Here is a 56,686-nt window from a genome sequence, read left to right as displayed (position 1 = left end):
GTGTGGACACCGGCCGCCGCCAAGGGGCTTGCCCTGTCGATCGACCTGTTTGAAATCAGGCAACAGAATGTGGTGTCCTCCAGCGCCCAGTTCATCGTTTCCCAGAATGCCCGTGCCGGCGCCTTTGCCGACCGGGTCGAACGGGACGCCATGGGCAACCTGACCCTGGTATCGGCGAGTAATATCAACATCGGCGAACGGGAGGTCAGCGGTGCCGATTTCGGCCTGACCTGGCACCTGCCGCGGCTGCGCTGGGGACAGTTCAGCGTGGTCAGCAATGCCAGCTGGATCAATGAGTACCTGGCCCGACTGGACCTGAACGCTCCCAGCCTAGACCTGGCGGGCACCTTCCGCGACCAGGCCTCCGAGGGGCTGGGCGGGATCCCCGAATGGAAGGCCCAGCTCGGCCTGCGCTGGAGCCGGGAGCGCTGGAAGGCCAGCTACCAGCTGCATTACATCGGGGAAATGACCGAACTGATCCCGGAATCCAGTCGCACGCGCGCCATTGATGACTGGCTGGTCCACGACATCCAGCTCAACTACACCTTTCCGGTACAGGACGGGCTGCGCCTGACCCTGGGCATCGACAACCTCTGGGACGAGGAAGCTCCCCTGGCCACCTCGGCCTTCAACGACAACATCGACGGCCGCTCACACGAACTCAAGGGGCGGTTCTGGTACACCAAACTGAGCCTCCGGCTCTAGGCAAACAGAGAGACACCATGCGCTACTTATTGATTATCCTGCTCCTGGCATTCCCGGCAGTGGCCGACGACTTCCCCGGCATCGAAAAGCTGATGACTCCCGAGGAGTTCAAGGCCGCGGGCCTGGACAAGCTCAGCCCCGGGGAACGCCAGGCCCTGGATACCTGGCTGGTGAAATTCACCGCCACCGAGGCGCCCGGCTTGCTGCAGACCAACGAAAACGTCCAGCAGGTGCAGGACGCCCACGTGATTACAGCCAACGTGAAACAACCCTTCGATGGCTGGGACGGCAGCACTCTGTTCTACCTGGACAATGGCCAGGTCTGGCGCCAGCGACTGGCGGGCCGGGTGGTCTACAACGGCGAGGACACCGCGGTGGAAATAAAGAAGAACTTTCTCGGCTTCTACAAGCTGCACCACCTGGCCAGCGGCCGCAGTGTGGGAGTCACCCGGGTCAAGTAGTCGCCGCCAGTACAACGGCAAGGACGCCGGGGCCGAAAATTTTCGGCAAAATTACAAGTTCCCCGTATTTTTTGTGTAATTTTCACATTTTCGCGCCCCGCATTGAGGGCCATTTCTCATTATTCGTTTAAAGTCTGAGTTATGCGGTTTCCGTCCGCGTGAAAATAACCAAACATGCTTAACAACAATACAGGGGTATTAATATGTTAAGGAAAAATCGTCTTGCCGTTGCGGTTTCCGCGGCCGCAGGTATCAGCGCCTTTGCAGCACTGCCACAGGTAGTAAACGCACAGGAAGAAATGCTCGAAGAGGTCGTGGTTACCGGTTCGCGCATCCAGCGCGCCAACCTCGTCAGCGCCAGCCCGGTAACCCAGATTGACGCCGAAGAGTTCAAGTTCCAGGGCGTTACCCGGGTGGAAGACCTGATGGCGAAAATGCCCCAGGTTTACTCCAACCAGAACACCGGCCAGTCCAACGGCGCCACCGGTACCGCGACCCTGAACCTGCGTAACCTCGGCGCCGAGCGCACCCTGGTGCTGGTTAACGGTCGTCGTCTGCCCGCGGGCTCCCCGCTGCAGGGCGGTATCGGCGCGGACATCAACCAGATTCCCGGCAGCCTGATCCAGCGCGTTGAAGTACTGACTGGCGGCTCCTCTGCTACCTACGGTTCTGACGCGGTAGCGGGTGTGGTCAACTTCATCATGCAGGACGACTTCGAAGGCGTTCAGCTGGACTACCAGTTCAGCCAGTACAACCACGGCAACGACGACAGCAGCCTGCAGCGCATCGTTCGTGACGCCGGCTACCCGGTTGCTGACGGCAGCGAAACTGGCGGTGACATCCAGGATATGTCCCTGATCCTGGGTGGCAACTTCGACAACGGTCGCGGTAACGTCACCATGTACGCCACCTACCGTGACGTGGAAGCGATCAGCCAGGCGGAGCGCGACTACTCCAGCTGTGCCCACAACGCCGACTCCACCGGCTGTTTCGGTTCCGGCACCATCCCCGATGGCCGGGTAACCGACTTCGGTATTGGCGACGGCTTTGACTTCAAGGTAGCCGGTACCGACTTTGTTCCCCGCGACGGCACTACCTACAACTACGGCCCGCTGAACTACTTCCAGCGTCCCGACGAGCGCTACACCGCCGGTGCATTCGGTCGCTACGAGATCAATGAGCACGTTGAGACCTACACCGAACTGATGTTCATGGACGACCGTTCGGTATCGCAGATTGCGCCTTCCGGTGCATTCTTTGTAACCGACACCCTCGCGTGTGGTAACCCGCTGCTGTCTGACCAGCAGTTCGAGCAGCTGTGCGGCCAGTTCGGCCTGACTGAAGACGACATCCAGACCGCCTACCTGGGCCGTCGTAACGTTGAAGGTGGCCCCCGTCAGCAGGACCTGCGCCACACCAGCTTCCGCGGCGTATTCGGCCTGCGCGGCGACATCAACGACACCTGGTCCTATGATGTCTACGGCATGTACTCCGAAGTATCCATGGAGAACACCTACCAGAACGACCTGGGCACCACCAAGATCCGGCGTGCCCTGGACGCGGTTGAAGATGAAGACGGCAACATTGTCTGTCGCTCCGTGGTAGACGGCAGCGACCCCAACTGTGTGCCCTGGAACATCTTTGAAACCGGCGCGGTAACCCAGGACCAGCTGGACTACCTGGTACTGCCCCTGTTCGCTCGCGGTGGCACCGACCAGACCATCTACTCCGGTTATGTCGCTGGTAACCTCGGTGACTACGGTATGACCATCCCCATGGCCGATACCGGCATCCAGGTGGCCTTCGGTGCGGAATACCGCGAAGAGAACCTGGACTTCAGCCCAGACCAGGGCTTCCAGCTCGGTGAAGGTGCTGGCCAGGGCGGCGCCACCGGCCCCGTATCCGGTGGCTACGACGTGACCGAGTTCTTCGCTGAAGTCAGCCTGCCGGTTATCGAAGGCGCCGCTTTCGCCGAGGAACTGATCGTTGATCTGAGCTACCGCTACTCTGATTACTCCACCGACCAGACTACCGACACCTACGGTATCCGCGCCGGTTGGGCCATCACCCAGGGCATCAAGGTCCGTGGTAGCTTCCAGCACGCGGTTCGCGCGGCCAACATCCAGGAACTGTTCCTGCCCCAGGGCTTCAACCTGTTCGACATGACTGTCGACCCCTGTGGCGGCCCCAACCCCCTGCGCAGCGCAGCTGACTGTGCCCGCAGCGGCGTGACCGCCGCCCAGTACGGCAGCGTGCCCAACAACCCCGCTGGCCAGTACAACTTCCTGCAGGGCGGTAACCCCGACCTGGCGCCGGAAGAAGCCGACACCTACACCCTGGGTGTGGTATGGACGCCTGAGTTCATCGACGGCCTGAGCCTGAGTGTCGACTACTACTCCATCGAGATCGAGAAGGGCATCAGCAACCTTGATCCCAGCTTCATTCTCGACGAGTGTCTGGACGGCAACGACTCCCAGTGTGCCAAGGTCAAGCGCGGCCGCGCCGGCGACCTGTGGATCGGTTCCAACGTGGAGACCAGCGGTAACGTTGTCGCCCTGAACGACAACCTTGCAGTCGAGGAGGTCGAGGGTTGGGACGTCATCGCCGACTACTCCCTGGACATCGGCGACATGGGTACCCTGAGCTTCAGCAACACCCTGTCCGTGATCACCAAGTGGGACGAGGCTGAGCTGAAAGGCGCGCCCACCACTGACTGTAAGGGCAACTGGAACTCAAGCTGTGGCTACCCCACACCTGAGACCCGTAACAACCTGCGGGTGACCTGGCTCACTCCCTGGAATGTCACTGGTAGTGCCATGTGGCGTTACATCAGCGAAGTTGAGGACCTCGACGGCAACATCGATCTCGATTCCGTCAACTACTTTGACATCGCCGGTATCTGGGACGTGTTCGACGACACCGCTTCCATCCGCCTGGGCGTGAACAACGTCCTGGACGAAGCGCCCCCCGTCGGCGGCTCCGCAGCTGGCCCCTCTATCCAGGGTAACGGTAACGTGTTCCCGGGTCTGTACGACACCCTGGGCCGCTACTGGTACCTCGGTGTGACCGTGGGCTTCTAAGCTGAAGCGGTGCTCCCCCGCTGTTGCGGGGGACTACCACAGCTCAAGTAGCATGAAAGCCGGCGCAAGCCGGCTTTTTTATGCCCGGATAAAAGCGCCGGCGCGCCCATTCACCGGCCTGATGGCGTAGAATCCAAGCCACCACTCCTTCAGCCCCGGTACTCAGGATGACTCTGGATCTCAGGATCAACAGCGAACACGACCCCAGGCAGTTACAGCGGCAATACGCCGCCGCGGGCAGGCTGCAGGTTCCGGATTTCCTGCCGGCGGATTGCGCGGCGCGGTTACATCGGGAGTTGCTGGCAAACCAGGACTGGTACCTCACCTACAACGAGGGCAGCGAAAATTTCGAGAGCGAGGCCGCCCGTTTCCAGGCCCTGCCACCGGCCCAGCAGCAGCGCTTCATGCACAATCTTTACGGCCGCGCCCGGAACGGGTTCCAGTACCTGTTCAAGCAGTATTACATCAGCGGGGCAATCAAACGCGGCGAACAGCCGGGCCACCCCCTGCATCCGGTGCAGGACTTCGTTAACAGTGAGCCGTTTCTCGGCTGGATGCGGGAGCTGACCGACAGGCCCGATATCGCCTTTTCAGACTGCTATGCCAGCCGCTATGAGGCCGGCCACTTCCTCACCGAGCACAACGACATCCATGGCGACCAGCAGCGAATCGCCGCCTGGGTGATCAGCATGACCCCGGACTGGAACCCGGACTGGGGTGGCTACCTGGCTTTTTACGATGACGCCGGCAACATCGAGGCAGGCTTCAAACCCAGCTTCAACACGCTGAACATTTTCAGCATTCCCCAGAAACACGCGGTACAGATACTGGCGCCCTACGCCGGGCAGCCCCGCACCAGCCTGCTGGGCTGGCTACAGCACTAGTCACCCAACTCGTAGTTACCCGGATTCCCGGCGGCCAGCAGCTGCTCGCGCAGGGGCTGCAACTGTTGCCGGTAATTTTTCCAGCGGCCGACGCTGCCACTGTATAAGGGCTTGCGCACCTGGGCGACACTGGCCGTGCGCACCCGGGACTGCTGGCGATGGAACGCCAGGCACTCGTCACTCCAGTCCAGCCCCAGGCCCTGCAGCACTGGCTCCAGGGTCTCCCCTGGCGAGCGCACGATGTCCTCGTAGGCCACATCGACAACCAGCCCCGGGTAGCGGCGCTGCCAGTAATCCATCAGGCGCTGCTGCTGCAGCCAGTAATGGCCGATGTCCTCCAGCCGGTTGGCGTAGGCAAAACCCGCCGCCAGCTGCTGGAAGTAAATCGACAGGGCGGTATCCAGCGGGTGGCGTGTGCTGCGCAGGAAGACCGCCTGCGGGAACAGCCGCCGCAACAGGCCGATGTAGTAGCCATTGTCCAGCCGCTTGTCGATGACTCGCTGGCCCTCGCCAAAGCGCGCGCTGAGCTGCTGCAGGTAAGCCCGGCCCAGCTCACCGGCCCTGGCCGCCGGCAGGCCCCCGGCGAGTTCACCGGGGGGCAAGTGGCTGGCAAAAAAACTGATCTCGCCGCCGGCGACCAGCGCCGGGTGCGCCGCCAGCATCTGCTCCAGCAGGGTCGAGCCGGAGCGGAACATGCCGCAGAGAAACACCAGCGGCGCTGCGGAGACCGCCTCGATACCGGCCCAGGCGCCGGCGCTGTCCTGTGCCATCAGCTGCCCGACCAGCGCTTCCCTGGCCGCCGGCGCATAGGCCGGAACCCGCCCCAGGGCCAGCGAATTGGCCCGGTCACAGTGCTCGAATGCCTGCTCGTAGCGGCCGCAGTCGTCGCAGGCCTTGGCCAGCGCAAATTCCAGCTCCTCGCGCCGCTCATCGCTACAGCCAGGATCGGCCAGCGCCTGCTCGATACGCGCGATCAGCGGGTGCTGCGAATCGCCGATGGTTTCGCCATGGGCCTGGCGGGCCAGAGCCTGGTGGTATAAGGGGTCGCCGGCGGGGATACGCTGCAGCTGCTGGCGGGCCCCCGGCCAGTCGCCGGACTCCTCCAGCTGCAGGGCAAGGTTATAGCGGGCGGGAAAGTAGTCGCCATTGATGTCTATGGCCCGCCTGAGCGCAGCGGCTGCCTCATCCTGACGGTTCAGGTCGGCCAGGATGACCGCCATATTGGTGAGCGCCTCCTCCGGACGTTCTATGCCCTCTTCGATACAGTGCTCATAGGCGCGTAGCGCCTCTTCCAGGTGGCCGTGCCGACGCAGCAGGCTGGCGTAGTTGAAACGGCTGGCCAACTGCCGGGGATTGGCCTGGAGAAACTGCCGGTAATGCGCCAGCGCCTCGTCCGCCCGGCCCAGCCGGGACAACAGGCCCGCCAGCCGATCACAGTACAGCGGGTTGGCGGGGGCGATGGCGGTAAGCTGGCCGAAGGCCTTTACCGCTGGCTCTGCCTGGCCCGATTGCAGCGCGATCATGGCCAGGAATTCCAGTGGTTCCGGCGCCTGCGGCCAGCGCCGGGAGAGCTCGCTGAAAACTTCGCGGGCCGGCGCCAGCTGGCCGGCGGCATAGTGCTGTTGCGCCCGCTGGAACAGGGCGGCGTCACGTTGGTCGATGGTGTTTACTCCCGGTCGTCAGTACTGGTAGCTGTAGTCCCGGCGCAGCCCGGTCCAGGCGACCGCCTCCCCGTCCCTGATCACCGGCCGGAAGCGGACATCGCGCAACAGGCGGTGCAGCACCACCCGGGCGCCCATGTCTTCCGGGGGTTCCTGCTCGAGAATTTCTATGTCCCGGGCCTCGCCCAGCCTGGACACCGTGAACATGACCCGGGCCTTGGCCTGGGCGTTTTCGGTGGGCACTGAACCGTCGGAGAGAAATACCCGGGTGTCCGGCAGCTCTACCGGTCTGTCGAAAAAGGTATTGCCCTGGGCACCGGAGCCAGCGTTAGCAGCGAGCAGTTCCCAGGCCTTGCGGTAATGCTGCAGGGCGCGGCTCTCCTCCTGCCACCACATATACCAGTCACCGAGGGCCACGTAGGCCTCGGCAACCGACTCCGATTCCGGCCCCTCGCTGCGCTCGGTGGCGGCGATAATCGCTTCCAGTGCCCGGCGGCCGTTGCGGAAATTATTTTTCTGCAACTGCCGGAAGCGCTCGCCCTCCAGCTGGCCGCTCATCAGCGGGTCCGGGTCGCCGGGTCCACTCAGCTGAATGCGCAGCATCGACTGGCGCTCGCCGTCGTAGCGGGAAATCAGGTACTCGACGAGCATGCGGTCGTTGAGCTGCTGGATAAGCTCGGCGTCGTTGCCTCCCTGCTGCTGCAGCCACTCGATATTGTCGCTGTGCAGGTCGTGCATGTTCAGCAGGCGCAGGTAGGATTCACCGCCAACGCCCTGCAGGTAGGCCTGGCGTTGCCAGTCAATGTATTCACGGGTGGCACTGTGCCATTCATCGCTGCCCTGGGCATACACTGCCTGTTGCACACTGAAGCGGCGCTCCACCAGTTCATCGGCCTGGTCAAACTGGCCCAGTAACAGGCGCAGCTGGATCATGTCACCGTAAATGGGTAACTGGGTCGGGGCGTTGAGGCCCTCGTTAATCCTGGATACCTGCATCGCCCGGCGGAAGACCCTCATGGCGGCAAGGGGTTCGCCGCTTTCCATCAGCGCTTTACCCATGCCGTGGAGAGGTTCAGCGAGCCGCAGGTCGTAGGGCCCGCCCTGGCGCTCGAAGGCCTCAACCAGCCCGCCGAAAGAACTGGCCAGGTCCCTTGACTGCCGATCAGGACTTACCTCGACGGGCCTCAATGGGGCCTCTGTCTGCGCCTTTTCGGCGCTGCGGACAATATCCAGCCCGTAGGGCGTGGGCTTGGGTTTTTCGGGATTAATGGAATTATGGGGCGAGACCGCCGCGGCCGGGGCGACGAACCATGCTGCCAATGCAGCAGACACAAGAAAGGAGCGCATTGCAAGAATCTCCATCCCGGTTGTTAGTCCGAAAAGGCTCACATCGGCGTAAAACCGACTGCGGAATCAATACCCGAGCAGGGCATGATATACCTTTTGACCGGGGAAAAGAACGCCACAGAGGTTGACGCTGGCGGTTCAGACGTTGACACTGTCACCTTATAAGCTGAGGAGGCTCCAATGAACAGCCGTTTGAACATCGCTACTGCCGCCATTTTTTGCCTGGTACTGGCCGGTTGCGCCAGCAACCAGGGCAGCAATGAGGTGGCCGCAGACAATGCCGCCGAATCGACCGCCGCGGCAGCGGAACAGGTCGCGGTCAATGACCGGGACGACCCCAACGCCATACGTTGCAAGCGCTACGCGCAGACAGGCAGCCGCCTGGGCAAAAAGGTCTGCAAGACCAACGCACAATGGGATGAGCTGGCCCGTGCCGCCAAGGAAGCCACAGACACCATCCAGCGCGAAGCCCTGCAGGGCCGCGGCGAGGTCGGCGGCAGCTAGGGCCTGTTCACATTACCTGAGTCGGCACTGCCGCTGCAGGACCAGAATCCAGCCGGAGGGACTCGCGGGTGCGCCCAGCAGCAATTGCTCGCGGCGCCGCAGCTGCAGTCCCTTTAATTCGCAGTCAGCGATGAAGTCATTGACCTCGACTTCCCCGAGGGCGCTGGCCAGCATCGACGACAGCCGCCCCTCGTAGGCATCCAGCTCAGCGCCAATGGCGCCCAGCCAGTTGCTGATGTCCTGCCGCTGGTAGGCCCGCAGGCGCGGGTACATATGGGCGATATCCTGGTAAATCTGCCCGGGCAGCCCGTCCGCCACGCTGGTTCCATATTGGCCGAACAGTGACTCGAGCGCGCGTACCGCAGACTTGAAGCGGCCTTCCGCGGCATGGAACTGCGCCTCAGTGCCCCTGCCCTCGACAAGATCAAAACCCGCGGCGAAGGCTTCGCCGGCCCGCCCGGTGATGCCGGTATCCCGCAGCGCCTGTATCACCTCCCGGTTGCGGCTGTAGTCGCGGTAGATGCCCCCCTCGCGCAGGTGCAGGACCACGGCCAGGCACCCCCCGGGAGCCACTGTCCTGGCCGCTTCCGGCAGGGCCTCCAGCCCTGCGTACTCGATACCGAACTGGCTCACAACCAGGTCGAAAGCCTGGTCCGGAAAAGGCAGTTGCCGGCCGTGACTGGCGGCGAAAGTCGCTGCCGGCAGACTAGCGCGGGCCAGGGCCAGGGCGCTGGGGGAAATATCGGAGCAGAACAAGCGGGCGCGGGGCCGGGTTTTCGCCGCAATGGCGGCAACAGCGCCGCTGCCGCAGGCCAGTTCGAGCACCGAACAGCCAGCCGCCGGAATACGCTCTCCGAACAGCCCCTGCCAGAAATCCTCCAGCACCGGTTCCCGGGTGCCGCCGGCAGCATGGGCGGGGTTGCCCTGCATGCCGCGCCAGTAGGTGTCCCAGCCGCTGCTTTGCGGCAGCGACCTGGCCTGTGTGTCAGTCAAAAATACTTCCCTTCAGTGCTGGGCCAGCATCTCGAGCTTCTTCGAGTAGCCGGCTTTCTGCCCGGCATCCTCCGCCCGTGCAGCCGCCGAGCGGAAGGCCTTACTGGCGGCCTCATAATCGCCCAGCTTCACATAGGACATGCCCAGCAGGCTGTGCATCTCGTGCTTGTCGCCATCCCGCCGCAATGCCGACCTGGAGTGACTTACGGCCAGTTCATACTGGCCGGCATCGAAGGCCTCCCTGGCGAGCTGGTGCAGGTAATAGGGATTATTGAGGCGGAATAATTCCACCTTGCCTTCGTACCATGCCGCCAGGTCTGTCCTGCCCCGGGCCTGGTAGAGGCGGGCGAGATTGCTCATGGCGGCGGGGTCACGGGCAACCGCTATCCCCTCGAGGTAGGCACCCTCGGCAGCGGCCTCGTTATCCAGCCGGCGATAGAGGCTGCCGAGGTTGGTCCACACGTACCCGGTGTCGGGGGCCAGCTCGATCGCCTTGCGAAAATGGGGGAAGGCCTGCTGCAGCTCGCCGTCCATCATCAGGTGCACGCCCATATTATTGTGGTAGCGGGCCAGCACTTCCTCGTCGTCGAGCAGGTGCCGGTCGTAGTCGGTATTGAATTCCCCGAGGGCAAAATCCACCATCATGCTGCCCCCCGGCAAGTCCACCACCGCGTTCAGGTGCTTGTTGAACAGCCAGGATTCGTTGCGCGACTCCCAGGTGGGCGGCACCTCGACCTCCTGGAATGTTGCGTTGATGCCAGCCTCCCGCGCCAGTGCAACGAACAGGTTGGTGAACGACATGCAGTTGCCCTCGCGGGTATAGAACGCTTCTTCGGCGGTGAGGGTGTAAAACAGGTTGTAGTCGAGACGCAGGCCGTCATCGAGAATGGCCTCCAGAATTTTTTCGACCTTCTGTTTCTTGTTACCACCGTCGGGCAGATGTTCGGCCAGGAAGGCGCGCATGTCGTCGTTGACGGCGAGCAGTTCAACCTGCGGATCTGCCATCGGTTCGGCCAGCAGGGAGCCGTCGAGCAGTTGGGTTGGGGTGTAGACCTGGGGCGGCTGGTCCGGAGCGATGAAACCCGAGCCGCCACAGGCCGCCAGGGTACAGATGCTGGTAACCGCGGCCAGCCGGGGAATAATTTTTAACATGCGCATTGGGGCGCCTCCCTGGGACTGTTGTTGCCAGGCCCGGCAGATTCCCTGCCACCGCGCTCCACAAGCATAGCCCGTTTTGTGGTCCCTGCAGCATAACACAGCCCCACCCGGCCGGGGCCGGCGGTTGGGACCGCCGCCTATTGCATATATACTCGGCCACTTCCGACTACCGCCGCCTGCGAGATCATCCCTTGGATACCATTTCCGCCTTTATCACCCTGCTCTTCGTCATGGATCCGCTGGGCAATATCCCGGTGTTTCTCGCCATCCTCAAGGATGTGGACGAAAAGCGCCGCCAGTGGATTCTGGCGCGCGAGTTGCTGATCGCACTGGTGGTGTTGCTGATTTTCCTGTGGGGCGGCGAGACCGTGCTGAACCTGCTCGGCCTGCGCCAGGAGTCCATCAGTATTGCCGGCGCGATCATCCTGTTCCTGATTGCGGTGCGGATGATTTTTCCCTCTCCCTACGGGCTGATGGGTGAAACGCCGGAGGGCGAGCCCTTTATCGTACCCCTGGCCATTCCCATGGTAGCCGGCCCCTCGGCGCTGGCCATCTCCATGCTCATGGTGACATCAGACCCCAGCCGCATGTTCGACTGGACCCTGGCACTGATTGGCGCCTGGGCAGCGACGGCGATCATCCTGATGTGCGCGCCCCTGCTGCTGAAGGCGCTGGGCAATCGCGGCCTGATCGCGGTTGAGCGCCTGATGGGGATGATCCTGGTGATCATTTCGGTACAGATGTTCTTTGACGGCGTGGGTACCTTCCTCCACCTGGGCTGATACGGCCCTCAGCCCCTGCGCTGCTCAGGGTGCATGACTGAAATGCAGGTTCAGGGTCACCGGTACCGCGGTGCTGATGCTGTTGAGGCCGGCGACCTTGCGCAGGGCTTCCACCCCCCCGGCCAGGCCGAAGTCGGCGGCGTTGATGATCACCGGCCTGGAGCTCACCACGCTCAGGCTGCCGCCGTCACTGAACACGGTCACCGGCACGGTGAGGTCATCGTCCACCCCGTGCAGGCTTAAACGCACCGGCACCTCGGTGCTCACGGTGCCCCCCTTGTCGACCTCCGCCAGGATTGCCGGGTCTACCTCGGCGGCGATGCTGGCACTGGGGAACTCTACTGTTTTAAACAGCATGTCCCGCATCCGCTCGTTGCGAATCGGGATCAGGGTCTCCACGCTGGCCAGGTCGATGGTGAGCTGCACATTGCCGCTCTTGCCGACATAGCCCACCAGGCTGTCAAAACTGTGGGTTTCGGCGATGGCCGCATTCTTGACGGAAATAAAGTTGATGCTCGAATGCTCGGAATCCAGTTCCCACTGGGCCATGGCCTGGGCGCAGGCCAAATACCCTGCGGCCAGGACACCTGCGATGGCGATTCGTTTGTTCATGGTGGTACTCCTGCTGTCAAAATTGGCCGGGACAATAGGCCATCCTAGCGCCGGGACGCGAGGAGACCAAGCATTAGCCGCCAAAACCACATATTCACAATTGCATATATACGGAAATCCGTATATATTGCCGCGCAACTGACGGAGAATCCATGGACGCATTGAGCCTGTTCAAATGCCTGGCGGATGAGACCCGCCTCAGCGTTGTTTTGCTGATCTGGGAACAGGGCGAGCTGTGCGTCTGTGAACTGACCGCAGCACTGGCCCTCAGCCAGCCCAAGGTCTCGCGCCATCTCGGCCAGCTGCGGGACTGCGGCCTGCTCTCCACCCGTCGGGCCGGGCAATGGGTTTATTACGCCATTAACAGCGAACTGCCCCCCTGGGTGCAGGCGGTGATCGACAGCACCGCCGCCAGCAACCCGCAGCTCACCGCCGGCTGCTGCCAGCGCCTGCTGGCGATGGGCGACCGGCCGCAACGCAACCGCCAACACTGTGGCGAAACCGCATGAAGCTCCTGTTTGTCTGTACCCACAACCGCTGCCGCAGCATTATCGCCGAAGCCGTGTGCAATCACCTGGGAGGTGAGGCCATTGAGGCTCGCTCCGCTGGCAGCCAACCCTCCGGCGAAGTCCACCCCCTGTCCCTGCGCTACCTGCAGGAAGCCGGCATCAATACCGGTGGCCTGCGCAGCCAGTCCTGGGACGAGCACGAGGACTGGCAGCCGGATGTGGTGATAACAGTGTGTGACCAGGCCGCCGGTGAACAGTGTCCGCTGTGGTTTGGCCGCAGCCTCAGGGTGCACTGGGGACTGGAAGACCCCTCTCGACTGGAGGGTAGCGAGGAAGAAGTCGCCACCGCCTTCCGCCACACCATTGACCTGCTACGTCGGCGCTGCGAACAACTGCTGGCCGCTGAACCGACCGCCCTGGACGGGCAACAGCGCCTGGCCCTGTTAAAGCGCCTGGGAGAATACTGATGGGATTGTTTGAACGTTACCTGAGCCTGTGGGTCGGCCTGTGTATTCTCGCCGGGGTCGGCCTGGGGAACCTGTTTCCCGGTGCCTTCGCCACCATCGCCAGCTGGGAATACGCCCAGGTCAACCTGCTGATCGCCGTGCTGATCTGGCTGATGATCTACCCGATGATGATCCAGGTGGATTTCTCGGCGCTAAAGGATGTGGGCCGCAAACCGCGCGGCCTGGCGCTGACCCTGGTGATCAACTGGCTGGTGAAGCCCTTTACCATGGCCGCCATCGGCTGGCTGTTCTTCCGGGTTATTTTCGCCGATCTGGTCGACCCGCAAACCGCCAGCGAATATATCGCCGGCATGGTTCTGCTGGGGGTCGCGCCCTGCACCGCCATGGTGTTCGTGTGGAGCCAGCTGACCAAAGGCGACCCCAACTACACCCTGGTGCAGGTGTCGGTCAACGACATCATCATGATTTTTGCCTTCGCGCCCATCGCCGCCTTCCTGCTGGGCGTCAGCAATATCACCGTACCCTGGGAAACCCTGCTGCTGTCGGTGGTGCTGTACGTGGTATTGCCGCTGGTGGCGGGTTACCTGACCCGGCGCCTCCTGCACAACGAGACTTCACGGTTTGTGCAGCGCCTGAAGCCGCTGTCGATCATCGGTCTGCTGGCTACCGTGGTGCTGTTGTTTGGCTTCCAGGCCCGGACCATTCTGGCCAGGCCAGAGCAGATCCTGCTGATCGCCATTCCGCTGCTGATCCAGACCTACGGCATTTTCTGTATCGCCTACCTCGCCGCGAAACGCCTGCAGTTGCCGCACAACGTGGCCGCCCCCGCTGCCCTGATCGGCACCAGCAACTTCTTCGAACTGGCGGTAGCGGTAGCGATTTCCCTGTTCGGCCTCAACTCGGGCGCGGCCCTGGCGACGGTAGTCGGCGTGCTGGTGGAGGTGCCTGTCATGCTGTCGCTGGTCAAATTTGCCAATAACACCCGGGGATGGTTTCCCCCGCAACCAGAAACAATCGCGGATAAGCCATGACGGACAAGACGATAGATCCCGGCCTGCGCCGGGATGACATTGCGGCAGCAAACAGCCTGCGCCGGGATCACGAAGAGGCAGCAAGTGACCTGCCCAATACAAGCCCCGAGCTTCTGGACAGCCCGGACCTGGAGCGCCTGGTACCCCGGGAACGCTCCAGTCACCCGCCGCGCATCCTGCTGCTCTATGGTTCCCTGCGCCAGCGCTCCTTCAGCCGGCTGGTGGTGGAGGAGAGCGCCCGCCTGCTGCAGCGGATGGGCGCGGAAACGCGGATTTTCAACCCGGCCGGCCTGCCGCTGCCGGACGACGGCGATGACAGCCACCCCAAGGTACAGGAACTGCGCGCGCTGATGGCCTGGTCAGAGGGCCAGGTGTGGTGCTCACCGGAGCGCCACGGGGCAATGACCGCCATCATGAAAGCGCAGATCGACTGGGTGCCGCTGAGCATTGGCGCAGTGCGCCCGACCCAGGGCAAAACCCTGGCGGTGATGCAGGTGGAAGGCGGTTCCCAGTCATTCAACGCGGTGAATCAGCTGCGGGTGCTGGGTCGCTGGATGCGCATGATCACCATTCCCAACCAGTCCTCGGTCGCGAGGGCCTGGGCCGAGTTTGACGACAACGACCGGATGAAACCCTCGGCTTTCTATGACCGCATTGTCGATGTCTGTGAGGAGCTGCTGAAGTTCACCCTGCTGACCCGGGACGTTGCCGGCTACCTGGTGGATCGCTATTCCGAGCGCCGGGAATCGGCGGAGGAGTTGATGGCGCGGGTGAACCAGCGGTCGATCTGATATCCGGGCCTGGCGGCCCGGGGGGGAGTGGGTCTGGGGTCGCTGGATCCCGGCTTTCGCCGGGATGACGGGAAGGTGCCGGGATGACGGGGTGGCTTACACCACTTCCGCCAGGTCGCCTTTTTTCTCCAGCCAGGACTTGCGGTCCGAGGCGCGCTTCTTGGCCAGCAGCATGTCGAGCATGTTGTTGGTGCCGTCGCCGGCGTCCAGCACCAGGCGCACCAGGCGCCGGGTGTCGGGGTCCATGGTGGTCTCGCGCAGCTGCAGGGGGTTCATTTCCCCCAGGCCCTTGAAGCGCTGCACATTGACCTTGCCCCGCTTCTTTTCCGCCTCGATGCGGTCCAGGATGCCCTGCTTCTCGCCCTCGTCCAGGGCGTAAAACACTTCCTTGCCGACATCGATGCGATACAGGGGCGGCATGGCCACGTACACGTGGCCGGCCGCCACCAGGCTGCGGAAGTGGCGCACGAACAGGGCGCAGATCAGGGTGGCGATGTGCAGGCCGTCGGAGTCGGCGTCGGCGAGGATGCAGACCTTGTGGTAGCGCAGCCCGGACAGATCATCGCTGGCCGGGTCTATGCCCAGGGCGACAGAAATATTGTGCACTTCCTGGGAGGCGAGAATTTCCTGCGAGTCGACTTCCCAGGTGTTGAGTATCTTGCCGCGCAGGGGAAGAATGGCCTGGAATTCCCGGTCCCGGGCCTGCTTGGCGCTGCCGCCGGCGGAGTCACCCTCCACCAGGAACAGCTCGCCGCGGGCCGGGTCCTCGCCGGAACAGTCCGCCAGCTTGCCCGGCAGGGCGGGCCCGGCGGAAACCTTCTTGCGCACCACTTTCCTGGCGCTGCGCATGCGGCTCTGGGCGTTGTTGATGCACATCTCCGCCAGCTTTTCCGCCGCTTCCGTGTGCTGGTTCAGCCACAGGCTGAAGGCATCCTTGGCGACCCCGGAGACAAAGGCCGCGGCCTCGCGCGAGGACAGGCGCTCCTTGGTCTGGCCGGAAAACTGCGGGTCCTCCAGCTTGGAAGACAGCACGTAACAGCAGCGGTCCCAGATATCGTCCGGGGTCAGCTTGACCCCCCGGGGCAGCAGGCTGCGCAATTCACAGAACTCGCGCATGGCATCCAGCAGGCCGGTGCGCAGGCCGTTGACGTGGGTGCCGCCCTGGGCGGTGGGAATCAGGTTGACGTAGGACTCGGCGATCACCTCGCCGCCCTCGGGCAACCATTGCACCGCCCAGTCGACCCCCTCGTTGCTGCCGCTGAAGCTGCCGACAAAGGGCTGTTCGGGGATGGCGGGAAAATCGATGGTGGCGTCGGCCAGGTAGTCGGTAAGGCCGTCCTCGTAATACCACTCCTCGGTCTCGCCCTTTTTTTCGTCCGTGAACTTCACCCGCAGGCCAGGACACAACACGGCCTTGGCGCGCAGCACATGGACCAGGCGCGACACGGAAAAATTGACCGAGTCGAAGTAGGTCTCGTCCGGGGTAAATTTTACCGTGGTCCCGGTATTGCGCTTGCCGCAGGTGTCGATGACCTCCAGGTCAGAGGTCTTCTCGCCGCCGGAAAAGCTGATCTGGTGGACCTTGCCGTCACGCCTGATGGTAACCAGCAGTGCTTTCGACAACGCATTGACCACGGACACCCCCACACCGTGCAGGCCGCCGCTGAACTGGTAGTTCTTGCTGGAGAACTTGCCGCCCGCATGCAGGGTAGAGAGGATAACTTCCACTCCGGGCTTGCGCTGTTCGGGATGGATGTCCACCGGCATGCCGCGGCCGTTGTCGGCCACGGTAACGGAGCCGTCCCTGTGCAGGATGACGTCTATCTGGTCGGCATGGCCGGCCAGGGCCTCGTCCACGGAGTTGTCGATAACTTCCTGGGCCAGGTGATTGGGGCGGGTGGTGTCGGTGTACATGCCCGGGCGCTTGCGCACGGGCTCGAGTCCGGTGAGGACTTCGATATCTTCAGCGGTATATTGGCTCATTGGTGCACTGATGTGTGGTTACTGCGGGAGTTCAATTCGGCTCATTGTACATGAGCGGGGCCTGACCACAGCCAGGGAAAACGAATTTTTTGGCCACCGCCTACAGGTAGCCGCCACACTCCAGGTCGACGGTAAACTCGGCATCGGTGACCCGGGAAACCCCGGTTTCTATGCGCCCGTTTGCGTACAACTCCAGCCAGCGGTAGCCCGGGGGCTTGTCGTCCGCCTTGAAATTCGTGCTGCCGGGGGCGAACTGGACGCAGGTAGACGGCGAGGCCATCAGGGCAACAGACCCGCGCTGCCTGTCGATCTGCTGGTGGACATGGCCCCAGAGCACTCCCTTCACGCTGGCGTAACTGTCCAGCAGCTGCCAGAACTGTGCGGCGTCCGCCACCATTTGTTGGTCGATCCAGGCGCTGCCGACGGCCACCGGCTGGTGGTGCAGGCACACCAGCGCATGCAGCCCGTCCTGCCTGCCCGCCTCCAGGGCCGCCGCCAGGCGCTGCAGTTCGGTTTCTCCCAGCCGGCCGCCGACCTCGCCGGGAATCTGCGAGTCGAGCATGATGAGCTGCCATTGCCCAGCGCGGATTTCTCCGGGCAGGCACACTTTGTCGCTGACGGCAGCGAGCATCTCCGCACGGTCATCGTGATTACCCGGCAGCCAGAAGCTGGGCGCGGCAATTTTCTGCAGGTAGCCCTCCAACCGCTGGTAGGCGCTACGAAAACCTCCGTCCGAGAGATCGCCGGTACACAGCAGCACATCGGGGGTGCCCCGCTCGCGCAGCGCCCGATCAATAACCAGCTGCAGGGAGCGATCGGTATCCATGTCCAGCAAGGTGCCGCCGGCCTCGGCGCAGAGGTGGGTATCGGTTAGCTGCAGCAGCCGCAGCGGGTCGCCCGTGTCGACTATCCTGCAGGTCATGTGTCGTGATTCCGGCATGCTGGACAGCGGTCAGTACCGCTCAGGCCCCGACCACGACGGGATGACTGCTGTGACCATTACCCAGACAATGCTCCAGCCAGTCGGCCAGGAAACGGTTCTGCTGGGACTTCTCATCCTGCTGGTGCATTTTTGCGTTGGGGTAGTGGTAACGCGGCTGGATGCTGCGGTGGGACTGGAAGCTGCCCACCTCGAGCATCCCCGCATCGTGGTAGGCGCGGACTTCCACCCGCAGGCTTCCCAGCCAGCGCGCCTCGGCATGCTGCTGCGACAGCCGGAAGATGGTGGTATAGCGACTGCGCTCCAGCACCTCCAGCCGGACGCGGGCCGGGCCCAGGTGAAAGTCCCGGTGGTTGCTGGTCTCGTAATCGGGAAACAGGCGCAACAGGCGCGCGTAATTGGCCTCGCAGACCGCGTGTAGTTCTGCGAGATCAAGTTTGAACGGCCTGTTACCGGCGTGCAGCACCTACAACCTGTCTCCTGTAAAGATGAAATCGACGAAACGTATCAATTCCACGTCCTGTGACGTGGACGAGTTTCGAGTGTAACACTTATGATAGCCAAGACTATGGCCAATTTTGAGCTGCAGTTCACACAATGCAAGACGGGCCGCAGGCTGCTAAAATCGGGCTCCCGAATACCGCGCCCCCAGTAAACGCGCGGACCCATCGTAGAGGAAGACACATGAGAAGGACTGGCGTCACGCTTATCGCGTTGGCACTTTCACTGGCAACGTCGAGCGCAAGCGCTGACTCCCTGCTCGACATTTATGAACTGGCGCTGGAGAACGATGCGCAGCTGAAGGCGGAGGAGGCGACTTACCTGGCCAACCGCGAACAGGAAAACCTGGGGCTGTCGGCACTGCTGCCGCAAATTGGCGCCAACTACTCGCGCTCCGGCTCCGACACTGACACCGACAGTGAGAGCCTGGAACTGGGCGAGGACGGTATCGTCACCGTTGATACCACGACCACCAACGACACTATCAGCGAGGGCTTTACCGTGTCCCTCAACCAGGCCCTGTTCGACCTGCCCGCCTGGTTCAGCTTCAAGTCCGGCAAGGAACTGACCAGGGAAGCCGAGGCGACCTTCGCCGGCAACCAGCAGAACCTGATTGTGCGCGTGGTGGAGGCCTACCTGGCGGTGCTGCGCGCCCAGGACAACCTGGAAGCGTCCAAGGCCCAGGAGCGGGCCTTCGAGCGGCAGCTCGAGCAGACCCAGCAGCGCTTTGAGGTTGGCCTGATTGCCATCACCGACGTCTACGAAGCCCAGGCAGCCTATGACCTGTCCCAGGTCAATCGCATTGTCGACGAGAACAACGTCGCCGTGGCGCTGGAGCAGCTGTCCGTGCTCACCGGCCAGAAGCACGAAAACCTGAACCTGCTCAAGGCAGAGTTTGACCCCCAGGCACCGGAGCCGACTGACCGGGCCTCCTGGGTTGAATTTGCCCTCGACAACAACTTCTCGCTGAAGGCGGCCGAGTACCGTGAAGAGGCGGCCCGCCAGCAGGCCAAGGCCAGCGCCCTGGAGCACGCGTTTACGGTCAGCGGCAACTACCGCTATTCCGACAACGAGACCAACGGCAGCCGGACGATCGAGCCCGAGACCGGATTCAACACCTCGCCCTTCAACAGCACCGATGGCGACTACTGGGAAGTACGGGTGGATGTACCGCTCTACTCCGGCGGCGCAATCAGCGCCAACCGGCGCCGGTCCGCACAGGAGTTCAACGCGGCGCGGGAAAACCGTATCAACCTCAGCCGCAATACCGTGACGGCGACCCGCTCGCTGCACATGACCGTGCTCAGTGATGTCTCCCGGGTGAAAGCGCGCAAGCAGAGTATCGTCTCTTCCAGGAGCGCCCTGGACGCGACCCAGGCCGGTTATGAGGTCGGCACCCGCAACGTGGTTGACGTGCTCAATGCCCAGAACACCCTGTACTCGGCACAACGTGATTATGCCAACAGCCGCTACGACTTCATCGTCAACCTGCTGCGGCTGAAAGAGCAGGCCGGGCTGCTGAGCCCGGAGGATGTCATCAACCTCGACTCCAACATGGTCACGCCTCCGCCACCCGCCGCCACCGGCAGCAAGTAACAGCCCCTCGCCGGCACCGCTCAGGTGCCGGCCAATTGCTCCCGGATCATGGCCAGCAGCCTGCCCCTGGCGCCGCGGTTGGCGGCGACCACGTCGGCGGCCGCACGCCCCATGTCGTGGCGACGGGCCTCATCGGCCAGCAGGGCCAGCAGGGCCGCGGGCAGCTCGGCGGCGCTGACCTGCTGCATCCCCCCCGCCGCAACCAGCAGGCTGGTGATCTCCGCGAAGTTGAACATGTGCGGCCCGCTCACCACCGGTACGCCCCAGGCGGCGGCCTCCAGCACGTTCTGCCCGCCGTGCTCGATAAAGCTGCCGCCGATCACACACACCGAGGCGACTCCCGACAGCAGGCGCAATTCACCCATGGTGTCGCCGAGCAGCACCGGCTGCCGGGGGCCGGGCAGTTCCGCGGCGGAGCGCCGTGCGGTGTCGTAGCCGCGGTCTTTACACAGCTGGAACACCGGGCCGAAGCGTTCCGGGTGACGCGGCACCAGCAGGCACAAGAGATCGGGAATATCCCGGCGCAGGGCCTCAAAGGCATTGAGGATGAGCGCCTCCTCGCTGTCGTGGGTGCTGGAGCCCAGCAGCACGGGCCGGCCGAGGGCGGCTTTCAGTTCTGCCGCCTGCTGCCGCAGTTGCTGGTCCAGGTCGATATCGAACTTGATGCTGCCGGTCACCTGCAGCCGTTGCGGCGGCAGGCCCAGGGCGACCAGGCGCTCGCCGTCAGCCGGTGACTGGCAGGCCACGGCGTCCAGCTGGCCCAGCATCTGCCGGGTCAGGCCCGCGACCCGGCGGTAACCCCGGGCGGAGCGGGCAGACAGGCGCGCATTGGCCAGCAGAATCCGGCAGCCGCTCTGGCGGCTGTAGTGCAGCAGGTTCGGCCACAGCTCGGTCTCCATGATAACCAGCAGTTGCGGGCGAACCCGGGCGAGAAAGCGCTTTACCGGGCCGGGCATGTCCCAGGGCGAGTACACGTGAAAGACCCGGTCGCCAAACAGCGCCCGGACCCGTTCGGAGCCAGTGGGGGTGGTGGTTGTGACCACCAGCCGGTGATCGGGGTACTCGCGCAGCAAATCCTCCACCAGCGGCGCCGCCGCCAGGGTCTCGCCGACGGAGACCGCGTGCACCCAGATCACCGGGCCGTCGCTGACCCTGGCGGGACAGCTGAAAAACCCGAAGCGCTCGGCCAGCCGCTGGCGATAGGCCGGGGCCCGGCGCGAGCGCCACAGCATGCGCAGCACGATAAGCGGCAGCAGCAGGTAAAACAGGGCGCTGTACAGGGCGCGCATTGAACTCTCCGCGATGAAACCTGGACCAAAGCATAACAGCGCCAGCGTCGCCTGTGCCGGAAATAATCCGCCCAAGAAAAGCTGCCCCGATTTCCACAGCAGCTATAATCGGGCTTCCATTTCCAGCTGGAGTGCCTGATGGGCTCCCCCGTAAAGGTAGACATCGCAATCATCGGCGGCGGCATTGCCGGGCTGTGGACCCTGAACCAGCTGCGCAATCGCGGCATCAACGCGGTCCTGTTCGAACAGAACGCCCTCGGCAGCCACCAGACCATGGGTTCCCAGGGCATGATTCACGGCGGCATCAAGTACGCCCTGTCCGGCGCCTGGAGCGGCAGCTCGGAAGCCATTTCAGCGATGCCCGCCATCTGGCGCAGCTGCCTGCAGGGCGAAGGCAAGGTCGACCTGCGCGACTGCAAAGTCCTGAGCGAGGATTTTTATCTGTGGTCACATACCGGTCTTACCTCCCGGGTGAGCTCGTTTTTCGCCAGCAAGATGCTCCGCGGCCGGGTCGAGAAGCTGGCGCGGGCCGACTACCCGGAACCACTCAGGTCACCGCAATTCAAGGGCCAGGCCTACCGCCTGGTCGACCTGGTACTGGACGTGCCGTCACTGGTCGCCACCCTTGCCGGGCAACACGCCGATGCGATTTTCCAGATCGACTGGAGTCGCGCCTCGCTGACTGCCCGCGACCGCCAGGCCGTCATCAGCGGCGACGGCTGGGAGCTGCAGGCGCAGCAGTTCATCCTCACCGCCGGTACCGGCAACGAGGCCCTGGTCGCCGCCCTGGGGGGTAGTGAACCGGCGATGCAGCGGCGCCCCCTGCAGCAGGTGTTCATGAAACACCAGTACCAGGCCCCCTTCTACGCCCACTGCACCGGTGGCAGCGCCTCGCCGCGGCTGACCATTTCCAGCCATCGCACCAGCGCCGGTGAACCGGTCTGGTACCTGGGCGGCGACCTGGCCACCGAAGGCGCCGATATGGAGCCGCAACAGCTGATCGCCCGGGCCCGGGAGGAAATTGCCGAACTGCTGCCATGGATAGACTTTGGCCCCTGCCAGTGGCGCACCCTGCGCCTCGATCGCGGTGAGCCCCGGCAATCGGCCCTGCTGCGGCCGGACAGCGCCTTCGTCGGCGCAGTGGACAGCGTCGACAACGCCCTGGTCGCCTGGCCGACCAAGCTGAGCCTCAGTCCCAACCTGGCCAATGAAATCGACCAGGCCCTGTCCCGCCGCGGCGTCACCCCCGGGCTCGCCGGCGACCTGGGCCCGCTGCAGGACCTGGGCAGGCCGGACATCGCCCCCGCCTACTGGGACACCCTGTTCTCGTGAATTGGCTGCGCCCGCTGGGCAACACCGGCATCACCGTCAGCGCCCTGGGCCTGGGTACGGTAAAGCTGGGCCGGGACGAGGGCGTCAAGTACCCCGAGGGATTCACCATTCCCGATGAGCGCGCCGCCCGCAAGCTGCTGGCCCGGGCCCGGGACCTGGGCATCAACCTGATCGATACCGCGCCGGCCTACGGCAACAGCGAACAGCGGCTGGGCCAGCTGCTGCGGGGCCAGCGTGAACACTGGGTGATCTGCTCCAAGGTGGGGGAAGACTTCGACAAGGGCGTGTCGCAGTTTGATTTCAGCCCCGAACACGCCCGCTTCAGCGTGCAGCGCTCCCTTGAGCGCCTGCAGACGGAGGTGATCGACCTGGTGCTGGTGCACTCGGACGGCAACGACCTGCAGATCATCGAGCAAAAGGGGACCCTGGAGGCACTGGCGGAGATGAAAGCCGCCGGCCTGATTCGCGCCTTCGGCATGTCCACCAAGACGGTGGCGGGCGGCCAGGCGGCAGCGCGGGCCTCGGACGTGGTTATGCTGACCTACAACCTGGCCCAGCGCGAGGAGGCCGCGGTGCTCGACACCTGCCAGCAGCTGGGGGTGGGCGCCGTCATCAAAAAGGCCCTGGCCAGCGGCCACCTGGCGCGCGACTACCCCGACCCGGTGCAGGCCTCCATGGACCTGGTGTTTGCCCATCCCGGGACCAGCGCCGCCATCGTCGGCACCATCAACCCGCAGCACCTGGCCGGCAATGTGGCGGCCGTGCGCCGCACCCTGGCCAAATGATCAGGGCCTGCTCACACTCGCTGAGCAGGCCCTAGCTGTTCTTTTCCTGCTGGATCCGGGTGACGATGGCGGTGGTAGAGAGCTTGTCCACCACGCCGAGCACTTTCACCTCGCCGCCGTAGCCTTCCACGATCTCCCAGCCGACAACGTCTTCCTTGCCGGCGTAGTCGCCGCCCTTGACCAGGATATCCGGTTTCAGGGCCGCTAACAGGGCCCTGGGGGTATCGTCCGCAAAGCTCACCACCCAGTCCACCGCTTCCAGCCCGGCAAGCACCGCCATGCGTCGCTCCTCCGGATTGATCGGCCGCCCCTTGCCCTTGAGCCGACGCACCGAGTCGTCGGAGTTGACGGCGACGATAAGCCGGTCACCCTGGCGGCGTGCCTCCTCCAGGTAGGTCACGTGGCCGGCGTGGATAATGTCGAAGCAGCCGTTGGTGAACACCACTTTCTCGCCCTGGCTACGGGCATCGGCGACGGCAATCTGCAGCTGCTCCAGGGTGAGCATACCGCGCTCGGAGCCGGCGTCCTGCTGCACCGCCCGGCGCAGTTCCGGGCCGCTGACAGTGGCGGTGCCGATTTTGCCCACCACGATGCTGGCGGCGATATTGGCCAGCGCCACTGCCTGGGGCAGGTCCGCACCGGCGGCCACGGCACTGGCCAGCACCGCGATCACCGTGTCACCGGCACCGGTAACGTCGTAGACCTCCCGGGCCCGCGCCGGCAGGTGCAATTCTTCCTCCCCCGGGCGCAACAGGGTCATGCCGTGTTCGCCCCGGGTGACCAGCAAGGCATCCAGCTGCAGCTCGTGCATGAGTTTTTCGCCGCGCTCCACCAGCTCGCTCTCGCTGGCGCAAGGGCCCGCCACCGCCTCGAACTCGTGAAAATTGGGGGTCAGCAGGGTTGCGCCGCGGTAGCGGGCAAAGTCGGTACCCTTGGGATCCACCAGCACCGGCAGGCCGGCCTCACGGGCGGCCGCAATCAACGGCGCCGGGTCGGCCAGTGCGCCCTTGGCGTAGTCGGAGAGCACCAGCGCACCGCAGTGGGGCAGCAGCTCGGGCAGGGAATCTTCCAGCGGCGCCCCCGCGCGGGACAGGGCCGATTCCTCGAAGTCCAGCCGGATCAATTGCTGGTGCCGGCTCAGTACCCGCAACTTGGTAATCGTGGGGTGGCCCGCTACCCGGGTGAAACCACAGTGCACACCCGCGGCCGCCAGCATGTCCTGCAGCGAGTTGGCCATTTCATCGTCGCCCGTGTAACCGCCGAGCTGGGCGCCGGCGCCGAGGGCGGCGATGTTCAGGGCCACGTTGGCGGCACCGCCGGGCCGGTCGCTGATCTGCTCCACCTTGACCACCGGTACCGGGGCCTCCGGCGAGATGCGCGAGGTCGCGCCTTCCCAGTAGCGGTCCAGCATTATGTCCCCCAGCACCAGTACCTGGGCCTGGTCGAATCGGGGCATGTCGAGTTTCATTGCGTCCTGTCCTTTTTGCTTGCGGCGGCGAGCCTCGTTACCCGGCCAACGAGGGCATCATAACACGGGGGCAGCTTGCCTCCGCCGGCCAAAACCGCTACTTTGCCCGGCCACCAGTCATCCCCGTGTAGCCATGATTCCCGACCTGCCGGCCAATATCGACGACCTCAAGGGCTTCCTCGCCGGCGACGAGGCCGAGGCCCTGTACCACTGCGCGCTGGAGGCCAGCGCCCGTGGCCCGGTGCTGGAGATCGGCAGCTACTGCGGCAAGTCCACCATCTACCTGGGCCTGGCCTGCCGCCGGAACGATTCCACGGTGTTCGCCCTGGATCACCACCGCGGTTCCGAGGAGCACCAGCAGGGCGAGTACTTCCACGACCCGGACCTCTACGACGCCAGCGCGGGCCAGGTGGATACTTTCCGGGAGTTCCGCCGCAATATCGCGGGTGCCGGTCTCAATGACACGGTGGTTCCGCTGGTCGCCGGCTCCGAGGCCGCGGCGCGGCACTGGCAGACGCCGCTGGCGATGGTATTCATCGACGGCGGCCACAGCCTGGAAGCCGCGCTGACGGACTATCGCTGCTGGACGGCGCACCTGATGCGCGGTGGCATCCTGGCGATTCACGATCTGTTTGAGGATGCCCACGAGGGGGGGCAGGCGCCGTTTGCAATTTATCGGATGGCAAAGGCATCTGGCCTCTTTGCGGATCTTGGGCGGATTAATTCGCTGGGCTTGTTGCGGCGGCTTTAGGGTGCCTCATTCTGGTTGAACGGATCCCGTGCTATCCGTGGTTTTTCCCGACTGGACGGGCTGCGGAACGGCACTTTCCTTCCCGGGACCGCCAAAAAACGTACCTCCATGTACAGGCTCGGCGGCTGCCGTCCCTGGCAGCCGACGCCCCGGGAAGGAAAGTCCCGCCCCACAGCCCTCGAAGGTCCGCCATCGCAGGATTTATCGGCTGGAGGCAACAGGGCTGTTGACGAAATCGCTGAGCAGATCAACTCAGGGTGCCATCGCCTCAACAAACATGAAGTTCAAATGCCAGATGAGGTAAGAACCAGAAAACCGCAACAAGCCGGGATATTTTGCTGGATAGAGGTGGGGGTGGCAGGTAGTTCCACCACGGGGCGTCTGCGCACACGGACGTGCGCAGCCGAGCCTGTACATGGACGTACGCTTTTTGGCGTACCCGTGGGGGAACAACCTGTCAGCCCCGCCGGGCAGCGCAGCCAGAAACCCGACTAATCCGCCTTGGAAATACGCTCTTCAGAATCAACGCCGAGCAGTTGCACCGAGGAGAACAGCCTCGACGCCGCGGTGTGTTCGGTTAAGGCATCAGCCGCCAGCAGGATCGCGCCCGCCGTCCAGGTGGGCTTTTCGTCCGGCCACAGCAGGTCCTCGACCATCTGGTAGCCCGTCCAGTAGGAACCGTCCTTCAGGCGCCACTGGTGCAGCCAGCTGTAGACCTCCACCGCGCGGGCGTGGTCGCCGGCGGCCAGCAGGGCCATAACCAGTTCACAAGACTCGGCGACGGTTACCCAGGGCTCATCGGAAACGCAGCGGCAGCCGAGCCCGGCCTCGACGAATTCGTTCCAGCGGGCAGCGATGCGGGCGCGGGCTTCTTTCTGCGGCAGGACACCGGTCAGCACCGGGTAGAACCAGTCCATGGAATAGCGGGCCTTGCTTTCCCAGGTGCGGTCGAAGCGCTCGGGCCTGTGGCGCAGGGCATGGCCCAGGCGGTCGCGGGCCGCCAGCCAGCGGGGGCGGTCTTCGCCCAGGGTGAAGGCGATGTTGTGGGCGCACTCCAGGCTTTTGTAAATGGAGCTGCAGCCGGTCACCAGCGCATCCTGCTTGGGCTTGCCCTCGCCATCCACCGCCCAGTGGATATCGCCGTGCCCGGTTTGCAGGGCGAGGACAAAGCCGATGGCCTTGTCGACCATGGGCCACATGGCCCGCAGGAAGTCCCGGTCGCCGCTGATCAGGTAATGGTGCCACACCCCGGCGGCGATGTAGGCGACAAAATTGGTTTCCCGGCGCTCGCTGTTGTCCACTGCCTCGCCGCGGTAGGAGGCCCACCAGCTGCCATCGACCAGCTGCATGCCGTAAAGCCATTCGTAGGCCCGGCGGGCGGCGTCGTGCTCGCCGCCGATGGACAGGCCCATGGCCGCTTCCACATGGTCCCAGGGGTCGGCATAGCCGCCGTCGAACCACGGTATTTCACCGCTGGGTCGCTGGGTATCGACAATGAACTGCACCGTGGGGCGCAGGAAGTCGCTGGGGAACAGGCCCCGGCTGAGGTACAGGCCACTCATGCCGCGGCCTCCTTGCGAAAGTACATGACCACACTCTTGCCCATCAAGGGGTTCATCAGTTTTTCGCCTACCCGGGTCAGCGCCGGTTGCTCCATCAGGTCCCAGACCAGCAGGCGGTGGTATTGCCGCAGCAGCCAGTTTTCATCCTGCCGGTCCCAGAACAGGCACTTGAGCCACCAGAAGGGGGCGTGCAGGGCGTGCGCCCAGTGCCGGTGATAGCGCTGGAAGCCCAGCTGCTCTATATCCCGGCGCAGTTCGCTGGCGCGGAAAATACGGATATGGCCACCGGGGGTGTTGTAGTAGCCCTCGCTCAGGGCCCAGCAGATTTTTTCCGGCCAGCGCCGGGGCACACTGGCGCAAAACAGGCCGCCCGGCTTGAGCACCCGCTCCACTTCCCGCAGCGCGCCCTGGTAGTCGGGAATGTGCTCCAGGACCTCGCTGCAGATAACCTTGTCGAAGGTGTTGTCGGCAAAGGGCAGTTCCAGGGCATTGGCGGAGGACAGCCCGAAGGACTTGCTGTCATTGGCCGGTTCGGCGAAGTCCTGGAATTTTTCCCGGGTGGTCCTGAGGTCATCCAGGGACAGGTCGACGCCGATGGAATGGACCTGGGCTTCCACGTAAGCGGAGATTACGTGACGGCCCTCGCCGCAACCGAGGTCCAGCACCACATCGCCGGCCGTCAGGGGAAAGTGCTTGAAATCAACGGTTTGCATGTTCGAGCCCCAATACCTCGCGGTAATACTCGCCCATCTCCCGGGCGCATACCTGCCAGCAGAATTTTTCCAGGATGCGCGCGCGACCGGCTGCAGCCAGTGTGTTCCGGCGCGCGGGGTCGCGCAGCAGTGCATCGATGGCCCCGGCCAGGGCATCTACATTTTTCGCCGGCACAATGACCCCGGCATCGCCGACCACTTCCGGCAGGGCGCCACCGTCGCTGGATACCACCGGCACCCCGCAGGCCATGGCTTCACCGGCGGGCAGGCCGAAGCCCTCGTAGACCGAGGGCACCACCGCAATACTGGCCTCGGCGTAGTAGCGCACCATCTGTTCGGTGCTGATGCCGCTGACAAACTGGATCCTGTCCGCCAGCCCCAGCTTCTTCACCAGTTTTTCGGTCTTGCCGCCGGGCAGCGGTTTGCTCACCAGCAGCAGCTCCAGTTCCGGGTAGCGCTGCAGCAGTTTGGCGTAGGCCCGCAGCAGGTAGCGGGTGCCCTTGAGCGGCGCATCCGCCGAGCAGGTCGCCATCAGCCGCAGGGGGCGGCGCTCGATCCCGGCCAGCGGCCGGAACACCTCGGTGTCGATGCCGTTGTAGACCAGGCTGATCCCGGCGGGCTGGAGGCCGAAATCCCGGGCGATATCCTGGCGCGAGCAGTCTGACACGGTGACCACGTTGTGCAGCTGCTTTACCACCTGCTTCTGCATATTGAGGAATGAGTGCCAGCGCCGGATCAGCAGGCGCTCCCAGGGATTGCGGGCCGCGTTCAGGGCGATGCGCAGGTCTGAGGTAATCGGGTGGTGCACGGTGGTCACCAGCGGCAGGCCCATGCGCTGCAGTTCCAGCATGCCCCAGCTGAGACTCTGGTTGTCGTGAACCAGGTCGTACTCGCCGCCGTGCTGCCGCAGGTATTTCACCGCGCGGCGGCCAAAGGTGTAGGGCTCGGCAAAGCCGCCGGTGAGCTTGCTGGTCCACTCGATAATATTGGTCATGGAGCGGAGATGGCGCGGGCGCAGGGAGGCCAGGCCGTTTGCAAACAGGTCCAGGCTGGGTAGCTTGATCAGCCGCACCCGCGGGTCCAGGTGCGGGTAGGGCGGACCGGAAATCACATCCACCTTGTGCCCCGCGTCCACCAGGCCCTTGCTGAGATAACGCAGGTACACCCCCTGGCCGCCACCATAGGGCTGGCTGCGGTAACCGAGCAGGGCAATACGCAGGGGTTTGACCGGAACGGCCTGGGGCGGAGGGTTGGCCCCCGCATGAGGCCCGGTGTCGGCCTGGACTGTGTCTAGCTGCCTGATATCAGCTTCCTCTTTGCGTCGTTTCGAGTGGGATTCGGGCTACCTGAGGGCACGTCGACTCCATCGCGCGCGGATCGCGCGACAAAGGGGCTAGATTCTAAGCAGCGGTTGGTCAAAAATCCACCCCTAGCCGATCGTACAGCGAAAACAGTGATGCGGCAGAGCAGCGCCGATCCCGCTATACTTCGCCATTTTTCACCAGGACCATTACCGCATGAGCGAAGCAACCGCCACCAGCGCTTACAAAGGCATTATCCTCGCCGGAGGCTCGGGCACCCGCCTGCATCCGCTGACCAGCACGGTTTCCAAGCAATTGATGCCGGTTTATGACAAGCCGATGATTTATTATCCGCTGGCGACCCTGATGCTGGCCGGTATCCGCGACATCCTGGTTATCACCACGCCCCGTGACCAGGCGGCGTTCGCCGACCTCCTGGGGGACGGCTCCCACTGGGGCATCAATATCAGCTATACCGTGCAGCCCAGTCCGGACGGCCTGGCCCAGGCATTCCTGCTGGGGCAGGAATTCATCGCCCGGGACAAGGTCGCGCTGGTGCTGGGTGACAACATTTTCTACGGCGGCGGTTTCACCCTGCGCCTGAAAAATGCCGCCAGGCGCGACTCGGGGGCCTCGGTTTTCGCCTATTACGTGCAGGACCCGGAGCGCTACGGCGTGGTGTCCTTCGATGCCGACGGGGTGGCCCGGGACATCGAGGAGAAACCGGCGCGGCCGAAGTCCCACTACGCGGTTACCGGTCTCTATTTCTACGACAACGACGTGGTGGACATTGCCCGCACTATCAAGCCCTCGCCCCGCGGCGAACTGGAAATTACCGACGTCAACAAGGCCTACCTGCAGCGCGGCGACCTCAATGTGGAGGTGATGAGTCGCGGCAGCGCCTGGCTGGATACCGGCACCCACAACTCCCTGCTGGACGCGGCAAACTTCGTGCGCGTGGTAGAGGAGCGCCAGGGCCTGAAAATCGCCTGCCCCGAGGAGGTCGCTTTCCGCATGGGCTACATCAGCGCCGAACAGCTGCTGGCCCTGGCGGCGCCGCTGGAAAAAAGCGGCTACGGTCTGTACCTGAACAGCCTGCTGGACGAGGACGGGATGGTGTTCCATGAAGTTTGAAACCACGCCACTGCAGGGCGTGTACCTGCTGAGCCCGCGGGTATTTGGCGACGAGCGGGGCTTTTTCCTGGAGAGCTGGAATGCCCGCACCTTCGCCAACGAGGGCTTTGACCTGGATTTCGTCCAGGACAACCACAGCCGCTCCGCCCGCGGCATCCTGCGGGGGCTGCACTACCAGACCGAGCACACCCAGGGCAAACTGGTGCGCGTTACCCAGGGCGCCGTGTTTGATGTGGTGGTCGACATGCGCCGCGACTCGCCCACCCTGGGCCAGTGGTACGGCGTTACCCTGAGCGCCGAAAACCACCAGATGCTGTGGGTACCTGCGGGCTTTGCCCACGGTTTCTATGTGCTGACCGATAGTGCGGATTTCCAGTACAAGTGCACCGATATCTACCACCCGGAGAGCGAGGTATCGCTGGCCTGGGATGATCCCCAGCTGGGGATCGAGTGGCCGCTGCCGGCGGGAGAGGCGCCGCAACTGTCCGGCAAGGATGCCCATGGACTGGCCTTTTCAGAGGCCCCCCTGCTGGACTAGCGACTACAACAGCGGTCGCCACCAGTCCTCGTTCGCCAGGTACCAGTCCAGGGTCTTGCCGAGGCCGGTCTCGAAAGTTTCCGCCGGCCGGTAGCCCAGGGCATCGCTGATCTTGCTGGCGTCAATGGCGTAGCGCCAGTCGTGGCCGGCGCGGTCCTCGACAAAGGTAATCAGGTCGCTGGCGCTGCCGCCGGTGGCGCAGGGTGAATCGGGGAAGCGCCCGGCCAGCGCCGGGTCGGCGCGGAAGCGCGCATCCATCTGCTGACACAGCAGGTTGACGATATCGAGGTTGTTCCACTCGTTGTTGCCGCCGATGTTGTAGGTCTCTCCCACCTCGCCATTGAGCAATACCTTCTCGATGCCCCGGCAGTGGTCTTCAACGTACAGCCAGTCGCGGATGTTGCTGCCGTCGCCATACACCGGCAGCGGCAGGCCGCGGAGAATATTGGTCAGGCACAGCGGAATCAGCTTCTCGGGGAAATGGTAGGGGCCGTAGTTGTTGGAGCAGTTGCTGGTGGTCACCTGCAGGCCATAGGTGTGCAGGTAGGCACGCACCAGGTGGTCCGAGGCGGCCTTGCTCGCCGAGTAGGGGGAATTGGGCTCGTACTTCTGCTCCTCGTGGAAACCGGGGGCATCGGGCTGCAGCGACCCGTATACCTCGTCGGTGGAGACGTGGTGGAAACGGTGGGGCATCACCTCGTCGCCGGACATCCAGTAGTTGCGGGCGGCCTTGAGCAGGCTGTGGGTGCCCACCACATTGGTTTCGATAAACGCGTCGGGCCCGGTAATCGAGCGGTCCACGTGGCTCTCGGCGGCGAAATGCACCAGGGTGTCGACCTGGTGCTCACCCAGGGTAGCCAGCACCCGATCGTAATCGCAGATGTCGGCGTGCACGAAGTGAAAGCCCTCGCTGCCCTCGAGGCCTGCCAGGTTGGCGCGGTTGCCGGCGTAGGTCAGGGCATCGTAGGCGACGATGCGGTCGGCGGGATGCTGGCGGCGCCAGTAATGGACGAAGTTGGCGCCGATAAAACCGGCGGCACCGGTTACCAGTAATGACCTGCTCATTTATAACTCCTTCAGTTCCTGCAGCATGGCGCGCAGCTGGACCCGCCAGTGCAGGCCCTCGGTATCCAGGGCCTGCCAGGTGCTGTCCTTGTCCAGCACGCTGTAGGCCGGGCGCCGCGCCGGGGTCGGGTAGGCGCTGCCGGGTATCGGGTGAATCACCGGCATCGCTTCTAGCAGGCCCAGCTCGACGCTCTCCTCGGCAATGGCGACCGCGAAGTCGTACCAGCTGCACACGCCGGCGTCGGTCCAGTGGTGAATGCCGGCGAGACCGGGGATCTCCACCGCCTGCCACAGGGCGCTCGCCAGCCCCTTTGCCCAGGTTGGCGTGCCCACCTGGTCGGCCACCACCGAGAGTTCCGGCCGCTCCGCCATCAGTCGCAGCATGGTTTTGACAAAATTGCCGCCAAAGGCGGAATACACCCAGGCCGTGCGCATCACCAGCGCCGCCGGCAGGGTAGCGATCACCGCCTGTTCGCCGGCGAGCTTGCTGCGGCCGTAGGCACCGAGGGGCGCGGTTGCCGCATCCGTGGGGTAGGGACTGGATGCGGTGCCGTCGAATACAAAATCGGTGGACACATGAACCAGGCGGGCACCACGTTCGGCACAGGCGGCGGCCAGGTTGGCGGCGGCATCGCCATTGACCGCCATTGCCTGCGCCGGCTCCGATTCGGCTTTATCCACCGCAGTGTAAGCGGCGGCGTTGATCACCAGGTCGGGGAAGGTCGTGGCAAAGAGGGCCCGCACCTGGCCGGCGTCGCTGATATCGAGGCTGTCACGGGCCACCGGCATGACTTCCAGGCCGGCGGGCGCGGTGCGCTGCAACTCCCGACCCAACTGGCCGGCAGCGCCCGTTATCAAAACTCTCTGGGGCAATGGCTTGTCCTCTCACCGATGTTTACTGGCCTGACCGCAGAGGTAACGCTAGACTAGGGCCTGCCAACAGAGTTCTATACGTGCAAGCAAACCCCGCCGCCAACGCCCTGCCCCAACTCCATTACCTGTGGGTTTTCGCCGCCAGCCTGTTGCTGTCGGGCTGGCTGATCTGGCTGGATCCGCTGATCAACCGGGACGCTATCATATACCTGCGCTCAGCCGATGCCTACCTGGCGGATGGCCTTCGCGCCGCGCAACAGCTTCATGGCCGGCCGGTGCTGGCGCTGTTGATGGCCTGGCTGCACCAGCTCAGTGGCCTGTCCGTACTGCACTCGGGGTTGCTCATCACCACCGTCGCCTACGCCTTCCTGTGCACCGGCTTTGTCGCCTGTGTTCGCATTCTCGGCGGTAACCGCACAGTACAGATCATCGCCGCGGTGGTGGTGCTGTCGCACCCCATGTTGAATCACCTGCGCAGCTCGATCATGCGCGACCCGGCCTACTGGGCGCTGGTCATACTGGCCTTCCGCGAGCTGCTGCTGTACTCGCGACAACCGGGCCTGGCCGCCGGCCTGCGCTGGTTTCTGTATATCCTGCTGGCCTCGCTGTTCCGCTTCGAGGGGGTATTTTTCGCCCTGTTCGCCCCCCTCTGTTTGCTGTTTTGCCGCAATCTCGAACAGCGCCTGAAGCACTGCCTGCTATTGCTGGCGCCATCGCTGCTCACCCTGGGCCTGGCGCTTGCCGCGCTGCTGGCCTACCACGGCCAGCAACCCGCATCAGAGCCCCTGTTCCCCGCGCTGCATTACTACCTGCAGGGTATGCTGGGCTTCCCCGCGGCGTTCGGCGCCCTGGCCGCAGAAGTAGCCGATCCGCTGCTGCGTTTCACGTCCCGCGATGACGCCGCCTGGGCGGTGGTGGCGAGCCTGGCCATCGTGCTCTTGCTGAACCTGTGCCGGGCCGTGACCTGGCCCTGGCTGCTTACCCTGCTGGCGGGCGCCCGGGCGGGACTGCTGCGCCACTTGCGGCGGGACGACATCACCCTGTTACACGGCCACCTGTTGATTGCCTGCGCCTACCTGGCGGCCTTCATGCTGATCAACCGCTTCATGCTGGAGCGTTACAGCATGCAGGTGGTGATATTCCTGCTGCTGTACCTGCCCTTCATCCTCGGCGCGTTGTGGCACGGCGGCGGCTGGAAAAAGCTGCTGGCGGTCCTGCTGCTGGCCGGCATGACCGCCGATACCCTGCACAATGGCGATTATGAAAAGGCCTTTATCGCCGACGCCACCCGCTGGGTGACAGAGAATACCGACCGCGATGCCTCGGTGGTCAGTAACGAAAAGTACATCGCCTACTTCAGCGAGCGGGAGTTCGACTGGGCGGCCATCCAGGGCCGGCGCTTCGCCCTCGGCCAGATACTCGAGACCCCGCGCCTGTGGCGAGACCGCGACTACCTGGTGATCTACCTGAAACCAAGGCAGGAACAGCGCTGGGCGCTGTTCCTGGCGGAACACAGCCTGCAGGAAATGGAAAGTTTCGGCGGCGGTCGCAAGGGCCGGGTAGCGGTGGTTGCGATCCCGCCGGCTTCCGGCAACACATCCGGCTTTGAGGGACCCTGGCAGCCATGAGCGAGACACTTGTCAGTGAGCAGGACTATGCGGCCCTCGCCGGGATCCTGGGCCGCCATGAACTGCCCCAGGGCTGGCGGCTGGTTGGCAGTTCCGCCTACGCCCGGGTGGCGGTTGATGAGGCCGCCGGCGTTTACTACAAGGAGTTCCTGCCCCGCAGCCCACTGGAGCGGCTAAAGGCGCTGTTCAAGGGCAGCCGCGCAACCCGCGCCCGGGTCCAGAACGAGGCGCTCCGGGAGGCGGGCTTTGCCGCCCCGGTCAACCTGGCCTGGGGTAGCCTGCCCGGAGGCCGGGAATATCTGTTCAGCAGCGCCGTGCCCGGCAAGGGCGTGACCCACTGGCTGCGCGAGGAACTGGTCAGCCGCGAGGGTGACAGCCTGTCGCGCCGGCGCCAGCTGCTGCGCCAGCTGGGCGACTTCATCGGCCGCCTGCACGCCGCCGGCTTTACCCATGGCGACCTGCGCACCAGCAATGTACTGGCGGAGCGTGAGGGTGAGGTGTTCCATTTCTACCTGATCGACAACGAGCGCAACCGGCGCAGCACACCCGCGGCGGGCAAGGAAGTGCTGCGCAACCTCATGCAGCTCAACATGTTGCGACCCGGCGACCTCAGTCACCGCGATCGCATGCGCTTCTTCCAGTGCTGGCGGCGGCAGATGCCGCAGCTGAATGAGGCCGAGGCGAAACTGCTGACCAGGGAATCCTGGCGCTGGGCGCACCAGCGCCTGCGCAAGAAGGGCCTGGTGTAGCTCCCGGATACCGGTTCGCGCTAGCCGGGCTGGACCTGGAAATCGTAGCCGAACAGCTCGATATCCTCGGCAAACTGCTCCCGCACCAGGGCCTCGCTGGCGGCATCGTAATAGTCGCGATAGCTGCCGCGGGAGGAAGGCTTGGCGTGGCCCAGGCTCGCCTGGACCTGCAGCCGCTGGCAAATTTTCTCGAAGTCCTGCTGCAGGTTTTCAAAGCGGCCGATAAACTCCACCAGCATTGCGCCGGATTCATCCACCAGCCACTGCTTTTGCGGCATGAACATGCGTGGCTGGTCAAAGTAGCGGGGATCACGATCGATATACACGCGCTGCAGCCACTCGGCAAAGGGTATCGGCTTGTCACCCAGGCCGGTCTGGTTGGTGCGCACGCGGTAGTGGTAGTGACTGACCACCTTGTCCCAGGGGTTGCGAACGATGGTAAAGGTGAACTTCCTGGCCCAGGCCGCCGCGCCCAGCTGGTGATACTTTTCCAGGGCGGTACTGTGATCAAGGCCGATACCCAGGGCTTTTTCGATGCTGCTGCCGCCGGTTTTGTTGATATGTACAAACACGTAGGGGCGCAGGTGCCGCTCCCGCAGAGTGCGATGCCAGTACCTGAACTTTCCCGCCCCTTGCTGCAAAAAACCCATCGGCAAACTCCCTGTCACTGTGCCCCGGCAGCCACGCAGACGGCGGGGCGGCCAAGGCGTTAGAATAACATGAGACCATTGCCCGACAGGATCATCATGACCCCACCCCCACTACCGGAAGCGACAGCGTGAAACGGCTACACATCGTTGGCTGCCCGCGCAGTGGCACCACACTGTTAATGGAGCTGGTATCGACCTGCTTTGCCAGCGGCGGCTACTGCGAACATGAGCTGAGCATTTTTGAGCCGGTGGCGGACGTGGCAGATGTCTACTTCAGCAAGCAACCCAATGACATCAGGCAGCTGCGGCATATTTTCCACCGCGATGAACAGCTGTACGTGATATACATGGGTCGCGACCCGCGGGCCGTCATTACCAGCAAACACCGGGAAAACCCCGGGCAGTATTTCTGCAACTACCGGGTGTGGCACGAGTGCGACCAGGCGGCGCAGCGTTATGAAACCCATCCCCGCTTCCTGCGCCTGCGCTACGAGGACCTGGTCAGCGACGCCGATGCGGTGCAGCGACAGATCGTCCAGCGCTTCGGCTTCCTCCGGCAATTGCACCCCTTCAGCGAATTTCACCTGCACTCGCAGCCATCAGCGGCTTCGCAACGCGCCATGAACGGGCTGCGCGAGGTCAACCGGGAAAGCCTGGACAAGTGGCGGCAACACCTGCCCCGGGTGGCCCAGCAACTGCGCGACCATCCCGGGCTGGCCGCGGACCTGCAGCGGCTGGGCTATGAACCCGACCGGCAGTGGACAGCGGTGCTGGAGGGCGTGGAACCGGTGCTTTATCCCTGTCGTTACCCGGAGCGCAAGCCCCGGCTGAAGGACTGGGAGCGCGACCTGCGGGTCTACCTCAAATCGCGGCGCTACCTGCGCCGGCGCTGCCCCTAGACCAGCCGCTCTCCCCGTGGCCCGTACTTGCCCCGGTGGCGCCGGCGCAAGCGCTCCAGCGGTTGCGCGATTCCGCTGAGGGCAGTTCCCTGGTCGAGGCCCATGAGCTGGCAGTAGCGGGCCAGGAAATCCTGGTAATCGGGGGCTGGCAGCGCCAGGTCCTCGGCGTTTACCGTAAACCGGGCCAGGTCACGCCACTGGGCGGCGCTGCCGGGCCGGCAGAGCTCAACCGCCTCAAGGTCTACCAGGTAAACCCGGTCGTCACACCACAGCAGGTTGCTCCATTTGCAGTCGCCGTGGGCAAAACCGCCCCGGTGCAAGGCGGCCAGTGCTTGCGCCGCCCCCGCCAATAGCGGCGCCATCGACTCCCGGTCCTGCCAGCAGCTTTTCAGGTCCCGGGCCAGGGCCATGCCGGCGGTCACCAGCAGCAGCCCTCCCGGCACCCGGACACAGGCCAGGGGCGCAGGCACCGCGATATCGCTGGCGGCCAGCAGGGTGGCGCTGTCGAAGGCCTGTACCGCCCGTCCGCGGCCGAGGCGAAACGCCAGCCGCTGCAGCGGCGATTTGGGTCGGTAAAACTTGAGGTAACAATAGCGTTGCTGCAGTTCGCCGAGGGCAACCAGGCTGTGGCTGTCGCGCTTGACCACCTGGCAATGGCTGGCCAGCCACTGCTCTGGCGACTGCGGCGGCAACTCACGCTGCAGTCCGGCTGCCCAGTCACCGCCCCGCAGGGGCCGCGTCACGAGCCCGGCTCCGGGGGCAGCCGGTCATGCTCGCGCCGGTACAGGCGCCGCGCCCGCCGCTCAACGTCCTGCCACAGAGCCCGGTCCCGGCCCAGGGCCACCCGCAGCCCACCCTCGGTATAGCGGGCCATGAAACGCAGCAGGTCGCGCCGCTGCAGGCCGCAGTCCATGGCGGAAAAATACAGCCCGGCGAGGTCCTTCACCTGCCAGCGGCGCGGGGTGCGCCTGCGGATCTGGGCGCGGTGCAGGTCAATCACGCAACAGCGCGGGCTCGGCTGGGACAGGGTGCTCTGGTCCAGGTGAAAATGACAGAGATAGAAATCCCGGTGGTTGATGCCGGCCCGGTGCATGCGCCCGGCACTGTCGGCGAGTTTGCGCAGCAGGCGCAGGCGCACCGCGAACGCGGGCGGGCGCCGGGCCCAGTCGGCGCAGTAATCCTCCAGGCTCACGGTGCCCACCAGGTCCTCGGTGACAATCAGCGACTGGACAGTGGCCGGGTTGCGCCCGAGGCTGGCGTAGGCGCCGACGGCCATGGTATCCACCCCCAGGGCCTCCAGCGCCTGCACCGCACGGAATTCATTGCTGGCCCCCAGCACCGGCAAGCGCCCCTGCAGCAGGTTCTTGAAGATCTCGCCCCAGCCGGTGCCGCTGTGCAGCTTCAGAAACCAGGAGCGGCCGCGCCAGTCAAAGCGCAGGGTTTTGCGGCCTTCCTTGTTGCGGTACACATCGCCGGGGGCAGCCTGCTCGGCGAGCTCCCGGGCCCAGGCCAGCAGCGCCGCGGGGTCGGCAGCCAGGGCCTGGTCGCCGGTGGCCAGATCCTGCCGCAGGTAGCACTCAGCCATTACCGGCTTCCCGCTTGCGGGCAACCAGGGTCTCGATCAGCGCTGCGCCGGTGCTGTGCATGGAGTAGAGATCGGTGAGCCGGGCGTAGACCAGGCCGGTTTCCCGGCACTGGGAGCGGTAGACCCCGTCCAGCGAGCGCAACACCGCCGCATCCAGGTCCTCCTGCAGGAAGGGGCTGCGCAGTACCATGCCCGCCTTGGCCGCGGCAATGTGATGGGCGTAGCCGCAGGCATCGGTGCAGATAACCGGCAGGCCGGCCACCAGCGCTTCCAGCAGCACAATACCGGCGGCTTCGTCCAGCGCCGGGTGCACCAGGGTGTCGGCGGCGAGCAGCAGGTCGGCAACGTCGTCGCGCCCCCCCAGGAAGTGGACGCTGTCGGCGACGCCCAGTTTTTTCGCCAGGCGGCGGAAGCGCCGCTCCCGGTCCTGCCCCACCACCAGCAGGCGAATGCCCTGGTGGGGCTGCTGCTCGCGGACACTGGCGACGGCGCGAATGGCCCGGTCCAGGCCCTTCTTGATAAAACCCGAGCCGACAAACAGCAGCAGCTGTTCGCCCTCGGCCACCGCCAGCGACTCGCGCTTTGCCCGGCGGCGCTGCTGGGCGTCGGGGCCGGCGCAGCGATCGCGGGAAATGCCCGGCGGCAGCATGTGCATGCGCTCGGGCTGGGTGTGGTAGTGGTGCTCGAACTTGGCCTGCTCGGTGGCGGATATCAACAGGATCTCGGTACTCGAGTCGCGGCCGAATACCGCAGCTTCGTAGGCCGCAAAGTGACGGAAACGGCCCCCGCGCCGGTACAGGGCGCCGCGCTCCCGCAAGGCCTTGTCCAGGTAGCAGGAGTCGGCGGCGTAATACACGTCCAGCCCGGGCATTTTGTTGAAGCCGATCACCCCGTCCACCGGGTCCGCTGCCAGGTCGTTGTCGACCCAGGCGGAAAAGCGCTCGTTGCGCCGGTGGTTGCTGCCGGCGGACACCGGAACCCGGCGCAGCTCGGCGCCGGGAATCTCCTCCCCCTGCCAGCTGATGTAATACAGCCGGCAGTGGTGGCCGCGCTTCTGCACCTCCTCGACAAAGCGGCGGAAGTCACGCTGCATGCCGCCGTAGGGGAAATACTTGTAGAGCAGGAAGGCGAGCTTCATGACTGGGGCCCGCCGATAACAGGCTGCAGTTCGCTCCAGACCTGAGCCGGGGTAATGGAACGCATCATCGCCAGCGGATCGCTGGTATCGGCGAGCCCCAGCCGGGACTCGATATGGACCTGGTTCTTGCCGTAGGCGCCGATCAGGCGGGTACTGGTAGGCCCGTAAAGCGACACGGTGGGCACATCCAGGGCCGCAGCCAGGTGGCCGAGGCCGGTATCGACGGCGACGGCACCGTTGGCCTCCAGCAGCAGGCCGGCGATCCCCACCAGGTCCAGCCGCGGCAGCACGCTGGCGCTGTCGCAGGCGCTGGCGATGCGCTCCGCCCGCTCCCTCTCCTGCTCACTGCCCCAGGGCAGCCAGACCGGATAATCCGCGGCCCCCGCCAGCCGGGCCAGCTCTATCCAGTGATCCTCAGGCCACAGTTTCTCGGCCCGGGCGGTGCCGTGGAAGAACAGCAGCCCCCCGGAGCGATGCGACTTCCCGCCCATCAGGCCCTCGCGCACGCCGTAGTCGCCCCGGCTGGCGGGCAGCGGGTAATTCAGGGCGGTGGCGAACAGGCTGCGGGTGCGCTCCACTGCGTGCATGTCGCGAGGGACCGCAATCCTGTGCTGGTAGGCCAGGGCGGCGAGCCCCTCCCGGGCGGAGTGCCGGTCCAGCCCGAAAATGGGCGCCTTCACCAGCCGCGCTACCAGGGCGCTTTTCAGCAGGCCCTGGGCATCGATCACCGCATCGTAGTGGCCGCGCCGCAGCTGGTTGCGGCAATCACGCCACTCGGGACCGGTCAGCTCGCGCAGCAGGTGCTTGCGCCAGCGACGCAGGGCGATGGGGATTACCTTGTCCACCGCCGGGTGCCAGGCGGGAATCTCGGCGAAGGCTTCCTCGACCACCCAGTCGAAACGAATGCCGGGGACATTGGCCGCCGCATCGGTCAGCGCCGGCAGCGTGTGCACCACATCACCCAGGGACGACATTTTGACAAGCAGGACGTGCATCAGTCCTCGTGATTACTGTTCAACAGGGCGTCCAGTTTAGCAGCAAGCAGGGACGCCGGGGCGTCGCGCATGCAGCGGTGGTGCTGCAGCGGGCACTCGCGCTGGAAACAGGGGGCGCAGTCGATGTCGCTGACCACCACCTCGCTGTTGGCGTTGAGCGGCGGGGTGAAGCCCGGTGAGGTGGGGCCATAAATCACCACCAGGGGGCGCGACAGGGCCGCCGCAATGTGCATCAACCCCGAATCGTTGCTGACCACGGCGGTGGCCAGGGACAGCATATCGACCGCCTCCGCCAGGGTGGTCCGGCCGGCCAGGTCCAGGCAGTGGGTACTGGCGCCGCAGGCGGCGACAATCTCGGCCGTCACCGGCTGGTCATTGCCGGAACCGAATAGCAGAACCTGCCAGCCCCGGTCGATGTAATGACGGGCCAGTTCCGCGTAGTGCTGTGCCGGCCAGCGCTTGGCCCAGCCGAACTCGGCGCCAGGGCACAGGGCCAGCAGCGGACGCTCACTATCCAGCCGGAACTTATCCCGGCAAGCGGCGGCCTGTGCCGCGTCCACCACCAGCCGTGGCGGAGGCAATTGCGCCGGCAGTGGCGCCCCCGGTTCCAGGCCCAGGGCGGCGAACTGCTGCACCATCAGCGGATAGCGCTGCGCGTCGAGCGAGCGCAGGTCGTTGAGCAGGCCGTAGCGCATTTCACCGCGCCAGCCGGTGCGCCGGGGAATGCCGGCAAACAGCGGCAGCAGCGCGCTCTTGAAGGAATTGGGCAGCAGAATGGCCTGCTCATAGCCCTCCCCGCGCAGCGCCCGCCCCAGCTTCCAGCGGCGCCCCAGTGCCGGCTCGCCGTGGCCGATGGGCTTGGTAATTGCCCGCCGGACCTCGGGCATGCGCGCCAGTAACGGCTCACTCCAGGCGGGCGCGGCCACATCGATCAGCACCCCGGGGCGGGTTTGCTGCAACAGCCGGTACAGCACCTGGGACATGACCATATCACCCACCCAGGAGGGGCCAACCACCAGGACCTTGTCGCCAGGGCCGCTCACGATTCGCTGCCTTCCTGCTCGGCAGCGCCCAGCAGCGCCTGCCACTGGGCACTCACCCTGGCCCGGTCACTGGCAAACAGCTCTGCCGGGACTTCCCCGGGGAGTTGTTGCAGGGCCAGCTGGTGGGCCGCACCGCGATAGTCCAGGTAGGCCTGGGTCAGCGCGGCGGCTTCATCCTCGGCCAGCAGACCTTCGTTACCGAGTACTTCCAGTATGCGCACATTGTCCGACCAGCGGGCCAGCGCCGGCGTACTGCTGGCCCAGGCCAGTACCGCGTACTGGACCATAAACTCGATGTCGACCATGCCACCGGTGCCCTGCTTCAGGTTGAAGGTATCCTCCACTTCCCGGGGCAACAGGTGTTCGCGCATGCGACGCCGCATTTTCACCACGTCCAGCGCCAGCTCCTGCGGGTCCCGCACCCGGCACAGCGCCTCCTCGCGCACCTGCTCGACCCGCTCCGCCACCCGCGGGTCGCCGGCGGCGAACCGGGCCCTCACCAGTGCCTGGTGTTCCCAGGTCCAGGCATTGTTCTGCTGGTAACTGGCAAAGCCCTCGACACTGGGCACCAGCGATCCGGAGTCGCCATCCGGGCGCAGCCGCATGTCCACCTCGTACAGTTGTCCCAGGGACATACGCGCTTCCAGAATGTGAATCATGCGCTGCGCCAGGCGCATATAGAACACCGTGTTATCGATGCCCCGCTCACCGTCAGTGGCACCGCGGACTCCGTCCTGGATAAACACCAGGTCGAGGTCGGAGCCGTAGCCCAGTTCGATACCGCCCAGCTTGCCGTAGCCAAACACAGCAAAGCCATAGCCCTCGCCCTCACGCTGTGGTTCGCCGTATTTGCGGGTCAGGTCCGCCCAGGCCACCGCCAGCACCTGCTCGAGAATCACCTCGGCGATCCAGGTCAGGTTGTCGCTGACCTTCATCACCGGCAGGCGCCCGGCGATTTCGCTGGCCGCCACCCGCAATACCTGGGAGGCCTTGAAATAGCGCAGGGCATCCATTTGCGCTTCCAGGTCATCGGTGGCGAGTCTCGCCACCTGCTGGCTCAGTTCGCAGCGCAGGACCTCCTTGTCGGGGGCGGTATACAGGCTGGAGCGATCGAGGAACTCGTCGAGCAATGCCGGATGCCGGGACATCAGGTCGGCGATCCAGGGGCTGGCGATGCACAGGGAGACCAGTTCCCCCAGGGCCGGCGGATTCTCCACCAGCAACACCAGATAGGCGCTGCGCCGGGCTACCGCAACCACCAGCGGCAGCAGGCGCTGCAGGGCCAGGTCCGGCTGCTCGACCTCGGCACAGGCCCGCAACAGCAGCGGCATGAACTGGTCCAGTCGCTCCCTGCCCACCGCCTGCAGGGAAACCACCCGGCCGCTGCCACGAAAATCCTGCAGCAGTTGCAGGCTCTGCTCCGGGTCCTGGTAGCCCAGTTCGGCCAGCGAGTCCGCGTCCATGTCGTCAGCCCAGAGGCCCACGTCCTCCAGGGCCTCGGCCGGCGTCTGCTCGTCTTCCGGCGGCGCGATCAGGTTGGAAAAATGCGCGGACACCCGCTGGCGGTGGGCACCGAGGGCCTCCGCGAAGGCGTCCCAGGCGGGGAAACCCATGACGTGGGCCATGGCCTGGCGCGGCACGGCATCCGCGGGCAACTCCTGGGTCTGCTTGTCCTGGTAGCCCTGGATGGCGTGTTCGCTGTCGCGCAGGAACAGGTAAGCGGCGCGCAATTCCCCGGCCACTTCCCGGGGCAGGCAACCCAGGTCCACGCACTCTTCCAGCACCACCAGCAATTCGCGCTGCTGCAGACCGAGGTCGCGGCCGCCGCGTATCAGCTGGAAGCACTGGGCGATAAACTCGATCTCCCGGATGCCGCCGTGACCCAGTTTCACATTGTCATCCAGCCCCCTGCGGCGGACTTCGGCGCTGATCATCTGCTTCATGCCGCGCAGGCTCTCGATCACCCCGAAGTCGACATAGCGCCGGTAGACAAAGGGCCGCAGGCTCTGCATCAGCTGCTCGGCATACCGGGGGTCACCGCTGACCGGCCGCGCCTTGATCAGGGCATAGCGCTCCCAGTCGCGGCCCTGGTCCTGGTAATACTCCTCCAGGGCGTGGAAATTGTGCACCAGCGCCCCACTTTCACCGTAGGGCCGCAGGCGCATGTCGACCCGGAATACGAATCCCTCGGGCGTCACCTGGTCCAGCGCGGTTATCAGGCCCTGGCCCACCCGGGTAAAGAATTCCTCGTTGCTGATCTGGCGCTTTTCACCATCAGTGCTGCCCGCCTCCGGAAAGGCGAAGATCAGGTCGATATCCGAGGACACATTCAGTTCGCGGGCCCCCAGCTTGCCCATGGCGAGCACAATCAGCCGCTGCGGCTGGCCACTGCTGCGGCCCAGCGGGCGGCCAAAGCGCTTTTCCAGCTCGGCCTGGATGCGGCCGAGGGCAATATCGATACAGGCCTCCGCCAGCAGCGAGGTATCACGCACGGTTTCCAGGGTATCGGCCAGGCGACAGAAATCCCGCCACACAATGCGCAACATGTGGCGCTGGCGGAAACAGCGCAATACCACCCCCAGTTCCACCTCCGGCGGCTCCAGCGCTGCCTGCAACTGCTCGCGAAAAGCGGTGTCGGGCAGGCTTTGCTGCAGGCTGTCTCCCTGCAACAGGTCCAGTAGCATGGCCGGCTTGCGCCGGGCCAGCCCGGCCACGAACGGGCTGCAGGCAAGCACAGTGGCCAGCTGGCTGCTGAGCGGCGCCGCGGCGGTGGCAGCCTGCAGCGCCTGGCCCTCCTCCGCGCTCGCCCGTTCGAGAATATGTCCCCAGGCAGTCAGGGCCTGTGGCGCCAGCTCCCCGGGCAGGTGTTCAGTTACAAGGCTCATTGGTTGTCGTATCTCAGCTATCCAGTACCGGCGCTACCCGCATCACCTCTTCAATCGTGGTCTGGCCGCGGGCCACCCGACCGGCGCCGGACAGGCGCAGGGTTTTCATACCCTCGCTCATGGCGATCCGGCGCACCCTCGCGGTTTCCAGCTGGGAGTGGATTTCCTGCTGTAACTGCGGACTGTTGACCAGCACCTCGTAAATCCCCTGACGCCCCCTGTAGCCGGTATCGCGGCACTCCTTGCAGCCCACCGGCCTGGCCGCCTGTTCCGGGGCAGCCAGCTCAAAGGGGGCTGTGAGTTGCTGCCAGGCGTCCGGCTCCAGCGGCTCCCAGGTCTTGCAGTGCTCGCACAGTATGCGCACCAGGCGCTGGGACATAATGCCCCTGACGGTAGCCTTGATCAGGTAGGCGGGCACGCCCAGCTCCAGCATCCGGGAAATGGAGCTGGGGGAGTCGTTGGTGTGCAGGGTGGACAGCACCAGGTGGCCGGTGAGGGCGGCCTGTACCGCCATGTTGGCCGTCTCCAGGTCACGGATCTCGCCAATCATGATGATATCCGGGTCCTGGCGCATCAGGGCCCGCACCCCGGAGGCAAAATCCAGCTTGATGCCGTGGTTGACCTGCATCTGGTTGAAGGACTCCTCCATCATTTCGATCGGGTCCTCGATGGTACAGACGTTAACCTGCTCGGTGGCGAGCTGGCGCAGGGTGGAATACAGGGTTGTGGTCTTGCCGGACCCGGTAGGGCCGGTCACCAGCACAATGCCATTACCCATGCTGGTCATATGGTCCCAGCGGGCCAGGTCATCCTCCGCCAGTCCCAGCTGCTCGAAACTTTTTTGCAGCACCTCCGGGTCGAAAATCCGCATGACCAGCTTTTCACCGAAGGCGGTGGGCAGTGTCGCCAGGCGCAGCTCCACCTCATTGCCCTCGGGGCCGCGGGTTTTCAGGCGGCCGTCCTGGGGCCGGCGCTTTTCCGCCACGTCCATCCGCCCGAGGATCTTGATCCGGCTTAACACCGCGGCGCTGACCTGCTGGGGCAGCTCATAAACACTGTGCAGGACACCATCGATGCGAAAGCGCACATTACCCACGTCGCGGCGAGGTTCGATATGGATATCGCTGGCGCGCTGTTCAAAGGCGTACTGCAGCAGCCAGTCGACGATATTGACGATGTGCTGGTCGTTGGCATCGGGTTCCTTCATGGAGCCCAGTTCCAGCATCTGCTCCAGGTTGGAGGTCCCTGGGCGCTTGTCCAGTCGCTCGCTGCCCCGCGCGCCGCGCACGGAGCCCGCCATGGTGTAGAACTCGGCGGTGTGGCGGGCGATATCCCGCGGGTCCGCCAGCACCCGGCGGATGCGCTTGCGCAGCACATGCTCCAGGTTGCTTTCCCAGGAGCGGATATAGGGCTCGGCCGAGGCGATCCACACCTCGTCATCGCGGACCTCCACCGCCAGTATGCGGTGGCGCTCGGCAAAGGCCTGGGACATCACCTCGGCAACCGCGGTGACATTGATCTTCAGGGGGTCGATCAGGTACACGGCCTGCCCTGTGCGGTCACCGAGCCACGCCAGCAGGCTGTCCATGTCGAGGGCTTTGCCCGGCCGGCCCTGATCCTGCAGTTTCTGCTCCGCCAGGTAAATCAGCGGGTGCACCTTGACCCGGGCATTGCTGCTGATGTGCTGCAGGTCGGCCCCCGACAGGCGGCCATCATCGTGCAGCTGCCGGGCGAGCGGGGCCAGTTCGAGACGGTGCTCCATTGCCTGCTCACCGAAATTTGTCGCCATGTTGCCCTTTCCTGTGGTTGTCACGCCAGCGAATGCTCATCTCGCCGGCGCAGAGGTCAATGCTAGCACAGCACCCCGGGGGCAGCCGCCTGCTAACTGGCGCATTTGCCAGGATGAGGTAATTCTGACGTTTTTATGACAGCGCGCCCCATTCTTCCTATACTGCGCCCCACAAAGTACCGCAGCCCGGAGACCCCAATGGCCAGCATAAACCCGCTGGGAAGCCTGTTCGGACGCTCGCCCATAGGCCCCATTCAAGAGCACATGCAGGTCGCCTTTGAAGCGGCCGAATACCTGCCTGACCTGATCCGGGCAACCGCCGAGGGCGACTGGGACAAGGCCAAAGTCACCCACAAGGCGATCATGGACGCCGAGGGCCGGGCCGACAAGATCAAGCGCAGTGTCCGCCGCCACCTGCCCACCAGCCTGTTCCTGCCGGTGCCGCGTTCCGACCTGCTGACCCTGGTCAGCATCCAGGACCAGGTCGCCAATACCGCCGAGGACTTCGCCAGCATCGTCATGGGCCGGTATATGCAGTTCCCCGAAAAAATACTGCCGCCGGTGCTGGAACTGGCCGACAGCAGCGTGGCCTGCTGTGGCCAGGCGCTGGCCTCCATCCAGCTGCTGGACGACCTGCTGGAGGTGGGCTTCAGCGGTCGCGAGGTCAAGCGGGTAGAGGCGATGATCAAGGAGCTGGACAAGCTGGAGCGCCGCACCGACAAGCAGCAGTTCAGCCTCAGGCGCAAGCTGTTCAAGCTGGAAGCGGATCTGCCCCCGGTAGACGTCATGTTCTACTATCGCGCCACCGCCCTGCTGGGCACACTGGCCGACTGCGCGGAAAAAGTCGGTGACCGCCTGCAAATCCTGCTGGCCAAGTAACAGGGGCAGAAAGCATGGAAATTATCGCGCAATACGGCACCGTCTTTCTCATCATGGCCTGCATGTTCGGCTTCTTCATGGCCTGGGGCATCGGTGCCAACGACGTGGCCAACGCCATGGGCACCTCGGTCGGCTCCCGCGCCCTTACCATCAAGCAGGCCATTCTCATCGCCATGGTGTTCGAGTTCCTCGGCGCCTACCTGGCCGGCGGCGAGGTCACCTCGACCATCCGCAAGGGGATCATCGACCCGAAGGTGATGGAGGGCAACCCCGAGCTCATGGTGTACGGCATGATGTCGGCCCTGCTGGCGGCGGGAACCTGGCTGCTGATCGCCAGCATCAAGGGCTGGCCGGTGTCGACCACCCACTCCATCGTCGGCGCCATCGTCGGCTTTGCCGCGGTGGGCATCTCGGTGGATGCCATCCACTGGGGCAAGGTGGGCAGTATCGTCGCCTCCTGGGTGGTGTCTCCAGTGCTGGCCGGCAGCATTTCCTTCGGCCTGTTCATGAGCGTGAAAATATTCATTCTCGATACCGAGGACCCCTTCCGCCGGGCCAAGAAGTTCATTCCGGTCTACATGTGGATGGTGGGCTTCATGATTTCCATGGTGACGCTGCTCAAGGGCCTGAAACATGTGGGCCTGGAGTTCGACCTGGGCCTGGGCAGCAGGTTTGCCAATGCGGTTCCCATCTCCGCATTGCTGGGCCTGCTGGTGGCCGCCCTCGGGGCCATGTTGCTGCGCAGGATCCAGGACGACCACGACCATGAGAACCGCTTCGGCAGCGTGGAACGCGTGTTCGCGGTGCTAATGGTATTCACCGCCTGCTCCATGGCCTTTGCCCACGGCTCCAACGACGTGGCCAACGCTGTCGGCCCCCTGGCAGCCATCGTCAGCACCGTGCAATCCGGTGGCGAGATCGCCAGCAAGTCGGTAATGCCCTGGTGGATCCTGCTGGTCGGGGGTATCGGAATTGTGGTGGGCCTGGCAACCTATGGCTGGAAGGTCATCACCACCGTTGGCCGCAAAATCACCGAGCTGACCCCCAGCCGCGGATTCGCCGCCGAACTCGGGGCAGCGGCCACCGTGGTCCTGGCCTCCGCCACAGGCCTGCCGATTTCCACCACCCACACCTTGGTGGGCGCCGTGCTCGGGGTGGGCTTTGCCCGCGGTATCGCGGCCCTGAACCTGCGCGTGGTGGGCAATATTTTCATGAGCTGGCTGATCACGCTCCCCGCCGGGGCTGGCCTGGCCATCCTGTTTTTCTTCCTGTTCAAGGGAATCTTTGGCACCTGAGCGTCGCTGCACCGCAACGGGCCGCAACATAGCTGTCGCGAAGAGCCTCGGCACAGGCTAAACTTCCGGGTCACAACCTGCACAGCAGCCAACGGCCCGGCCATCCCATCCGGCACAGCCCAGCCACTGCCTGACAACCGGAACCGGAATGCCGACAACAGAACACCGCCTGATCCAGCAACTCAGCCAACTGGTCGGCACGCCCTCGGTCAGCTCTACCGATCCCAGCTGGGACGAAGGCAACCGGCCGGTGATCGACCTGCTTGCGAGCTGGCTCGCCGACATGGGTTTTCGCACCGAGATACAGCCCGTCACCGAGGGCGGCGGCAAGGCCAACCTTATCGCTACCCGTGGGTCCGGTCCGGGCGGTCTCGTACTCTCCGGGCACACTGACACGGTGCCCTACGACGAAGGCCGCTGGCAAAGCAACCCGCTTGGCCTGACAGAGCGGGACAACCGGCTCTATGGCCTGGGCAGTGCCGACATGAAGGGCTTTTTCCCGGTAGCGATGGCTGCCGCCGCCAGCTTCAGTGAGACGGCGCTGCAGCAACCACTCATCATCCTGGCCACTGCCGACGAAGAGAGTTCAATGAACGGCGCCCGGGCACTGGCCGCGGCCGGCTACCCCAAAGCGAGGGCGGCGATCATAGGCGAACCGACTTCACTGGTGCCGGTGCGCATGCACAAGGGCATTATGATGGAGGCGGTGCACATCAACGGCCACGCCGGACATTCCTCTAATCCCGACCTCGGCAACAGTGCCCTGGATGGCATGCACGCTGTTATGGGCGACCTGATGGCATACCGGGGAATCATGGCGGAGCGCTACAGCAATCCGCTGTTCGAGGTGGCCTACCCAACGCTGAATCTCGGCTGTCTGCATGGGGGCGACAGCCCCAACCGGATTTGCGGCCAGAGTGAACTGCACTTCGACCTGCGATTGACACCGGCGGGCGACAATAACGAGGTAAGGGAGGACATCCGCGCCCGGTTGCAGCAAATAGGCCGGGACCGCGGCCTGGACATCGAAATGCGCTCACTGATCCAGGGCGTGTCCCCGTTCGAGCAGGACGCCAGCAGCGAACTGGTAAAACTGGCCGAAAAGCTGACCGGGCATGATGCCATTGCCGTGGCCTTCGCCACCGAGGCGCCATTCCTGCAACAGCTGGGCATGGAGACCATCGTCATGGGCCCGGGCTCGATCGACCGGGCCCACCAGCCCGATGAATTCATGCCCCTGGACCAGATCCAGCCTGCCATCAGGCTGCTGGAGCAATTCATTCGCCACTACTGCCTGTAAACAGATCCCGTTGACCGGGCAAACAGGGGCTATATACTGGCAGTCTGCCTGGCGGCCACGCTATTTATGTTCTGCACCGAACTACAGCAACATCGTTTCTCTTCCTGTTTTTCATAAGTAATCATACCTGCCAGCAACGCGCCGTTTATTGTTCGCGGTACATTCACGATTACGGTGTCAATCCAGTCGCATCGTTGCAAACCAGGAGCCCAACATGTCCCTGCTCATTGGTGACAAGGTCGTTGTCACAATTCACTACAAACTCACCGACAACAGCGGTGAAGTCATCGACAGCTCCGAGGGAGCTGAACCCCTCGCCTACCTGCACGGTGCCGGCAACATTATCCCCGGCCTGGAAAATGCCCTGGTGGGCAAGGCCGCGGGCGCATCGCTGCAAGTGGCGGTGACCCCGGAAGAGGGCTACGGCGAAGTTCACCCCCAGCTTATCGAGACCGTGCCCCGCGCCGCCTTCCAGGGTATCGAGCAGATTGAACCGGGCATGGCGTTCGAAGCCCAGGGTTCTGATGGCCAGGCCCGTCGCATCGTGGTCAAGGAAGTGAACGGCGACGAGATCATCATCGACGGCAACCACCCGCTGGCGGGAGTCGACCTCAACTTCGACGTTGAAGTCGTCTCGGTGCGCGAGGCGAGCGACGAGGAAATTGCCCACGGCCACGTCCACTGATTGACCCGGCCCGGCAACGGGCCAGCCGCGGGGTCGTCTTCCTCAGGCCATTTGTGGAAAATTTCCATTAGGTGAACAGCAGGGCTTTCTGTACTCTAACCTGCTATTAATCAATGACTTGGGAAAGACAGTGACGAGCTCCGGCCGGGCCCACATCCGCTGGTTCAGGAATACCGCACCCTACATCAATATGCACCGGGGCAAGACCTTTGTGCTGATGCTGGGGGGCGAGGTGGCGGAGGACGCCAACTTCGCCAATATCATCCACGATATCGCCCTGCTCAAGAGCCTGGGCGTGCGCCTGGTACTCATTCACGGAACCCGCCCGCAAATCGACCGCCGGCTGGCCGCGGCTGGCATCGAATCCGGTTTTCATCGCGATATCCGCATCACCGACACCGATGCCCTGGAGCACGTCAAGGACGCCGCCGGCTCCCTGCGGGCGCAGATCGAGGCGCTACTGTCCATGGGCCTGCCCAACTCGCCGATGCAGGGCTCGCACATGCGGGTGTGCTCCGGCAATTTCGTGACCGCCAGGCCGCTGGGCGTGGTCGACGGCGTTGATTTCCAGCACACCGGCAAGGTCCGGCGCATCGACTCGGAAGGGATACATCGCCAGCTGCGGGACGACGCCATCGTATTGCTCTCGCCCCTGGGTTATTCCCCCACCGGGGAAATCTTCAGCCTTGCCCTGGAAGATATTGCCGTCAACTGCGCTGCGGCGATTTGCGCCGACAAACTGATCCTGTTCAGCAGCGAGACCGGCATCACCGACGCCGATGGCGTACTGATCCGGCAACTTTCCCTGCACGACATCGAGGCCCTGCCGGCCGCGGACACAGAGCAGGGGACGCTGCTGTACACCGCCCGCGAGGCCTGCGTGCAGGGCGTTCCCCGCTGCCAGGTGATCAGCTACCGGGATGACTGCGCCCTGCTGCAAGAACTGTTCACCCACGACGGCAGCGGTACCCTGGTGGCCAACGTGGAATACGAAAAATCCCGCCAGGCAAACATCGACGACGTCGGCGGCATCCTGGAACTGATCGAACCGCTGGAACAACAGGGCATACTGCTCAAGCGCTCCCGCGAACTGCTGGAAAATGAGATCGACCGCTTCCAGCTGCTGGAGCGCGACGGCCGCATCATCGCCTGCGCGGCGCTGTATCCGTTCCCCGGGGAGAACTGCGGCGAACTTGCCTGCATCGTCACCCATCCGGACTACCGCGGTGGCAAACGCGCCCAGCGCCTGCTGGCGGAGCTGGAGCAGGAAGCCCGGGGCATGGGCCTGACCCGGGTATTCGTGCTCAGCACCCAGACCGCCCACTGGTTCCTGGAACAGGGTTTTGTCGAGAGCACGCGCGACGAACTGCCTTCCGAGCGCCGGGCGCTGTACAACCTGCAGCGCAACTCCAAGGTGTTTTTCAAGCCGCTGTAAGCACCGGTGCGGTCGCCAGGCCGGTTGCTGTTACCAGCCCTCCTGACCGCCGGTGGCTTTTTTGCTATCCTCCCCTGCCTGATTTTTAACCCGCGGTGATCAGTCACCAGCGGACAGATGGATAGCCCTATGCCAGAGTATCGTTCCAAGACCTCCACCGGCGGCCGCAATATGGCCGGCGCCCGCGCCCTGTGGCGCGCCACCGGCATGAAAGACGGTGATTTCGGCAAACCCATAATCGCCGTGGTCAACTCCTTCACCCAGTTCGTTCCCGGGCATGTGCACCTGAAGGACCTGGGCCAGCTGGTAGCCCGGGAAATCGAGGCGGCCGGCGGGGTCGCCAAGGAATTCAACACCATTGCCGTGGACGACGGCATTGCCATGGGCCACGACGGCATGCTCTACAGCCTGCCCTCCCGGGACATCATTTCCGACTCGGTGGAGTACATGGTCAACGCCCACTGCGCGGACGCCATGGTGTGTATCTCCAACTGCGACAAGATCACCCCCGGCATGCTCAATGCCGCCATGCGCCTGAACATACCGGTGGTCTTTGTCTCCGGCGGCCCCATGGAAGCCGGCAAGACCAAACTATCCGAACACAAGCTGGACCTGGTGGACGCCATGGTCATCGCCGTGGACGACTCCGCCTCGGACGAGGAAGTGGCCGAGTACGAACGGTCCGCCTGCCCCACCTGCGGCTCCTGCTCCGGCATGTTCACCGCCAATTCCATGAACTGCCTGACCGAGGCCCTGGGCCTGTCGCTGCCGGGCAATGGCTCTACCCTGGCCACCCACGCCGACCGGGAACAGCTGTTCCTGCGCGCCGGGCGACTGGTGGTTGAGCTGTGCAAACGCTACTACGAACAGGGTGACGAGTCGGTGCTGCCGCGCAAGATCGGCAGTTTCGAGGCCTTCGAGAACGCCATGTGCCTGGATATCGCCATGGGCGGCTCTACCAATACCATCCTCCATTTGCTGGCCGCTGCCCAGGAAGCGGAACTGGACTTCACCATGGCCGACATCGATCGCCTGTCCCGCAAGGTGCCGCAGCTGTGCAAGGTGGCACCCAATACCCCCAAGTACCACATGGAGGACGTGCACCGGGCCGGCGGCATCATGGGCATACTCGGCGAGCTGGACCGGGCGGGACTGCTGCACACCGGCTGCCCCACGGTACACAGCCCGACCATGGGTGACGCCCTCGACAACTGGGATATCGTGCGCACCAGCGATGCCGCGGTGCACAAGTTCTACAGCGCCGGTCCCGCCGGCATCCCCTCGCAGACCGCCTTCAGCCAGGACACCCGCTGGCCCAGCCTCGACGACGACCGGGAACAGGGCTGTATTCGCTCCATCGACAACGCTTTTTCCCTGGAGGGCGGCCTGGCGGTGCTTACCGGCAATATCGCCGAGGACGGCTGCGTGGTGAAAACCTCCGGGGTGGACGAGTCCATCCTGGTATTCTCGGGCCCGGCCCACATCTGCGAAAGCCAGGAAGCGGCGGTGGACGATATTCTCAACGACCGGGTCAAGGCCGGCGACGTGGTTATCGTCCGCTACGAGGGGCCGCGCGGCGGCCCCGGCATGCAGGAAATGCTCTACCCCACCAGCTATATCAAGTCCAGGGGACTGGGCAAGGCCTGCGCCCTGCTCACCGATGGCCGCTTCTCCGGCGGCACCTCCGGGCTGTCAATTGGCCACGCCTCGCCCGAGGCGGCGGCCGGCGGCGCCATTGGCCTGGTGGAACAGGGCGATATTATCGAGATCGACATACCCGGGCGCAGCATTAACGTCAAGCTGACCGACGAAGAGCTGGCAGCACGGCGTACCGCCATGGAAGCCCGGGGCGCGAAGGCCTGGAAACCGGTAGACCCGCGGCCGCGAAAAGTGACCCCGGCGCTGAAAGTGTACGCCAGGATGGTCACCAGCGCCGACAAGGGCGCGGTGCGCGACCTGTCACTGCTGGACTGAGGGCGGCAGCCTCAGCCGCCGCGGGCGATCAGCGACTCGACGTCCTCGCGCAGGTCCTCCAGCCGCTTGCGCAGGCGCCGGTCCTGATTCTCTGAGCGGGTGTTGGCGAGGGTTGCCAGGGCCTGGTAGATCACCTGCGCATTGTGCTCGTAGACCGCCTGGTACTCCGCCGAGGTGGTCTGCTCGCGATTGCGCAGGGCCGCCCGTACCGCATCCTGCCAGCCGGCTTCACGCTGCAGTAAGTGCTCCAGCCGGTCCAGCCAGCGGGCCCGCTCCCGCAGCCAGATCGCATCGGAGCGCTGCAGTCGCCCGGCCGCGCCCTCCAGGGTCGCGCGCTGGCCCCAGTCCAGGCGGCCGAGGAAGTCCTGGGCTGAATCCTCGAGGTTTTCATAGGCCTCCTCGCGGTATTCTGCATCGCTGCGGGACAGATACTCTTCCTCGTACTCCTCCTGCTTGTCCCGCAGCGTGGCCACGAATTCCTCCATTTGCTCGCGGGACAGCTCCTCTCCCAGGGCCAGCATCCATTCCAGGCCGCGAAACTCGATGCGCAGCCAGGCTTGTTCGAAGCGACCGACAATCGCCGCTACTTGCTCACTGCCCACCTCCCCTTCCAGGCTTTGCTCGATGGCGTCGATAAGCCCCAGGTACAGGGGCAGTTCCTGGCTGCGGTGCCAGGCCAGGAAAGGCTCCAGTTGGGCATCGAGAAACTTTTTCTGGTCACGGGTGAGCTCGACGTACTTGCCCACATACCAGGGGATGATGAAATCCAGCCTATTGTAGAGAAAGGTGGTGCTGCTGCAGCCGGCGAGGCCAAGCAGCAGTCCTGCCAGTACGGTTGAGCGTAATGCCTGTCTCACGTTACCTCCGGGTTTACCAGGGCAGGTTTGCCGGGTCCAGGTTACCGCCGCTGATAATGACACCGACCCGGCGTCCGCGAAAGCGCTCCGGATGCTCCAGCAGACCGGCAAAGCTGACCGCACCGGAGGGCTCAACCACCTGTTTCATGCGGCTCCAGTGCAGCTGCATAGCCTCCACGATGCGCTCATCGGCCACGGTAAGGATGGTGTCTACCTGTTTACGGATGATACTGAAGTTGAGTTCACCGAGACTGGTGCGCAGGCCGTCGGCAATGGTGCGGGGGTTGGTCTGCGGCTGCAGCTCGCCGAGTCCGAAGGAACGGAACGCGTCATCGGCCCCCTCGGGCTCCACCGCCAGCACCTCTGTCCGGCTGGTGCTGCCCTTCACTGCCAGCGCGGTGCCAGCCAGCAGGCCACCGCCGCCCACCGGCACCACCACCACGTCGAGATCGGCAACCTGTTGCAGCAACTCAAGCGCCGCCGTGCCCTGTCCGGCGATGATATCCGGGTGATTGTAGGGGTGAATTTCTGTGGCGCCGGTGGCCGCAATCACCCGCGCCAGGGTTGCTTCCCGCGCCGCCAGGGTGGGCTCACATTCAACAATCAGGCCGCCGTACGCCGCCACCGCCTCCTTTTTCACCGCAGGCGCATTGGCTGGCATGACGATATGGGCAGCGATGCCGCGGGCGGCGGCCGCCATGGCCAGGGCGGCACCGTGATTGCCGGATGAGTGGGTGGCCACGCCGGCCCGTGCCCGCGCGTCATCCAGCTTGCGCACGGCGTTGGTGGCGCCGCGGGCCTTGAAGGCTCCCACGCGCTGCAAGTGTTCGGCTTTGAAAAACAGCTGCGCGCCAGTCAGCTGATCCAGCAGCTGGCTGGTCAGCACCGGCGTGCGGTGCACACTGCCGGCGATACGCTCACTGGCAGCGACCACGCGGGCGAAATCCAGCGGCTCAATCGCGGTCATCGCTTTACTCCTTCAGCTCCAGGCGCCAGCCGGCCTGGCGCCAGACAATATAGCCGAGCAGGAAATTGCCCTGTAGCAACAGGGAAAGCACCCACTCAAAGGCGTCCTCGACGCTCTCGTACCAGCGCTCGTCCCAGGCATCCAGCACCACCGTCAGCAGGCCCAGCAGTAACAGGGTCAGCAGCACTGTGCGCATCGCGGTGAGCGGCCACCTGCTGACGCCCGGCACCCGCAGGCTGGCCAACTGCGCCAGCATCAACAACTGGGACAGGAAAGTAAAGGAGAAGAACAGGATGGTGCCCACGCGGCGCTGGGTGCGCCAGGCATCGCCCCGCTCCCCCAGTACCGTGACATAGAGAATAAGGCCGATGCAGGCGACGATGCCGAGGACGAGCATCCAGCGATTGGCCCACTGGCGGCTATTGCCCCGCTGCCGCTGCAGGTGACCCAGCCAGCTGTAGTTCAGCCACCAGTAGGCCATCAATACCACCGCCGCCGGCAGCATGGTGGCGCGGAACAGGTAGCTGGCCGGGGGCTTGCGCCCGGTCGCGCTGATCGAGGTACAGCTGTCGATGTAGGGAAAACACCAGTCCACCAGGCCGTGGCTGGCGGCCAGCACATAGGTCAGCTGAACCGCGACAAACGGCAGCAGCGCTGCCAACAGCGCCACGATTCTCACGTTCATGGCGCCAGTTTATCGGGGTATTGGTGCTCGGGCTATGCTACTGTCCACCGAAATCCCTGACCCTGGCCCATCATCGTGATAGCAACACTGGAGCACTATTCCGTCCAATTCGCCAACGCCGTGTGGGGTACGCCCACGGTCATACTGCTGCTGGGGGGCGGCCTGTTTTTCGCCTTCTACTCCCGCCTGCTCCCCTACCGCCACTTCGGCCACGCCTTCGGCCTGCTGCTGGGCAAATACGATTCCGCCGACCAGCCCGGCGAGCTGAGCCACCGCCAGGCGCTGGCCGCGGCCCTGTCCGGCACCCTGGGCCTGGGCAATATTTCCGGGGTGGCGCTGGCCATTGTGGCCGGCGGTCCGGGGGCGGTGTTCTGGATGTGGATGTCGGCCCTGGTAGGCGTGGCCACCAAGTTCTTCACCTGCACACTGGGC

General features: G+C 64.5%; 52 protein-coding genes (2 of these 52 only partly in view). 26 read left to right on the top strand and 26 right to left on the bottom strand.

Translation table 11 applies throughout. The features are described from left to right. From DWB85_RS09525 to DWB85_RS09510, 4 genes are all read left to right on the top strand, one after another. Nucleotides 1-705, top strand: partial view of a TonB-dependent receptor gene (locus DWB85_RS09525; RefSeq protein WP_117954010.1) — the end only. The gene continues 2,280 nt to the left of window position 1, outside the view; the window shows 705 of its 2,985 coding nt (coding positions 2,281-2,985); its start codon lies off the left edge, out of view; it ends in the stop codon at nt 703-705. A gap of 17 nt (nt 706-722) precedes the next feature. Then, on the top strand, nt 723-1,166 hold the full coding sequence (locus tag DWB85_RS09520; protein ID WP_117954009.1) for a hypothetical protein: 444 nt from the start codon (nt 723-725) through the stop codon (nt 1,164-1,166). 203 nt (nt 1,167-1,369) lie between these two features. Further along, on the top strand, nt 1,370-4,246 hold the full coding sequence (locus tag DWB85_RS09515) for a TonB-dependent receptor domain-containing protein (RefSeq protein WP_117954008.1): 2,877 nt from the start codon (nt 1,370-1,372) through the stop codon (nt 4,244-4,246). A 167-nt stretch (nt 4,247-4,413) separates the two neighbouring features. Next, complete coding sequence (locus DWB85_RS09510) at nt 4,414-5,130, top strand: 2OG-Fe(II) oxygenase (protein ID WP_117954007.1); 717 nt, start codon at nt 4,414-4,416, stop codon at nt 5,128-5,130. Here DWB85_RS09510 and DWB85_RS09505 read toward each other — a convergent pair. Together DWB85_RS09505 and DWB85_RS09500 are read right to left on the bottom strand one after the other, a co-directional pair. Then, nucleotides 5,127-6,770 (bottom strand): tetratricopeptide repeat-containing sulfotransferase family protein, encoded by a 1,644-nt coding sequence (locus DWB85_RS09505; RefSeq protein ID WP_275400116.1) that lies wholly within the window; start codon nt 6,768-6,770, stop codon nt 5,127-5,129. The genes DWB85_RS09510 and DWB85_RS09505 overlap by 4 nt on opposite strands. A gap of 39 nt (nt 6,771-6,809) precedes the next feature. Next, entirely contained in the window at nt 6,810-8,138 is a 1,329-nt protein-coding gene (locus DWB85_RS09500; protein ID WP_117954005.1) for an energy transducer TonB, read from the bottom strand. A gap of 180 nt (nt 8,139-8,318) precedes the next feature. Between DWB85_RS09500 and DWB85_RS09495 the strand changes: the two genes are divergently transcribed. Continuing rightward, nucleotides 8,319-8,642, top strand: coding sequence for a hypothetical protein (locus DWB85_RS09495; protein ID WP_117954004.1), 324 nt, complete (start codon nt 8,319-8,321; stop codon nt 8,640-8,642). A gap of 12 nt (nt 8,643-8,654) precedes the next feature. On the opposite strand, the gene DWB85_RS09490 is transcribed toward DWB85_RS09495, so the two are convergent. Beyond that, nucleotides 8,655-9,635, bottom strand: coding sequence for a class I SAM-dependent methyltransferase (locus DWB85_RS09490; protein WP_117954003.1), 981 nt, complete (start codon nt 9,633-9,635; stop codon nt 8,655-8,657). A 12-nt stretch (nt 9,636-9,647) separates the two neighbouring features. Continuing rightward, a complete protein-coding gene (locus DWB85_RS09485) occupies nt 9,648-10,793 on the bottom strand; it encodes a tetratricopeptide repeat protein (RefSeq protein WP_117954002.1) in 1,146 nt (381 codons plus the stop codon). 191 nt (nt 10,794-10,984) lie between these two features. Here DWB85_RS09485 and DWB85_RS09480 point away from each other — a divergent pair, with 191 nt between their 5' ends. Beyond that, on the top strand, nt 10,985-11,575 hold the full coding sequence (locus DWB85_RS09480) for a YhgN family NAAT transporter (RefSeq protein ID WP_117954001.1): 591 nt from the start codon (nt 10,985-10,987) through the stop codon (nt 11,573-11,575). A gap of 24 nt (nt 11,576-11,599) precedes the next feature. Here the strand turns inward: DWB85_RS09480 and DWB85_RS09475 are convergent, their stop codons facing one another. Then, nucleotides 11,600-12,187, bottom strand: a complete 588-nt coding sequence (locus DWB85_RS09475; protein WP_162846069.1) for a YceI family protein — start codon at nt 12,185-12,187, stop codon at nt 11,600-11,602. A 152-nt stretch (nt 12,188-12,339) separates the two neighbouring features. On the opposite strand from DWB85_RS09475, the gene DWB85_RS09470 reads away from it, so the two are divergent. From DWB85_RS09470 to arsH, 4 genes are read left to right on the top strand one after another with little or no spacing between them, the layout of a single operon-like run. After that, nucleotides 12,340-12,696, top strand: a complete 357-nt coding sequence (locus DWB85_RS09470) for a metalloregulator ArsR/SmtB family transcription factor (RefSeq protein WP_117953999.1) — start codon at nt 12,340-12,342, stop codon at nt 12,694-12,696. Continuing rightward, a complete protein-coding gene (locus DWB85_RS09465) occupies nt 12,693-13,163 on the top strand; it encodes an arsenate reductase ArsC (protein WP_117953998.1) in 471 nt (156 codons plus the stop codon). The genes DWB85_RS09470 and DWB85_RS09465 overlap by 4 nt, the downstream gene beginning before the upstream one ends. Next, nucleotides 13,163-14,194 (top strand): ACR3 family arsenite efflux transporter, encoded by a 1,032-nt coding sequence (gene arsB / locus DWB85_RS09460; RefSeq protein WP_117953997.1) that lies wholly within the window; start codon nt 13,163-13,165, stop codon nt 14,192-14,194. Before DWB85_RS09465 ends, arsB begins: the two co-directional genes overlap by 1 nt. Beyond that, a complete protein-coding gene (gene arsH / locus DWB85_RS09455) occupies nt 14,191-14,985 on the top strand; it encodes an arsenical resistance protein ArsH (protein WP_117953994.1) in 795 nt (264 codons plus the stop codon). The genes arsB and arsH overlap by 4 nt, the downstream gene beginning before the upstream one ends. A 96-nt stretch (nt 14,986-15,081) precedes the next feature. Here the strand turns inward: arsH and parE are convergent, their stop codons facing one another. From parE to DWB85_RS09440, 3 genes are all read right to left on the bottom strand, one after another. Beyond that, nucleotides 15,082-16,968: a DNA topoisomerase IV subunit B gene (gene parE, locus DWB85_RS09450; protein ID WP_117953992.1), complete on the bottom strand. Its 1,887-nt coding sequence runs from the start codon at nt 16,966-16,968 to the stop codon at nt 15,082-15,084. Between the two features lie 100 nt (nt 16,969-17,068). Next, complete coding sequence (cpdA, locus tag DWB85_RS09445; protein ID WP_239017275.1) at nt 17,069-17,890, bottom strand: 3',5'-cyclic-AMP phosphodiesterase; 822 nt, start codon at nt 17,888-17,890, stop codon at nt 17,069-17,071. A 40-nt stretch (nt 17,891-17,930) separates the two neighbouring features. After that, complete coding sequence (locus DWB85_RS09440; RefSeq protein ID WP_205422703.1) at nt 17,931-18,374, bottom strand: DUF1249 domain-containing protein; 444 nt, start codon at nt 18,372-18,374, stop codon at nt 17,931-17,933. Nucleotides 18,375-18,592: 218 nt separating this feature from the next. Here DWB85_RS09440 and DWB85_RS09435 point away from each other — a divergent pair, with 218 nt between their 5' ends. Beyond that, nucleotides 18,593-20,005 carry a TolC family outer membrane protein gene (locus DWB85_RS09435; protein WP_117953988.1) on the top strand — a complete coding sequence of 471 codons (1,413 nt, stop codon included), beginning with the start codon at nt 18,593-18,595 and terminating at the stop codon, nt 20,003-20,005. Nucleotides 20,006-20,025: 20 nt separating this feature from the next. Here DWB85_RS09435 and waaA read toward each other — a convergent pair whose 3' ends face one another. Continuing rightward, a complete protein-coding gene (gene waaA / locus DWB85_RS09430) occupies nt 20,026-21,294 on the bottom strand; it encodes a lipid IV(A) 3-deoxy-D-manno-octulosonic acid transferase (protein ID WP_117953987.1) in 1,269 nt (422 codons plus the stop codon). A gap of 138 nt (nt 21,295-21,432) precedes the next feature. On the opposite strand from waaA, the gene DWB85_RS09425 reads away from it, so the two are divergent. Together DWB85_RS09425 and DWB85_RS09420 are read left to right on the top strand one after the other, a co-directional pair. Continuing rightward, nucleotides 21,433-22,626: an FAD-dependent oxidoreductase gene (locus tag DWB85_RS09425; RefSeq protein WP_239017274.1), complete on the top strand. Its 1,194-nt coding sequence runs from the start codon at nt 21,433-21,435 to the stop codon at nt 22,624-22,626. Then, a complete protein-coding gene (locus DWB85_RS09420; protein WP_117953983.1) occupies nt 22,623-23,411 on the top strand; it encodes an aldo/keto reductase in 789 nt (262 codons plus the stop codon). The genes DWB85_RS09425 and DWB85_RS09420 overlap by 4 nt, the downstream gene beginning before the upstream one ends. A gap of 31 nt (nt 23,412-23,442) precedes the next feature. Here DWB85_RS09420 and hldE read toward each other — a convergent pair whose 3' ends face one another. Continuing rightward, nucleotides 23,443-24,879 carry a bifunctional D-glycero-beta-D-manno-heptose-7-phosphate kinase/D-glycero-beta-D-manno-heptose 1-phosphate adenylyltransferase HldE gene (gene hldE / locus DWB85_RS09415; RefSeq protein ID WP_117953980.1) on the bottom strand — a complete coding sequence of 479 codons (1,437 nt, stop codon included), beginning with the start codon at nt 24,877-24,879 and terminating at the stop codon, nt 23,443-23,445. Between the two features lie 133 nt (nt 24,880-25,012). On the opposite strand from hldE, the gene DWB85_RS09410 reads away from it, so the two are divergent. Then, entirely contained in the window at nt 25,013-25,630 is a 618-nt protein-coding gene (locus DWB85_RS09410) for a class I SAM-dependent methyltransferase (RefSeq protein ID WP_117953978.1), read from the top strand. A gap of 491 nt (nt 25,631-26,121) precedes the next feature. Here DWB85_RS09410 and DWB85_RS09405 read toward each other — a convergent pair whose 3' ends face one another. Genes DWB85_RS09405 through DWB85_RS09395 form a run of 3 tightly spaced genes read right to left on the bottom strand, consistent with a single transcriptional unit; the run spans nt 26,122 to nt 29,070 of the window. Continuing rightward, nucleotides 26,122-27,192, bottom strand: coding sequence for a prenyltransferase/squalene oxidase repeat-containing protein (locus tag DWB85_RS09405; RefSeq protein WP_117953976.1), 1,071 nt, complete (start codon nt 27,190-27,192; stop codon nt 26,122-26,124). After that, a complete protein-coding gene (locus DWB85_RS09400; protein WP_117953975.1) occupies nt 27,189-27,905 on the bottom strand; it encodes a class I SAM-dependent methyltransferase in 717 nt (238 codons plus the stop codon). The genes DWB85_RS09405 and DWB85_RS09400 overlap by 4 nt, the downstream gene beginning before the upstream one ends. Next, on the bottom strand, nt 27,892-29,070 hold the full coding sequence (locus tag DWB85_RS09395; protein ID WP_239017273.1) for a glycosyltransferase family 4 protein: 1,179 nt from the start codon (nt 29,068-29,070) through the stop codon (nt 27,892-27,894). Before DWB85_RS09395 ends, DWB85_RS09400 begins: the two co-directional genes overlap by 14 nt. 352 nt (nt 29,071-29,422) lie before the next feature. On the opposite strand from DWB85_RS09395, the gene rfbA reads away from it, so the two are divergent. Continuing rightward, nucleotides 29,423-30,340: a glucose-1-phosphate thymidylyltransferase RfbA gene (gene rfbA, locus DWB85_RS09390; RefSeq protein WP_117953972.1), complete on the top strand. Its 918-nt coding sequence runs from the start codon at nt 29,423-29,425 to the stop codon at nt 30,338-30,340. After that, complete coding sequence (gene rfbC, locus DWB85_RS09385) at nt 30,330-30,878, top strand: dTDP-4-dehydrorhamnose 3,5-epimerase (protein WP_117953970.1); 549 nt, start codon at nt 30,330-30,332, stop codon at nt 30,876-30,878. Before rfbA ends, rfbC begins: the two co-directional genes overlap by 11 nt. 3 nt (nt 30,879-30,881) lie before the next feature. Here the strand turns inward: rfbC and rfbB are convergent, their stop codons facing one another. Together rfbB and rfbD are read right to left on the bottom strand one after the other, a co-directional pair. Further along, nucleotides 30,882-31,943: a dTDP-glucose 4,6-dehydratase gene (gene rfbB, locus DWB85_RS09380; protein WP_117953969.1), complete on the bottom strand. Its 1,062-nt coding sequence runs from the start codon at nt 31,941-31,943 to the stop codon at nt 30,882-30,884. Continuing rightward, nucleotides 31,944-32,816 carry a dTDP-4-dehydrorhamnose reductase gene (gene rfbD, locus DWB85_RS09375; RefSeq protein ID WP_117953968.1) on the bottom strand — a complete coding sequence of 291 codons (873 nt, stop codon included), beginning with the start codon at nt 32,814-32,816 and terminating at the stop codon, nt 31,944-31,946. An 80-nt stretch (nt 32,817-32,896) separates the two neighbouring features. Here rfbD and DWB85_RS09370 point away from each other — a divergent pair, with 80 nt between their 5' ends. Both DWB85_RS09370 and DWB85_RS09365 read left to right on the top strand, forming a co-directional pair. Next, nucleotides 32,897-34,444 (top strand): hypothetical protein, encoded by a 1,548-nt coding sequence (locus DWB85_RS09370; RefSeq protein WP_117953966.1) that lies wholly within the window; start codon nt 32,897-32,899, stop codon nt 34,442-34,444. Beyond that, the gene (locus DWB85_RS09365; protein ID WP_117953965.1) at nt 34,441-35,193 is read left to right on the top strand and encodes a lipopolysaccharide kinase InaA family protein; all 753 of its coding nucleotides are present in this window, start codon (nt 34,441-34,443) and stop codon (nt 35,191-35,193) included. Before DWB85_RS09370 ends, DWB85_RS09365 begins: the two co-directional genes overlap by 4 nt. Nucleotides 35,194-35,213: 20 nt before the next feature. Here DWB85_RS09365 and DWB85_RS09360 read toward each other — a convergent pair whose 3' ends face one another. Further along, nucleotides 35,214-35,843, bottom strand: a complete 630-nt coding sequence (locus tag DWB85_RS09360; protein WP_205422702.1) for a sulfotransferase family 2 domain-containing protein — start codon at nt 35,841-35,843, stop codon at nt 35,214-35,216. Between the two features lie 128 nt (nt 35,844-35,971). Between DWB85_RS09360 and DWB85_RS09355 the strand changes: the two genes are divergently transcribed. Next, nucleotides 35,972-36,742, top strand: a complete 771-nt coding sequence (locus DWB85_RS09355) for a sulfotransferase (RefSeq protein WP_133300596.1) — start codon at nt 35,972-35,974, stop codon at nt 36,740-36,742. Here the strand turns inward: DWB85_RS09355 and DWB85_RS09350 are convergent. Genes DWB85_RS09350 through tfpB form a run of 7 tightly spaced genes read right to left on the bottom strand, consistent with a single transcriptional unit; the run spans nt 36,739 to nt 46,177 of the window. Beyond that, nucleotides 36,739-37,485 (bottom strand): lipopolysaccharide kinase InaA family protein, encoded by a 747-nt coding sequence (locus DWB85_RS09350; RefSeq protein WP_117953961.1) that lies wholly within the window; start codon nt 37,483-37,485, stop codon nt 36,739-36,741. The two genes, DWB85_RS09355 and DWB85_RS09350, sit on opposite strands and share 4 nt — an antisense overlap. Beyond that, on the bottom strand, nt 37,482-38,327 hold the full coding sequence (gene rfaP, locus DWB85_RS09345) for a lipopolysaccharide core heptose(I) kinase RfaP (protein WP_117953959.1): 846 nt from the start codon (nt 38,325-38,327) through the stop codon (nt 37,482-37,484). Before rfaP ends, DWB85_RS09350 begins: the two co-directional genes overlap by 4 nt. After that, nucleotides 38,320-39,465 carry a glycosyltransferase family 4 protein gene (locus tag DWB85_RS09340; RefSeq protein WP_117953957.1) on the bottom strand — a complete coding sequence of 382 codons (1,146 nt, stop codon included), beginning with the start codon at nt 39,463-39,465 and terminating at the stop codon, nt 38,320-38,322. Before DWB85_RS09340 ends, rfaP begins: the two co-directional genes overlap by 8 nt. Beyond that, nucleotides 39,462-40,460 carry a lipopolysaccharide heptosyltransferase I gene (waaC, locus tag DWB85_RS09335; protein ID WP_117953956.1) on the bottom strand — a complete coding sequence of 333 codons (999 nt, stop codon included), beginning with the start codon at nt 40,458-40,460 and terminating at the stop codon, nt 39,462-39,464. Before waaC ends, DWB85_RS09340 begins: the two co-directional genes overlap by 4 nt. Further along, nucleotides 40,460-41,503 (bottom strand): lipopolysaccharide heptosyltransferase II, encoded by a 1,044-nt coding sequence (gene waaF, locus DWB85_RS09330; protein WP_117953953.1) that lies wholly within the window; start codon nt 41,501-41,503, stop codon nt 40,460-40,462. Before waaF ends, waaC begins: the two co-directional genes overlap by 1 nt. Beyond that, a complete protein-coding gene (gene glnE / locus DWB85_RS09325; protein WP_117953951.1) occupies nt 41,500-44,388 on the bottom strand; it encodes a bifunctional [glutamate--ammonia ligase]-adenylyl-L-tyrosine phosphorylase/[glutamate--ammonia-ligase] adenylyltransferase in 2,889 nt (962 codons plus the stop codon). The genes waaF and glnE overlap by 4 nt, the downstream gene beginning before the upstream one ends. 13 nt (nt 44,389-44,401) lie before the next feature. Then, nucleotides 44,402-46,177, bottom strand: a complete 1,776-nt coding sequence (tfpB, locus tag DWB85_RS09320) for a type IV pilus assembly ATPase TfpB (protein WP_117953949.1) — start codon at nt 46,175-46,177, stop codon at nt 44,402-44,404. Between the two features lie 198 nt (nt 46,178-46,375). Here tfpB and DWB85_RS09315 point away from each other — a divergent pair, with 198 nt between their 5' ends. The 6 genes from DWB85_RS09315 (at nt 46,376) to ilvD (ending at nt 53,745) form a co-directional block, all read left to right on the top strand. Next, nucleotides 46,376-47,056 carry a TIGR00153 family protein gene (locus DWB85_RS09315; RefSeq protein ID WP_117953948.1) on the top strand — a complete coding sequence of 227 codons (681 nt, stop codon included), beginning with the start codon at nt 46,376-46,378 and terminating at the stop codon, nt 47,054-47,056. 14 nt (nt 47,057-47,070) lie between these two features. Beyond that, nucleotides 47,071-48,351 carry an inorganic phosphate transporter gene (locus DWB85_RS09310; RefSeq protein WP_117953947.1) on the top strand — a complete coding sequence of 427 codons (1,281 nt, stop codon included), beginning with the start codon at nt 47,071-47,073 and terminating at the stop codon, nt 48,349-48,351. 148 nt (nt 48,352-48,499) lie between these two features. Next, on the top strand, nt 48,500-49,651 hold the full coding sequence (gene argE / locus DWB85_RS09305) for an acetylornithine deacetylase (protein ID WP_117953946.1): 1,152 nt from the start codon (nt 48,500-48,502) through the stop codon (nt 49,649-49,651). A 214-nt stretch (nt 49,652-49,865) separates the two neighbouring features. Then, nucleotides 49,866-50,336: an FKBP-type peptidyl-prolyl cis-trans isomerase gene (locus tag DWB85_RS09300; RefSeq protein ID WP_117953945.1), complete on the top strand. Its 471-nt coding sequence runs from the start codon at nt 49,866-49,868 to the stop codon at nt 50,334-50,336. A gap of 130 nt (nt 50,337-50,466) precedes the next feature. Continuing rightward, complete coding sequence (gene argA / locus DWB85_RS09295) at nt 50,467-51,771, top strand: amino-acid N-acetyltransferase (RefSeq protein ID WP_239017272.1); 1,305 nt, start codon at nt 50,467-50,469, stop codon at nt 51,769-51,771. 129 nt (nt 51,772-51,900) lie between these two features. After that, nucleotides 51,901-53,745, top strand: coding sequence for a dihydroxy-acid dehydratase (gene ilvD, locus DWB85_RS09290; RefSeq protein WP_117953943.1), 1,845 nt, complete (start codon nt 51,901-51,903; stop codon nt 53,743-53,745). A gap of 11 nt (nt 53,746-53,756) precedes the next feature. Here the strand turns inward: ilvD and DWB85_RS09285 are convergent, their stop codons facing one another. Genes DWB85_RS09285 through DWB85_RS09275 form a run of 3 tightly spaced genes read right to left on the bottom strand, consistent with a single transcriptional unit; the run spans nt 53,757 to nt 56,254 of the window. After that, a complete protein-coding gene (locus DWB85_RS09285; RefSeq protein ID WP_117953942.1) occupies nt 53,757-54,602 on the bottom strand; it encodes a DUF6279 family lipoprotein in 846 nt (281 codons plus the stop codon). Nucleotides 54,603-54,615: 13 nt separating this feature from the next. After that, entirely contained in the window at nt 54,616-55,569 is a 954-nt protein-coding gene (locus tag DWB85_RS09280) for a pyridoxal-phosphate dependent enzyme (protein ID WP_117953941.1), read from the bottom strand. Nucleotides 55,570-55,573: 4 nt separating this feature from the next. Next, nucleotides 55,574-56,254, bottom strand: coding sequence for a Frag1/DRAM/Sfk1 family protein (locus tag DWB85_RS09275; RefSeq protein ID WP_117953940.1), 681 nt, complete (start codon nt 56,252-56,254; stop codon nt 55,574-55,576). Nucleotides 56,255-56,323: 69 nt separating this feature from the next. Here DWB85_RS09275 and DWB85_RS09270 point away from each other — a divergent pair, with 69 nt between their 5' ends. Next, on the top strand, nt 56,324-56,686 hold the beginning of the coding sequence (locus tag DWB85_RS09270; protein WP_420820266.1) for an alanine/glycine:cation symporter family protein. Its footprint extends 993 nt past the window's final position; only the first 363 of its 1,356 coding nucleotides appear in the window; its start codon is at nt 56,324-56,326; the stop codon falls past the right edge of the window.

The sequence above is a fragment of the Seongchinamella sediminis genome (genome assembly GCF_003457605.1).
GTDB classification, from domain to species: Bacteria; Pseudomonadota; Gammaproteobacteria; order Pseudomonadales; family Halieaceae; genus Halioglobus; species Halioglobus sediminis.
Note: the sequence above shows the minus strand (reverse complement) of the source record. Positions and strands in the feature narration are given on the sequence as shown.

Bases quoted from the DNA above. Each gene is read 5' to 3' on its own strand.
- DWB85_RS09520 (WP_117954009.1), top strand. From the start codon at position 723: ATGCGCTACTTATTGATTATCCTGCTCCTGGCATTCCCGGCAGTGGCC.
- DWB85_RS09515 (WP_117954008.1), top strand. From the start codon at position 1,370: ATGTTAAGGAAAAATCGTCTTGCCGTTGCGGTTTCCGCGGCCGCAGGT.
- DWB85_RS09510 (WP_117954007.1), top strand. From the start codon at position 4,414: ATGACTCTGGATCTCAGGATCAACAGCGAACACGACCCCAGGCAGTTA.
- DWB85_RS09500 (WP_117954005.1), bottom strand. From the start codon at position 8,138: ATGCGCTCCTTTCTTGTGTCTGCTGCATTGGCAGCATGGTTCGTCGCC.
- DWB85_RS09495 (WP_117954004.1), top strand. From the start codon at position 8,319: ATGAACAGCCGTTTGAACATCGCTACTGCCGCCATTTTTTGCCTGGTA.
- DWB85_RS09485 (WP_117954002.1), bottom strand. From the start codon at position 10,793: ATGCGCATGTTAAAAATTATTCCCCGGCTGGCCGCGGTTACCAGCATC.
- DWB85_RS09475 (WP_162846069.1), bottom strand. From the start codon at position 12,187: ATGAACAAACGAATCGCCATCGCAGGTGTCCTGGCCGCAGGGTATTTG.
- DWB85_RS09470 (WP_117953999.1), top strand. From the start codon at position 12,340: ATGGACGCATTGAGCCTGTTCAAATGCCTGGCGGATGAGACCCGCCTC.
- DWB85_RS09465 (WP_117953998.1), top strand. From the start codon at position 12,693: ATGAAGCTCCTGTTTGTCTGTACCCACAACCGCTGCCGCAGCATTATC.
- arsB (WP_117953997.1), top strand. From the start codon at position 13,163: ATGGGATTGTTTGAACGTTACCTGAGCCTGTGGGTCGGCCTGTGTATT.
- arsH (WP_117953994.1), top strand. From the start codon at position 14,191: ATGACGGACAAGACGATAGATCCCGGCCTGCGCCGGGATGACATTGCG.
- parE (WP_117953992.1), bottom strand. From the start codon at position 16,968: ATGAGCCAATATACCGCTGAAGATATCGAAGTCCTCACCGGACTCGAG.
- cpdA (WP_239017275.1), bottom strand. From the start codon at position 17,890: ATGACCTGCAGGATAGTCGACACGGGCGACCCGCTGCGGCTGCTGCAG.
- DWB85_RS09435 (WP_117953988.1), top strand. From the start codon at position 18,593: ATGAGAAGGACTGGCGTCACGCTTATCGCGTTGGCACTTTCACTGGCA.
- waaA (WP_117953987.1), bottom strand. From the start codon at position 21,294: ATGCGCGCCCTGTACAGCGCCCTGTTTTACCTGCTGCTGCCGCTTATC.
- DWB85_RS09425 (WP_239017274.1), top strand. From the start codon at position 21,433: ATGGGCTCCCCCGTAAAGGTAGACATCGCAATCATCGGCGGCGGCATT.
- hldE (WP_117953980.1), bottom strand. From the start codon at position 24,879: ATGAAACTCGACATGCCCCGATTCGACCAGGCCCAGGTACTGGTGCTG.
- DWB85_RS09410 (WP_117953978.1), top strand. From the start codon at position 25,013: ATGATTCCCGACCTGCCGGCCAATATCGACGACCTCAAGGGCTTCCTC.
- DWB85_RS09405 (WP_117953976.1), bottom strand. From the start codon at position 27,192: ATGAGTGGCCTGTACCTCAGCCGGGGCCTGTTCCCCAGCGACTTCCTG.
- DWB85_RS09400 (WP_117953975.1), bottom strand. From the start codon at position 27,905: ATGCAAACCGTTGATTTCAAGCACTTTCCCCTGACGGCCGGCGATGTG.
- rfbA (WP_117953972.1), top strand. From the start codon at position 29,423: ATGAGCGAAGCAACCGCCACCAGCGCTTACAAAGGCATTATCCTCGCC.
- rfbC (WP_117953970.1), top strand. From the start codon at position 30,330: ATGAAGTTTGAAACCACGCCACTGCAGGGCGTGTACCTGCTGAGCCCG.
- rfbB (WP_117953969.1), bottom strand. From the start codon at position 31,943: ATGAGCAGGTCATTACTGGTAACCGGTGCCGCCGGTTTTATCGGCGCC.
- DWB85_RS09365 (WP_117953965.1), top strand. From the start codon at position 34,441: ATGAGCGAGACACTTGTCAGTGAGCAGGACTATGCGGCCCTCGCCGGG.
- DWB85_RS09360 (WP_205422702.1), bottom strand. From the start codon at position 35,843: ATGGGTTTTTTGCAGCAAGGGGCGGGAAAGTTCAGGTACTGGCATCGC.
- rfaP (WP_117953959.1), bottom strand. From the start codon at position 38,327: ATGGCTGAGTGCTACCTGCGGCAGGATCTGGCCACCGGCGACCAGGCC.
- DWB85_RS09340 (WP_117953957.1), bottom strand. From the start codon at position 39,465: ATGAAGCTCGCCTTCCTGCTCTACAAGTATTTCCCCTACGGCGGCATG.
- waaC (WP_117953956.1), bottom strand. From the start codon at position 40,460: ATGCACGTCCTGCTTGTCAAAATGTCGTCCCTGGGTGATGTGGTGCAC.
- glnE (WP_117953951.1), bottom strand. From the start codon at position 44,388: ATGAGCCTTGTAACTGAACACCTGCCCGGGGAGCTGGCGCCACAGGCC.
- tfpB (WP_117953949.1), bottom strand. From the start codon at position 46,177: ATGGCGACAAATTTCGGTGAGCAGGCAATGGAGCACCGTCTCGAACTG.
- DWB85_RS09315 (WP_117953948.1), top strand. From the start codon at position 46,376: ATGGCCAGCATAAACCCGCTGGGAAGCCTGTTCGGACGCTCGCCCATA.
- DWB85_RS09310 (WP_117953947.1), top strand. From the start codon at position 47,071: ATGGAAATTATCGCGCAATACGGCACCGTCTTTCTCATCATGGCCTGC.
- argE (WP_117953946.1), top strand. From the start codon at position 48,500: ATGCCGACAACAGAACACCGCCTGATCCAGCAACTCAGCCAACTGGTC.
- DWB85_RS09300 (WP_117953945.1), top strand. From the start codon at position 49,866: ATGTCCCTGCTCATTGGTGACAAGGTCGTTGTCACAATTCACTACAAA.
- ilvD (WP_117953943.1), top strand. From the start codon at position 51,901: ATGCCAGAGTATCGTTCCAAGACCTCCACCGGCGGCCGCAATATGGCC.
- DWB85_RS09280 (WP_117953941.1), bottom strand. From the start codon at position 55,569: ATGACCGCGATTGAGCCGCTGGATTTCGCCCGCGTGGTCGCTGCCAGT.
- DWB85_RS09275 (WP_117953940.1), bottom strand. From the start codon at position 56,254: ATGAACGTGAGAATCGTGGCGCTGTTGGCAGCGCTGCTGCCGTTTGTC.